Origin of the sequence: Kluyvera genomosp. 2 (genome assembly GCF_036759865.1) — a bacterium.
Lineage (GTDB): Bacteria > Pseudomonadota > Gammaproteobacteria > Enterobacterales > Enterobacteriaceae > Kluyvera > Kluyvera ascorbata_B.
Genome location: NZ_JAPKIA010000008.1, coordinates 114300 through 171970 on the forward strand (window position 1 = coordinate 114300; position 57671 = coordinate 171970).

Annotated in this window: 56 protein-coding genes, 1 other RNA gene, 1 pseudogene and 1 other annotated feature (1 of these 59 only partly in view); of the genes and pseudogenes, 19 read left to right on the forward strand and 39 right to left on the reverse strand. The window is 54.0% G+C overall.

Annotation, left to right across the window (positions count from 1 at the left end; genetic code table 11):
- Positions 1-260: 260 nt before the first annotated feature.
- Positions 261-779, forward strand: a complete 519-nt coding sequence (locus tag V6942_RS10555) for a hypothetical protein (protein ID WP_106929176.1) — start codon at positions 261-263, stop codon at positions 777-779.
- Positions 780-851: 72 nt separating this feature from the next.
- Here the strand turns inward: V6942_RS10555 and mhpT are convergent, their stop codons facing one another.
- The 7 genes from mhpT to V6942_RS10590 form a co-directional block, all read right to left on the reverse strand.
- Complete coding sequence (gene mhpT / locus V6942_RS10560; RefSeq protein WP_182928986.1) at positions 852-2078, reverse strand: 3-(3-hydroxy-phenyl)propionate transporter MhpT; 1227 nt, start codon at positions 2076-2078, stop codon at positions 852-854.
- A 107-nt stretch (positions 2079-2185) separates the two neighbouring features.
- Positions 2186-3205: a 4-hydroxy-2-oxovalerate aldolase gene (gene mhpE / locus V6942_RS10565; protein ID WP_106929180.1), complete on the reverse strand. Its 1020-nt coding sequence runs from the start codon at positions 3203-3205 to the stop codon at positions 2186-2188.
- Positions 3202-4152: an acetaldehyde dehydrogenase gene (mhpF, locus tag V6942_RS10570; RefSeq protein WP_333501233.1), complete on the reverse strand. Its 951-nt coding sequence runs from the start codon at positions 4150-4152 to the stop codon at positions 3202-3204. The genes mhpE and mhpF overlap by 4 nt, the downstream gene beginning before the upstream one ends.
- Positions 4149-4952, reverse strand: coding sequence for a 2-keto-4-pentenoate hydratase (gene mhpD, locus V6942_RS10575; protein ID WP_106929184.1), 804 nt, complete (start codon positions 4950-4952; stop codon positions 4149-4151). The genes mhpF and mhpD overlap by 4 nt, the downstream gene beginning before the upstream one ends.
- A gap of 9 nt (positions 4953-4961) precedes the next feature.
- The gene (gene mhpC / locus V6942_RS10580) at positions 4962-5828 is read right to left on the reverse strand and encodes a 2-hydroxy-6-oxonona-2,4-dienedioate hydrolase (protein ID WP_106929186.1); all 867 of its coding nucleotides are present in this window, start codon (positions 5826-5828) and stop codon (positions 4962-4964) included.
- A gap of 17 nt (positions 5829-5845) precedes the next feature.
- Complete coding sequence (gene mhpB / locus V6942_RS10585; protein ID WP_333501234.1) at positions 5846-6790, reverse strand: 2,3-dihydroxyphenylpropionate/2,3-dihydroxicinnamic acid 1,2-dioxygenase; 945 nt, start codon at positions 6788-6790, stop codon at positions 5846-5848.
- 1 nt (position 6791) lies between these two features.
- Positions 6792-8456, reverse strand: a complete 1665-nt coding sequence (locus V6942_RS10590; protein WP_333501235.1) for a bifunctional 3-(3-hydroxy-phenyl)propionate/3-hydroxycinnamic acid hydroxylase — start codon at positions 8454-8456, stop codon at positions 6792-6794.
- A gap of 188 nt (positions 8457-8644) precedes the next feature.
- On the opposite strand from V6942_RS10590, the gene V6942_RS10595 reads away from it, so the two are divergent.
- From V6942_RS10595 to V6942_RS10605, 3 genes are all read left to right on the forward strand, one after another.
- Positions 8645-9457, forward strand: coding sequence for a DNA-binding transcriptional regulator (locus V6942_RS10595; RefSeq protein ID WP_146145733.1), 813 nt, complete (start codon positions 8645-8647; stop codon positions 9455-9457).
- A gap of 112 nt (positions 9458-9569) precedes the next feature.
- Positions 9570-10577: a zinc-binding alcohol dehydrogenase family protein gene (locus tag V6942_RS10600; protein WP_106929194.1), complete on the forward strand. Its 1008-nt coding sequence runs from the start codon at positions 9570-9572 to the stop codon at positions 10575-10577.
- A gap of 1 nt (position 10578) precedes the next feature.
- The gene (locus V6942_RS10605) at positions 10579-10869 is read left to right on the forward strand and encodes a putative quinol monooxygenase (protein WP_333501236.1); all 291 of its coding nucleotides are present in this window, start codon (positions 10579-10581) and stop codon (positions 10867-10869) included.
- Positions 10870-11067: 198 nt separating this feature from the next.
- Here the strand turns inward: V6942_RS10605 and menI are convergent, their stop codons facing one another.
- Together menI and V6942_RS10615 are read right to left on the reverse strand one after the other, a co-directional pair.
- Complete coding sequence (menI, locus tag V6942_RS10610; protein ID WP_106929198.1) at positions 11068-11478, reverse strand: 1,4-dihydroxy-2-naphthoyl-CoA hydrolase; 411 nt, start codon at positions 11476-11478, stop codon at positions 11068-11070.
- Positions 11475-14531, reverse strand: coding sequence for an FAD-binding and (Fe-S)-binding domain-containing protein (locus tag V6942_RS10615; RefSeq protein WP_333501237.1), 3057 nt, complete (start codon positions 14529-14531; stop codon positions 11475-11477). Before V6942_RS10615 ends, menI begins: the two co-directional genes overlap by 4 nt.
- 258 nt (positions 14532-14789) lie before the next feature.
- Between V6942_RS10615 and ydiK the strand changes: the two genes are divergently transcribed.
- A complete protein-coding gene (ydiK, locus tag V6942_RS10620; RefSeq protein WP_106929202.1) occupies positions 14790-15911 on the forward strand; it encodes an AI-2E family transporter YdiK in 1122 nt (373 codons plus the stop codon).
- 176 nt (positions 15912-16087) lie between these two features.
- Positions 16088-16187, forward strand: an RNA gene (gene rprA, locus V6942_RS10625) — antisense sRNA RprA.
- A gap of 47 nt (positions 16188-16234) precedes the next feature.
- Here rprA and V6942_RS10630 read toward each other — a convergent pair.
- A complete protein-coding gene (locus V6942_RS10630) occupies positions 16235-18607 on the reverse strand; it encodes a glycoside hydrolase family 3 N-terminal domain-containing protein (RefSeq protein WP_333501238.1) in 2373 nt (790 codons plus the stop codon).
- 218 nt (positions 18608-18825) lie between these two features.
- Positions 18826-21204, reverse strand: coding sequence for a phosphoenolpyruvate synthase (gene ppsA / locus V6942_RS10635; RefSeq protein WP_333501239.1), 2379 nt, complete (start codon positions 21202-21204; stop codon positions 18826-18828).
- A 331-nt stretch (positions 21205-21535) separates the two neighbouring features.
- On the opposite strand from ppsA, the gene ppsR reads away from it, so the two are divergent.
- The 3 genes from ppsR (at position 21536) to hemP (ending at position 23887) form a co-directional block, all read left to right on the forward strand.
- Entirely contained in the window at positions 21536-22369 is an 834-nt protein-coding gene (gene ppsR, locus V6942_RS10640; protein ID WP_106929208.1) for a pyruvate, water dikinase regulatory protein, read from the forward strand.
- Positions 22370-22522: 153 nt separating this feature from the next.
- Positions 22523-23569, forward strand: coding sequence for a 3-deoxy-7-phosphoheptulonate synthase AroH (gene aroH, locus V6942_RS10645; protein WP_106929210.1), 1047 nt, complete (start codon positions 22523-22525; stop codon positions 23567-23569).
- A gap of 138 nt (positions 23570-23707) precedes the next feature.
- Entirely contained in the window at positions 23708-23887 is a 180-nt protein-coding gene (gene hemP / locus V6942_RS10650; protein WP_106929212.1) for a hemin uptake protein HemP, read from the forward strand.
- 34 nt (positions 23888-23921) lie between these two features.
- On the opposite strand, the gene selO is transcribed toward hemP, so the two are convergent.
- From selO to amyA, 15 genes are all read right to left on the reverse strand, one after another.
- Complete coding sequence (selO, locus tag V6942_RS10655; RefSeq protein WP_333501240.1) at positions 23922-25364, reverse strand: protein adenylyltransferase SelO; 1443 nt, start codon at positions 25362-25364, stop codon at positions 23922-23924.
- Positions 25365-25425: 61 nt separating this feature from the next.
- Positions 25426-26139 (reverse strand): EAL domain-containing protein, encoded by a 714-nt coding sequence (locus tag V6942_RS10660; RefSeq protein ID WP_106929216.1) that lies wholly within the window; start codon positions 26137-26139, stop codon positions 25426-25428.
- Between the two features lie 279 nt (positions 26140-26418).
- Positions 26419-26883, reverse strand: a complete 465-nt coding sequence (locus V6942_RS10665; protein WP_106929238.1) for a C40 family peptidase — start codon at positions 26881-26883, stop codon at positions 26419-26421.
- Positions 26884-26978: 95 nt separating this feature from the next.
- On the reverse strand, positions 26979-27740 hold the full coding sequence (gene btuD / locus V6942_RS10670) for a vitamin B12 ABC transporter ATP-binding protein BtuD (protein ID WP_106929218.1): 762 nt from the start codon (positions 27738-27740) through the stop codon (positions 26979-26981).
- A complete protein-coding gene (locus V6942_RS10675) occupies positions 27737-28291 on the reverse strand; it encodes a glutathione peroxidase (protein ID WP_333501241.1) in 555 nt (184 codons plus the stop codon). The genes btuD and V6942_RS10675 overlap by 4 nt, the downstream gene beginning before the upstream one ends.
- Positions 28292-28379: 88 nt before the next feature.
- Complete coding sequence (gene btuC, locus V6942_RS10680) at positions 28380-29366, reverse strand: vitamin B12 ABC transporter permease BtuC (RefSeq protein WP_333501242.1); 987 nt, start codon at positions 29364-29366, stop codon at positions 28380-28382.
- Positions 29367-29466: 100 nt separating this feature from the next.
- Positions 29467-29766 (reverse strand): integration host factor subunit alpha, encoded by a 300-nt coding sequence (gene ihfA / locus V6942_RS10685; RefSeq protein WP_003030571.1) that lies wholly within the window; start codon positions 29764-29766, stop codon positions 29467-29469.
- Positions 29767-29770: 4 nt separating this feature from the next.
- Positions 29771-32158, reverse strand: coding sequence for a phenylalanine--tRNA ligase subunit beta (gene pheT / locus V6942_RS10690; RefSeq protein ID WP_182928994.1), 2388 nt, complete (start codon positions 32156-32158; stop codon positions 29771-29773).
- 15 nt (positions 32159-32173) lie between these two features.
- Positions 32174-33157, reverse strand: coding sequence for a phenylalanine--tRNA ligase subunit alpha (gene pheS / locus V6942_RS10695; RefSeq protein WP_106929226.1), 984 nt, complete (start codon positions 33155-33157; stop codon positions 32174-32176).
- 60 nt (positions 33158-33217) lie between these two features.
- Positions 33218-33342: a sequence feature (Phe leader region), on the reverse strand.
- Positions 33293-33337: a pheST operon leader peptide PheM gene (gene pheM, locus V6942_RS10700; RefSeq protein WP_001386830.1), complete on the reverse strand. Its 45-nt coding sequence runs from the start codon at positions 33335-33337 to the stop codon at positions 33293-33295. Its footprint overlaps the feature before it by 45 nt.
- A gap of 118 nt (positions 33343-33460) precedes the next feature.
- Positions 33461-33817: a 50S ribosomal protein L20 gene (gene rplT / locus V6942_RS10705; protein ID WP_013366084.1), complete on the reverse strand. Its 357-nt coding sequence runs from the start codon at positions 33815-33817 to the stop codon at positions 33461-33463.
- 51 nt (positions 33818-33868) lie between these two features.
- Positions 33869-34066, reverse strand: a complete 198-nt coding sequence (gene rpmI, locus V6942_RS10710) for a 50S ribosomal protein L35 (RefSeq protein WP_003030583.1) — start codon at positions 34064-34066, stop codon at positions 33869-33871.
- A 96-nt stretch (positions 34067-34162) separates the two neighbouring features.
- Complete coding sequence (infC, locus tag V6942_RS10715; RefSeq protein ID WP_071845866.1) at positions 34163-34705, reverse strand: translation initiation factor IF-3; 543 nt, start codon at positions 34703-34705, stop codon at positions 34163-34165.
- 3 nt (positions 34706-34708) lie between these two features.
- On the reverse strand, positions 34709-36637 hold the full coding sequence (gene thrS / locus V6942_RS10720) for a threonine--tRNA ligase (RefSeq protein ID WP_106929228.1): 1929 nt from the start codon (positions 36635-36637) through the stop codon (positions 34709-34711).
- A gap of 291 nt (positions 36638-36928) precedes the next feature.
- The gene (amyA, locus tag V6942_RS10725; protein ID WP_333501243.1) at positions 36929-38416 is read right to left on the reverse strand and encodes an alpha-amylase; all 1488 of its coding nucleotides are present in this window, start codon (positions 38414-38416) and stop codon (positions 36929-36931) included.
- 102 nt (positions 38417-38518) lie between these two features.
- On the opposite strand from amyA, the gene yniD reads away from it, so the two are divergent.
- The gene (yniD, locus tag V6942_RS10730) at positions 38519-38626 is read left to right on the forward strand and encodes a small membrane protein YniD (protein ID WP_100249959.1); all 108 of its coding nucleotides are present in this window, start codon (positions 38519-38521) and stop codon (positions 38624-38626) included.
- 238 nt (positions 38627-38864) lie between these two features.
- Here yniD and V6942_RS10735 read toward each other — a convergent pair whose 3' ends face one another.
- Both V6942_RS10735 and V6942_RS10740 read right to left on the reverse strand, forming a co-directional pair.
- The gene (locus tag V6942_RS10735; protein WP_106929232.1) at positions 38865-39110 is read right to left on the reverse strand and encodes a hypothetical protein; all 246 of its coding nucleotides are present in this window, start codon (positions 39108-39110) and stop codon (positions 38865-38867) included.
- 266 nt (positions 39111-39376) lie between these two features.
- Positions 39377-40135 carry a DUF481 domain-containing protein gene (locus tag V6942_RS10740; protein ID WP_106930827.1) on the reverse strand — a complete coding sequence of 253 codons (759 nt, stop codon included), beginning with the start codon at positions 40133-40135 and terminating at the stop codon, positions 39377-39379.
- Between the two features lie 315 nt (positions 40136-40450).
- Here V6942_RS10740 and pfkB point away from each other — a divergent pair, with 315 nt between their 5' ends.
- On the forward strand, positions 40451-41383 hold the full coding sequence (gene pfkB, locus V6942_RS10745; RefSeq protein ID WP_333501244.1) for a 6-phosphofructokinase II: 933 nt from the start codon (positions 40451-40453) through the stop codon (positions 41381-41383).
- Between the two features lie 253 nt (positions 41384-41636).
- Positions 41637-42497 (forward strand): fructosamine kinase family protein, encoded by an 861-nt coding sequence (locus V6942_RS10750; protein ID WP_106930823.1) that lies wholly within the window; start codon positions 41637-41639, stop codon positions 42495-42497.
- A gap of 29 nt (positions 42498-42526) precedes the next feature.
- Here the strand turns inward: V6942_RS10750 and tonB are convergent, their stop codons facing one another.
- Complete coding sequence (gene tonB / locus V6942_RS10755; protein WP_181358060.1) at positions 42527-43240, reverse strand: TonB system transport protein TonB; 714 nt, start codon at positions 43238-43240, stop codon at positions 42527-42529.
- Positions 43241-43461: 221 nt separating this feature from the next.
- Here tonB and V6942_RS10760 point away from each other — a divergent pair, with 221 nt between their 5' ends.
- Positions 43462-43758 carry a YciI family protein gene (locus tag V6942_RS10760; protein WP_106930819.1) on the forward strand — a complete coding sequence of 99 codons (297 nt, stop codon included), beginning with the start codon at positions 43462-43464 and terminating at the stop codon, positions 43756-43758.
- 204 nt (positions 43759-43962) lie between these two features.
- On the forward strand, positions 43963-44238 hold the full coding sequence (locus V6942_RS10765; RefSeq protein ID WP_182934720.1) for a hypothetical protein: 276 nt from the start codon (positions 43963-43965) through the stop codon (positions 44236-44238).
- Positions 44239-44295: 57 nt separating this feature from the next.
- On the opposite strand, the pseudogene V6942_RS23440 reads toward V6942_RS10765, so the two are convergent.
- Positions 44296-44407 (reverse strand): annotated as a pseudogene (locus V6942_RS23440) (hypothetical protein); the annotation flags it as partial.
- Between the two features lie 390 nt (positions 44408-44797).
- Here V6942_RS23440 and V6942_RS10770 point away from each other — a divergent pair.
- Positions 44798-46303 (forward strand): diguanylate cyclase, encoded by a 1506-nt coding sequence (locus V6942_RS10770; protein ID WP_333501245.1) that lies wholly within the window; start codon positions 44798-44800, stop codon positions 46301-46303.
- Between the two features lie 150 nt (positions 46304-46453).
- On the opposite strand, the gene V6942_RS10775 is transcribed toward V6942_RS10770, so the two are convergent.
- The gene (locus V6942_RS10775) at positions 46454-46636 is read right to left on the reverse strand and encodes a hypothetical protein (RefSeq protein WP_106930829.1); all 183 of its coding nucleotides are present in this window, start codon (positions 46634-46636) and stop codon (positions 46454-46456) included.
- Positions 46637-46780: 144 nt separating this feature from the next.
- On the opposite strand from V6942_RS10775, the gene V6942_RS10780 reads away from it, so the two are divergent.
- Positions 46781-46945, forward strand: a complete 165-nt coding sequence (locus V6942_RS10780; protein ID WP_219906276.1) for a YnfU family zinc-binding protein — start codon at positions 46781-46783, stop codon at positions 46943-46945.
- A gap of 380 nt (positions 46946-47325) precedes the next feature.
- Entirely contained in the window at positions 47326-47538 is a 213-nt protein-coding gene (gene cspF, locus V6942_RS10785) for a cold shock-like protein CspF (RefSeq protein ID WP_106930813.1), read from the forward strand.
- A 190-nt stretch (positions 47539-47728) separates the two neighbouring features.
- Here cspF and V6942_RS10790 read toward each other — a convergent pair whose 3' ends face one another.
- Positions 47729-47902, reverse strand: coding sequence for a YciY family protein (locus tag V6942_RS10790; protein WP_015964169.1), 174 nt, complete (start codon positions 47900-47902; stop codon positions 47729-47731).
- A gap of 143 nt (positions 47903-48045) precedes the next feature.
- Here V6942_RS10790 and cls point away from each other — a divergent pair, with 143 nt between their 5' ends.
- Positions 48046-49506 (forward strand): cardiolipin synthase, encoded by a 1461-nt coding sequence (cls, locus tag V6942_RS10795; protein WP_106930811.1) that lies wholly within the window; start codon positions 48046-48048, stop codon positions 49504-49506.
- A 33-nt stretch (positions 49507-49539) separates the two neighbouring features.
- On the forward strand, positions 49540-49869 hold the full coding sequence (locus V6942_RS10800; protein WP_106930809.1) for an HI1450 family dsDNA-mimic protein: 330 nt from the start codon (positions 49540-49542) through the stop codon (positions 49867-49869).
- Positions 49870-49918: 49 nt separating this feature from the next.
- Here the strand turns inward: V6942_RS10800 and V6942_RS10805 are convergent, their stop codons facing one another.
- The 7 genes from V6942_RS10805 to V6942_RS10835 all read right to left on the reverse strand — a co-directional run.
- Entirely contained in the window at positions 49919-50764 is an 846-nt protein-coding gene (locus V6942_RS10805; protein ID WP_420107848.1) for an ion transporter, read from the reverse strand.
- A gap of 51 nt (positions 50765-50815) precedes the next feature.
- Positions 50816-51820, reverse strand: coding sequence for a murein tripeptide/oligopeptide ABC transporter ATP-binding protein OppF (oppF, locus tag V6942_RS10810; protein WP_106930805.1), 1005 nt, complete (start codon positions 51818-51820; stop codon positions 50816-50818).
- Positions 51817-52812, reverse strand: a complete 996-nt coding sequence (locus tag V6942_RS10815; RefSeq protein ID WP_182965332.1) for an ABC transporter ATP-binding protein — start codon at positions 52810-52812, stop codon at positions 51817-51819. Before V6942_RS10815 ends, oppF begins: the two co-directional genes overlap by 4 nt.
- Before the next feature lie 11 nt (positions 52813-52823).
- Positions 52824-53732, reverse strand: coding sequence for an oligopeptide ABC transporter permease OppC (gene oppC, locus V6942_RS10820; protein WP_106930801.1), 909 nt, complete (start codon positions 53730-53732; stop codon positions 52824-52826).
- 14 nt (positions 53733-53746) lie between these two features.
- Positions 53747-54667, reverse strand: a complete 921-nt coding sequence (oppB, locus tag V6942_RS10825; protein WP_106930799.1) for an oligopeptide ABC transporter permease OppB — start codon at positions 54665-54667, stop codon at positions 53747-53749.
- Between the two features lie 84 nt (positions 54668-54751).
- Entirely contained in the window at positions 54752-56383 is a 1632-nt protein-coding gene (gene oppA / locus V6942_RS10830; RefSeq protein ID WP_106930797.1) for an oligopeptide ABC transporter substrate-binding protein OppA, read from the reverse strand.
- Positions 56384-57142: 759 nt separating this feature from the next.
- Positions 57143-57671, reverse strand: the 3' portion of a protein-coding gene (locus V6942_RS10835) for a YchE family NAAT transporter (protein ID WP_106930795.1). 119 nt of this gene lie beyond the right edge of the window; only the last 529 of its 648 coding nucleotides appear in the window; the start codon falls outside the window, past its right edge; the stop codon is at positions 57143-57145.

Sequence of the window (57671 nt, forward strand, 5' to 3'; positions counted from 1 at the left end):
GATGGCTTTTAACGCTTTGCGCGGCAAATAGCGTTTATTCCATCACGTCAGTTCCCTGCTCAGCAAGCAGCCTATTTTAGTGTTGAAAAAAACATTCTGGCACGATAACGTTAACCAAACCAAGAAACCACTGTGAATCATAGCATTACGAATAAAGTAATGCCTGAAATCACGTGTAATATTGCGTTTATAAAAGGTCTTGAATAATTAAAAGCAACATCCTCCTTCGTCCTTAATAAAAATTATTATCACGGATAAAAATGTATAAAAATATTTTAGTCAGTGGCCTGGTCGCCGTACTTCTGAGTGGATGCACCGCCGGTTTCCGACCTGCGCTTGAAGATTACAAAGGTAATGATGCCGCGCGTATTCGCGCCAGCACCTCTGGCAATACCGCATTGCAGTTTTATGAAAAGCAGCCTGATGGCTGCTATAAGAAAGTACTGGAAAGGCGAATTACCTCCGGACTGGCGATCATTGGCATTCCGGTAACCGGAAACAAACGCCTCTCAGACATGCCGGCATCAAACGATGTTAAAGGCGCATTTATCAATGAATTTACCATCAAACCGGGGCAACTCATTGATATCGTGCATTACGCCAGCACCACATCCTATTCTGATTTCGTCCCGCAGCCGAACCACAATTACGATATTATCGTCACCGGATCGTTATATTCCGGTGATTCTGTATCGGTAAAAGATCTCGATGCCAACGCCAAAATGGTTCGCTGGAAAACGGACGGCGTTAAATTGTGCCCGAGCAGCGCTTTTGATTAATCATCACGCATAAAAAAGGGAGCCTATTAAGGCTCCCTGTGCCGGATGGCGTCGCCAGCGACGCCCCCATTATCATCCCGCGCTTTCCTCCGCCACGCTGCGCTGATGGCGATTCATCAGCCAGAACACCGCCACGCCCGCCAGCACAATCCCCGGCGCGGAGGCGGCCATCACCCCCACGGTGCCGGTGCCCAGCGCCAGCATTTTTCCGGCCAGCAGCGGGCCGCTCATCGCCCCCAGCCGCCCGACCGCTACCGCCGTGCCAACGCCAGTAGCGCGAATTTCGGTGCCGTAAAACAGCGGCGCCAGGGCATAAAGCACGCTCTGCCCACCGGTCGCAAACATCCCCGCGACAAAACCTGATACCAGCATCATGGCCAATGAGTTCGCCATACCCAGTGAAATCAGCGACGCCAGCATTCCGCAGTAAATCAACAGCGACATTTTGAGCGGGCTGAGTTTGTCCATCAACGCACCCAGCATCAGCGTACCCAGCGCCGCCCCCATTTGCAGTGCGAACATCACGCCGGCAGCCTGCGGACGGCTAAAGCCCTGATCGACCAGCAGCATCGGCAGCCAGTTTATCAGCATATACACCACCAGCAGGGTGAAGAAGTAACACAGCCACAGCAACAGCGTTGATGAGGCGGTACCGGATGCAAAAATGGCCCGCAGCGGCGCCGGGGCATCCTGCTGCTGACGGCTAAACGCCTGCGACTCCGGCAGGCGGAGCATCAGCAGCGGAACCAACAGCAGCGGCACAATACCGCCAACCCAGAAAATCGTCTGCCAGGCCTGCGTCAGGCCGCTGAACCCCATGGCGGCGGCCAGCGCCGCGCCAATCGGCACCCCGCAGTACATCAGGCTCACTGCGGTACCGCGAAAACGTGGCCCTGCCGCTTCAGAAGTGAGCGCAATCAGATTCGGCAGTGCCGCACCCAGCCCCGCGCCGGTCATAAAGCGGGCAAAGACCAGCGACGGGAAATCCCACGCCAGCGCGGTCACAATCGAAAACAGGCCAAACAGCACTACCGAGCCCAGCAGCACCTTCTTGCGGCCATGTCGGTCGGCCAGCATACCGCCAAACAGCGCCCCCGGCAGCAGACCCAGTATCCCGGCGCTGAAAATCCAGCCCATCTGCATTTTATCCAGCGAGAATGCCTGGGCAATGCCCACCGCAGCAATACCCGCGGCCTGTAAATCGAGCCCTTCCATCAGGGCGACCAAAAAGCAAAGCCCGACGGTCTGCATCAGGCGGGACGTTTTCGGCGGTGAGGAAACGTGAGTAATATTCGACATCGTGCTACCTTCTGTAGAGAACAGGTGAAAGGCGGCCGATACGTTGCCGGCCGCGTTATTTTTTCATTTTCGTTCGCCCGGTCAGTACATTGCCGACCGGATCGTTATCAAGCCTGCGCTTTGGCTTTCAGATCCAACGCCACGTCGACGATCATGTCTTCCTGGCCACCCACCATTCGGCGTTTGCCCAGTTCAACCAGGATATCAACCGCGCTGAGACCATAACGCGCCGCTGCCACTTCGCTGTGACGCAGGAAGCTGGAGTAGACGCCGGCATAGCCGAGCGCCAGCGTTTCACGATCGACGCGTACCGGACGATCCTGTAACGGACGCACCAGATCGTCCGCCGCCGCCATCAGCGCATACAGGTCAGTACCGTGCTGCCAGCCCTGCTTGTCAGCGGCGGCGATAAACACTTCCAGCGGCGCGTTACCGGCACCGGCACCCATTCCCGCAAGGCTGGCGTCAATACGGTCACAGCCCTCTTCTACCGCCACCAGCGAGTTGGCAACGCCAAGGCTCAGGTTATGGTGCGCGTGCATACCGGTTTGCGTTTCCGGTTTAAGCACCTCTTTCAGCGCGCGGAAGCGATCGCGAATATCGTTCATGTTCATTGCGCCGCCGGAGTCCACCACATAAATACAGGTTGCGCCGTAGCCTTCCATCAGTTTTGCCTGCTTCGCCAGATTTTCCGGCGTGGTCATATGGCTCATCATCAGAAAACCGACGGTGTCCATCCCGAGTTCGCGGGCGTAGGCAATATGCTGCGCGGAAACGTCTGCTTCGGTGCAATGCGTCGCCACACGCACCACGCGGGCCCCTGCCTGATAGGCATTTTTCAGGTCGTGCAGCGTGCCGATGCCCGGGATCAGTAGCGTGGCGATTTTGGCATGTTGCACCACTTCCGCCGCTGCAGCGATCCACTCGATATCGCTGTGCGCGCCAAAGCCGTAGTTAAAGCTGGATCCCTGCAGGCCGTCGCCGTGCGCAACTTCAATCGAGTCGACGCGCGCATCGTCCAGCGCCCTGGCTATCTGCCGAACATGGTCCAGCGAATACTGGTGGCGGATGGCATGCATCCCGTCGCGTAACGTCACATCTGAGATATAGAGTTTTTTACCGTTCATGCGACTTCTCCTGCCACTTTAACCAGCGTTTGGGCCATTTTTTCAGCGGTAGACATTGCCGCCGAGGTCATAATGTCGAGGTTTCCGGCGTAGGCCGGCAGATAGTGAGCGGCACCTTCGACTTCCAGATACACGGCCGTTTTCAGCCCGGAGAACTGACCCACGCCGGGAATGTTCACCGGTTTATCCTGCGGGATAACCTCGAACTGCACTTTTTGCTTCAGACGGTAGCCCGGCACGTAGGCCTGTACCGCTGCCGCCATCGCTTCGATAGAAGCCTCAATTTCAGCCTGCGAGGCCGCTTCGCTCAGCACGTATACCGTGTCGCGCATCATCACCGGCGGTTCGGCCGGGTTGAGGATAATAATCGCTTTCCCCTTCGCCGCACCGCCAACCACTTCAATCGCTTGCGACGTTGTTTCCGTAAACTCGTCGATATTCGCGCGGGTGCCCGGGCCCGCGGATTTGCTGGAGATAGAGGCAATAATTTCCGCGTAGTGAACTTTTGCCACGCGGGAAACCGCCGCCACCATTGGGATGGTAGCCTGGCCGCCGCAGGTCACCATGTTGACGTTGCCCTGCGACAGATTTTTGTCGAGGTTAACGACCGGCACGCAGTACGGGCCAATCGCCGCTGGCGTCAGGTCAATCAGGCGGATACCCGGCTTTGCCTTACGCAGCGCGGCGTCATTTTTCACGTGCGCGCCCGCGCTGGTGGCACCGAATACGATATCAATGTCGGCAAATTCCGCCATCGCCATTAATCCGCTCACCCCTTCGTGAGTGGTGGCGACGCCCATACGCGCCGCACGCGCCAGGCCGTCAGAGTTCGGATCAATGCCAACCATCACCGACATCTCCAGATGCTTACCGTGACGCAGAATTTTGATCATCAGGTCAGTGCCGATATTGCCTGAACCGATAATGGCGACTTTACATTTGCTCATGACTGACTTCCTTCTTGCTCTGAAAAGGTCGCGGCAACCGAGCCAATGCCCTCGATAACCGCCTCAAAACGATCGCCCGGTTTGACCGCGACCATCGGCCCCAGTGCGCCGGTGAGTACGATATCCCCCGCACGTAGCGGCTCGCCGAGACTGGCCATTTTGCGCGCCAGCCAGACGGCGGCGTTCAGCGGGTGACCCAGACATTCGCTGCCGCGACCGCTGGACACCTCTTCGTGATTGCGGGTCATGGTCATCGCGCAGTTTTTCAGGTCCAGCGCGGCTGGACGCTGCGCCGGGCCGCCGACCACGTACACGCCGCAGGAGGCGTTGTCGGCGACGGTGTCAACAAACTTAATAGACCAGTCGCGCACGCGGCTGCCCACCACTTCAAGCGCCGGGACAACCCACTCAATGGCGTTATACAGTTCATCAAAGGTGGTGTCGGCATGCGGCAGATCGCGGTTCAGCACCAGGGCGATCTCGGCTTCAATCTTCGGCTGCAGCACGCGGTCGAAGGGAATGGTCTCGTTATCGCCGTAGCACATATCCGCAAACAGGGTGCCAAAATCCGGCTGGTCGACGCCCAGCTGTTGCTGGACTTTCGGGTGGGTCAAACCCACTTTGCGCCCCACGATGCGGCGGCCCTGCGCCACACCAAATTCGACGTTCAGGCGCTGAATGGCATACGCGGCTTCGGCGTTATCGAGACCAATCATCTCGCGCAGCGGCGCGATCGCCACCCCGGTGCGTTCTGCTTCGCGCAGCGCGGCGGCCAGTGTGGCCAAAGAATCGGTAGACATTGCGGCTCCTTATTGACGCGCCAGGAAATTCAGCACCAGCTGGTTAAACGCCTCTGCGTGCTCCCACTGTGCCCAGTGGCCGCAATCGCGGTAAATATGCAGTTCGGAACCGGCAATCCCGGAGAGCAGTCGCAGGCCCGCATCCATCGGGACAAAACGGTCGTTACGCCCCCAGACCACCAGGGTCGGCGCGCTAATTTCACCCAGCCGCGGGCCGAAATCCGGGAACTGTTTCGGGTTGGCTTCCAGGCTCTTAATAAAGTTTTCCAGGTGGTCACGGCGCGACAGCATGTTGTTCAGACGGGCTTCAAACAGCGCGTCGGTCAAATCGCGAGTGTCATAAACGAAAATGCTCATCATCTTTTTGAGATTTTCGATGGTCGGTTCGCGATACAGCGCGTTCAGCAGCTTGATGCCTTCCGTCGGCATCGGTGTGAACAGACTCATGCCGCCGGTGCCACCGCCCATCAGTACCAGTTTGCCGACGCGTTCAGGCCAGGTCAGCGTAAAGGCCACCGCGCTGTGCCCACCCATAGAGTTACCGAGCAGGTGTACTTTCTCGATATCCAACCGATCGACCACGCTTTTCAGAATACGGGCGTTCAAATCGGAGCGAGAGCCCGTGTTCACGATCGAGTCACTTTTGCCCCAGCCCGGGCAGTCCAGCAGCAGTACGCGATAGCCCGCCTCCACCAGCGGATCGATATTGCGGCTGAAGTTCGCCCAGCCGGTTGCCCCCGGTCCGGAACCGTGCAGCAGCACGACGGTTTCATCGCCCTGGCCGCAGTCGTTGTAGTGGATGCGCAGCGTTTGTCCGGCCTCTTCCACGTTAAGAAAACGGCTGGTTGCAGATTCGGTTTGTGGTTGATAGCTCATCATAATCTCCTGCTTAATCAATTCGTTGTCATGGCGCTCAGTGAGCCAAAGCCGGCGATCCATTCCGGGATCGGCCGATAGTAGCGGCCTTCGGCGCGGTAGCGCCCCATGGCGGCAAGCGTGGCAAACGCCGCAGCCCAGGTTTTCACTTCGTGGGTCGATTTGCCGGCGATCGCCGAAAGTTCTTCATTGCTGATAGCATCGAGCTCCGTCAGGCGGCCCTGTTCCAGCAACGTCATAAACTGGTTGTCCCAGATGGGGTTCAGCGGGTGCAGCGTTTTCTGGTCTTCAACAAAGCGTTCAGCCGCTTCAATGACCCGACGCTGGCGCAGCTCACGCTCGTCGGGCGGCAGCTGTTTACCGCTGCCGAGCAGGCGATCGCGCATATGGGCGTCCACCTTCGCCAGCTCCGGTACCGGCGGCTGGTGCGACAGGCCACCGGATCCTAAGATCAGCACCCGTTTATTCAGCGTCGACAGGAAGCGCCCCATGGCCTCGCCCAGCATGCGCGTACGCTGGAAACCCGGCAGCGGCGTGGCGACGCCATTGATAAACACCGGCAGTACCGGCAGTTTGTCCAGCCCGCCAAGCAGCAGCTCCAGCGGCTGGGCAAAACCGTGATCGACCTGCATACAGTAGGAAACCGCCAGATCGATACCGCTTTTCATCACCGAGTGAGCGCAGGCTTCCGCCAGCACCGTCGGAACCGGCAATACCCCTGCCGCGCTGGAAAAGTCGCCGATGGAGGTGGCGCCGATGCCTAAGCAAAACGGCGGCATGACGTCATAGAAAAAGCCGTTGTAGTGGTCCGGTGCGAACAGCACCACCAGCTCCGGGTCAAATGCCGCAATGCGCGCGCGCGCTTCACTAATCACGCCGTTAACTTCGTCCAGCACCTCCTGTGCGGGGTCGACATAGCCCACCAGCGGCGTGTGGGAAAGACAGTGCAGGTATGCATTCATTTCAGGCCACCTTCTCTTCAGCCAGACCCGATGTCGCGGGGGTCAGCGCCATCGCCTGAGCAAGTTGGTCGAGGGTTGTATTCAGCGTCTGTGGTATAGCCAGCGCAGCAACAAAGCGGTCCGGGCGTACCACCACCAGGGAAGCGTTCTGCGCCGCAAACCATGTTTTCAGCCGATTCTGGCTATCACCGAGACGTATCACACCGGTGAAATTGTCCTGCGGCGTACGGATCTGCACATCCGGCACCACCTGAATAAAACAGGTTCCCAGCGCGCGCCATTGCGCGATTTGACTGTCGCTCATACCCCACAGCGGGTTGCAGCCCCAGGCAATCACGGCAAACTTCGGTCCAATAACCTCATCCAGCAGCACCACTTCACCGTTTTCGCGGGTCACTTTCGGTTGGATAAACATCTTGCCGACCGGTGAATTTTTAGCGTTAGCTTCCAGCAACAGCGCGCCTTCGCGGTACTGCGGCATGGGTTTAAAGCGCATTTCCAGGAAGTAGCGTTTTACCGGTGGAATGTAGTTCAGCAGCCAGGAGATGCCGTCACGCACCGTCCCGTGCCAGCGTTTTGCCGGTGCCAGTACGTTGCCAGCGGTCACCGAGAGATCGATCATGGCTTTGGCATGGTCGCGGCGTTCCTGCTGATACGTGTCCAGCAGCGTCTCGCCCGCTTTGCCGTTGACCACCATCGCCAGCTTCCATGCCAGGTTGAAAGCATCGCGCATACCGCTGTTGTAGCCTTGCCCCTGCCAGACCGGCATGATGTGGGCCGCATCACCGGCCAACAGCACGCGATCGATACGGAAGCGTTCTGCGATACGGGCGTTATGGGTATATACACGCTGGCGAATCAGCTCGACGTTATCCGGATCCGGTAGCACCTGGCTGAGCAGGCGACGCATATTCTCCGGCTCGCTCAACTGGGCTTCGGTTTCGCCCGGCATCACCATAAATTCAAAGCGGCGCACGCCGTGCGGCAGCGCTGCCGACACGTAAGGGCGCACCGGGTCACAGCACAAATAGATGTGCGGCGTAGCCAGCGGGTCATTAGCAATATCAATCACGATCCACTGGTTGGGCGCCGTTTTACCTTCAAACGGTACGTTCAGCGTACGGCGAATAAAGCTGGCGCCACCGTCGCAGGCCACCAGCCAGTTAGCCTGTACGGTTTCACGTTCGCCCTCCGGGCCTTTCAGATTAATGGTGACGGTGTCACCTTTTTGGGTGAACGCCTCCAGTTCACGGGAGAACAGGCAGCGCACGTTCGGGAAACGGCTCAGGCCTTGATACATCACCTCATCGACCTGCGGCTGGATAAACGCGTTGCGGCGCGACCAGCCAAATTCGTCGGTCATCGGCTGGATATCAGCAAAGCAGCGGCCTTTCGGGGTCAGGAAACGCATGGCATGCCACGGCGTCGTGTGTGGCAGCACGTTATCGACCAGCCCGACAGACTGCATGGTGCGCAGCGCTTCATCATCAATGCCGATGGCGCGCGGATAGTCGATTAATTTATCCAGCATCTCGACAACCAGCACCTCCACGCCCATCTGTCCCAGGTAGTTCGCCATCATCAGCCCTACCGGACCCGCGCCAGCGATAGCGACCTGAACATGGTGTTGTACTGCAGGTTGAATATCCGGATTTGATGTTGTCATCTTCAATACCTCACGAATCGGACCAGCCGGGTTGGTGCTGTTAACGCACATGCTCGACTGTTAATTTGTTGTAAACATATTTTTATAATGAGCGCAGTATATGTCCGGGAATTTAGGCTACAATCAAAACAGACCAGGATGTGCACCAGGTGCACAACGTTGTTTTAGATATAAAAATGTCAGGAAATATGAAGAATAACGAGGCGACCGATTACAAAACCGTGCGGGGATTAACGCGGGGTTTATTGTTACTTAATTTGTTAAATAAATTCGACGGAGGCGCGTCAACCGCGACGCTGGCGGAGTTTAGCGGCCTGCACCGCACCACCGTACGCAGGCTGCTGGAGACCCTTCAGGAGGAGGGGTACGTGCGGCGCAGTTTGTCAGACGATAGCTTCCGTTTGACGATGAAAGTGCGGCAGTTAAGTGAGGGATTTCGTGACGAACATTGGATTTCTGCACTTGCAACGCCGCTACTTGGAGAATTATTGCGCGAGGTCATTTGGCCCACCGATTTAACCACGCTCGACGTTGATGCCATGGTCGTACGGGAAACCACCCACCGTTTTAGTCGCCTCTCCTTCCACCGCGCCATGGTGGGCCGACGCCTGCCGCTGCTGTTGACCGCGTCTGGCCTGACGTGGCTGGCTTTTTCGCCTGAGCATGAGCGTCAGCCCATTATTGAAATGCTGGCCGCCCGCCCGGAAGAGGAATACCAACTGGCCCGCGAGCCGGAAAAACTGCACGCGATACTCGAACGTACGCGGAAAAACGGCTACGGCGAAAACTTTCAGGGCTGGCAGCTGGAGCAAAAAATCGCCTCCATCGCCGTACCGGTACGAAGCCAGGCGCGGGTTATCGGCTGCCTGAATCTGGTCTATATCGCGAAGGCGATGACCATTGAGCAAGCGGCGGAAAAGCATCTGGCGGCGCTACAGCGCGTGACCCGGCAGATTGAAGAACGCATGGAAGAGGAAGAAATTTTCTTCGAACATCGTTAGCCCACGGCGTGATTTTCGCGGTTTGCGTATAAGTCTTATCGCCGCGACGCCGTTTTTCTCTTCATCGCTTATTTTTATTATCCGGGTAAGACAAATCAGACCTGGAGCCATGATGAAAGCCTTTGCCATTACCAGAGCCGCCGCAGACGGCAGCAACATTCCGTTTATTCAAGAGATTTCCCTGCCCGTTCCACAAGCTGCGGGCCACGACCTGCTGGTGGAGATCAAAGCGATTTCCGTCAACCCCGTCGATGCTAAAGTGCGCGCCGGTTTTTCAGGCGAGACGCCGCGCGTGCTCGGCTGGGATGCCGTTGGCGTCGTCAAAGCCGTCGGCGAACGTGTGACCCTTTTCACCCCCGGCGATGAAGTCTGGTATGCCGGCGCACTCGGTCGTCCTGGCAGCAACAGCGAATTTCAGCGGGTGGATGAACGTATCGTCGCACTGAAGCCGCGTACCCTGGATAACGCCGCAGCCGCCGCGCTGCCGCTGACCGCCATTACCGCCTGGGAACTGTTGTTCGACCGTCTGGGCGTTGCCCGCGGCGGCAATGAGGGCGATACGCTGCTCATTGTCGGCGCGGCGGGCGGTGTCGGCTCTATTCTGACTCAGCTTGCCCGTAAACTGACGAACATGACGGTCATCGGTACCGCGTCTCGCCCAGCCAGTCAGCAGTGGGTGCGTGAGGCTGGCGCCCACTATGTTATCGATCACAGTCAACCGCTGAGCGACGAGCTGGCACGCATTGGCGTCCCCGCCGTCACGCACGTTGCCAGCCTGAATAATACGGCAGAACACTATTTAGAGCTTATTAACGTGCTGGCCCCACAGGGAAAACTGGCGCTCATTGATGACCCGGAGCACCTCGACGTGGTGCCGCTGAAGCTAAAAAGTCTTTCGCTGCACTGGGAGTTTATGTTCACCCGTTCAATGTTTGAGACCAAAGACATGGATGCACAGCACCGTTTACTGTCTGAAGTGGCGACGCTGATAGATACTCAGGTTATTCGCACCACGCTGGGCGAGCATTACGGCGTGATTAACGCTGAAAACCTGCAACGGGCGCACGCTCAGCTCGAAACCGGCCGCGCGGTTGGAAAAATCGTGCTGGAGGGGTTTTAGGATGATCGCGATACTTGCCGCGCTGAAGGCCCAACCGGGAAAAACGCAGGCGCTGCGCGAGGCGCTAAGCGCTCTGCTGCGACCCACGCGTGAGGAGCCAGGCAACCTCGAGTACGCGCTGTTTCAACGGCGCGATGAACCAGAGACATTTTACATGCACGAGCGCTGGCGCGACCAGGCTGCGCTGGACCATCATGTATCGCAGGCGCACTTTCAGGCGTTTGTTGGGCAAATGGATACTCTGCTGGCCGAGCCGCTACGGCTGGAATATTTAACGCCGATCGAGGCGTAAGTGCGTTAAGACTGATGACCACGTCCGAAAGCCCGATGGCGCTACGCTTATCAGGCCTACGTGGATGGCGTCACTGATTGAAATCGACATCCGTTATAGGCCAGATAAGTCGCTTGCGACGCCATCCGGCACAGCGCGGGCTGGTTTGTGAGCCATCTGAACGCGCTCCCCACAGGGAAGCGCGTTTTGCCTGAGGGCTTATACGACTGCCGTCGTCAGCCGCGAGGAGCAGCAAAGCCGCCCTTCATCGTCGAAGATTTCAATCTGCCAGACCTGATGGCGCCGCCCGGCATGCAGCGCTTTGCACACTCCACGAACCCGCCCGCTGCGCGCAGAGCGGATATGGTTGGCATTCACCTCCAGACCCACCACCCGCTGATCGCCCTCCGTACACAGATATCCAGCCACCGACCCGAGGGTTTCAGCCAGCACCACCGACGCGCCGCCATGCAGCAGGCCAAACGGCTGATGAGTACGGTGGTCTACCGGCATGGTGGCCTCCAGCGAATCGTCGCCAATACTGTCGAACTGAATATCCAGCAGCCCGACCATATTGCCCTCGCCCATCGCGTTCAATGCCTCCAGCGTGGTTTGCCGTCTCCAGATCATCCGATAATCTCCAGTAAAGCCTGCAGGGGATGGCGTACGCCGTTACCTTCAACGCGCTTCACCTGGCTGCGGCAGGAATAGCCGGTTGCCAGACAGCGGTTGCGCGGCAGGCGCTGCATCGCCTGCTGCCACGATAGCGCATAAATGCCCAACGAATTGGCGTGATTCTTCACTTCATGGCCGTAGGTGCCCGCCATACCGCAGCAGCCGACGCTAACGTTCTCAAGCGTGGCGCCAAAGCGCGCAAAGATAGACGCCCACTGTTTCGGTGCCGTCGGCAGCGCGGTCACTTCCGTGCAGTGGCCGAACAGATACCAGGCCTCACCCGACGGCGGCGGGCTTTCACGTTGTGCCAGCGCCTGCGGCAGCCATTCGTGCACCAGCATCACGTTGAAGTCGCCACGTTTGTCGCCCAGAACCTGGTTGTATTCGTCGCGATAGCACAGCACCAACGCCGGATCGACGCCTACCATCGGCATCCCCAGCGCCGCCACCCGGTTCAGGTAGTCGGCGGTTTTCTGCGCCGTTTTGGTGAAACGGGTAACAAAGCCTTTAATATGCTGTGCCTTGCCGTTCGGTGAAAACGGCAGCAGCACCGGCTGGTAGCCAAGCTTGTCGATGAGCCGGACAAAATCGGCCACTACCTGAGCATCGTAATAGCTGGTGAAGGGATCCTGTACAACCAGCACAGTCTGCGCTTTTTGCGCCGGAGTGAGCGTTTCCAGCTGCTCCAGCGTCATATTGGCAGAACGGTGCGTCACCATCTGCTTTTGCAGCGACGGCGCGGAAAGCAGCGGCAGATCGACCATGCCGATGTGTTTTTCCGACAGCTTACGCACCAGCGGCTGGCTCATAAAGAAGTTAAAGGTTTTCGGCGCGCGGGCCATCAGCGGCGCGTAGCTTTCCACCGTCGCGACCAGATGATCGCGCACCGGGCGCAGATAGCGCGTGTGGTAGAGCTGCAGGAAGCGGGAGCGAAACTCCGGCACGTCGATTTTAATCGGGCACTGGGTTGAACAGGCTTTGCAGGCCAGACAGCCGGACATGGCCTCTTTAACCTCATGCGAAAAATCATACTCGCCCTTGCGCGCATGCCAGCTATTACGGGTGCGCTCGACCAGCGCACGCAGGCTGGCGCGTTTCTCCGGAAGCTCTTTTTCCAGCAGCAGCGGATCGACGCCGCGGTCGGCCAACAGGCGCAGCCATTCGCGCACCAGGGTCGCACGGCCTTTTGGTGAGTGCATCCGGTTGTTGGTGATCTTCATCGACGGGCACATTGGGCTTTTAGCGTCAAAGTTGAAGCACAGACCGTTGCCGTTACACTCCATCGCGCCACGCCACGCCGAACGCACGGTGACCGGAATTTGCCTGTCGAAAGTGCCGCGCTTCACCGCATCGACTTTCATCATTGGCGCATCAATACCTTCCGGCGGGCAGATTTTGCCCGGGTTCAGGCGGTTGTCCGGGTCAAATGCTGCTTTCACCTTCCGCAGTTCGCCGTACAGCTGCTCGCCGAAGAAGGCGGGACTGTACTCGGCGCGGAACCCTTTACCGTGCTCGCCCCACAGCAGACCGCCGTATTTCGCGGTCAGCGCCACCACCTCATCGGAGATCGTCTTCATCAGAATCTCCTGCTGCGGGTCGCACATATCCAGCGCTGGACGCACATGCAGTACGCCCGCATCCACGTGGCCAAACATGCCGTAGCTCAGGCCGTGGCTATCGAGCAGCGCGCGGAACTCAACGATATAGTCCGCCAGATGCTCCGGCGGCACGCAGGTATCTTCGGCAAAGGGAATCGGCTTGGCCGCGCCTTTTGCATTACCAAGCAGGCCGACGGCCTTTTTACGCATAGCATAGATACGTTCGATACCGTCCAGTTCGTTACAGCGCTGCCAGCCAATCACGCCGCCTTCTTGCTGGCTGATGAGTTCATCCAGACGCTGGCACAGTGCGCTGACGTGGCCTTCGATCAGCGCATCGTCATCACCGGCGAACTCCACGATATTGAGCCCGAGCATGTCTTTGTCGGGAACGTCGGTAATCAGTTCATTCACGGAATGCCAGACGATGTCTTCCCGCGCGAGGTTCAACACCTTAGAGTCAACGGTTTCAACCGACAGCGCGCGCGCTTCTACCATAAACGGCGCGTTGCGCAGCGCCGAGTCGAAGGAGTCGTATTTAATGTTGACCAGCCGGCGCACCTTCGGCAACGGCGTAATGTCCAGACGCGCTTCGGTAATAAACGCCAGCGTCCCTTCCGAACCGGTAAGAATGCGGGTCAGGTCAAACTCGGTCATCTCATCGTTAAAGACGTGACGCAGGTCGTAGCCGGTCAGGAAGCGGTTGAGTTTGGGGAATTTGTCGAGGATCAGCTGGCGGTTACCGCGACAGCGTTCAAACACGGTGCGATAGATTCGCCCTACCGCCGACTGCTGTTTGGCCAGCGTTTCGGCCAGCGCGATCGGCACCGGTTGAGTATCCAGAATATCGCCGCCCAGCAGCACGGCGCGCACGCCCAGCACGTGATCGGAGGTTTTACCGTACACCAGCGAACCCTGCCCGGAGGCGTCGGTATTGATCATCCCGCCCAGCGTTGCACGGTTACTGGTCGACAGTTCAGGCGAGAAAAAGTAGCCATAGGGCTTAAGATATTGATTAAGCTGATCCTTAATCACACCCGCTTCGACGCGCACCCAGCCCTCTTCAGGGTTGATTTCAATGATGCGATTCATATAGCGGGACATATCAATAATGATGCCCTGGTTCAACGACTGCCCGTTAGTGCCGGTGCCGCCGCCGCGCGGGGTGAAAACCAGGGATTGAAAACGTTCTTCCGCCGCCAGACGAGCCAGCAGCGCGACATCGGCGGTGGAGCGCGGGAATACCACCGCATCCGGGAGCAGCTGGTAGATACTGTTATCGGTCGCCATCGTTAGCCTGTCGGCGTAGCGGGTGGCGGTATCGCCGGTAAAACCTTGTTGCTCCAGTGCCTGCAAATAATTCAGCACCAGCTGTACTACGCCGGGTGCCTGGGAAATCTGTGGGATCATTACGCTTGACCCTTTCTGAATGTTGTGTTGTACGCACCGTATGTTGCCGATTTGCGCATTCGCAGCAAACGGCAAAAAGACGGTGTATAAATAATTAATCGTTTGCGTCGTGCCGTTATCGTTTTATCACATTTTTTTCTTATACGCCCGGGAGTTTTTGTCGCAGAATCAGCGCCGGGAATTTATTGATATTGCTATCAATGAACGGATTTACGCTGCGTCAGTCCGCTGACGAGCAACAGAAGGTAAAACGCATTTATGAACACCATCCCTCGGCCTCGTGATATTCCACAAATACTGCTATCGGTGCTGTTTTTAGCGCTGATGATCATCGCCTGTTTATGGATTGTTCAGCCGTTTATTCTGGGCTTCGCCTGGGCGGCGACCATCGTCATTGCCACCTGGCCGGTGCTGCTTTGGTTCCAGCGCGTACTTTTTGGCCGACGCGGCCTTGCCGTGCTGGTCATGACGTTACTGCTTTTTTTACTGTTCGTTATTCCGATTGCGCTGCTGGTCAACAGCCTGGTTGATGGCAGCACGCCGCTGATTCACGCCATCACCAGCGGCACCTTAACCCTGCCGGACCTCGCCTGGCTGAACAGCATTCCGTTTATCGGCGATCGCCTGTACAGCGGCTGGCACAGCCTGCTCGATATGGGCGGCACCGCGCTGATGGCAAAGGTTCGCCCTTATATCGGCACCACAACCACGTGGTTTGTCGGTCAAGCGGCCCACGTGGGTCGGTTCCTGCTGCACAGCGGGCTGATGCTGTTGTTTAGCGCCCTGCTGTACTGGCAGGGGGAAAAGGTCGCTTTCGGGATGCGTTATTTTGCGACCCGCCTCGCTGCCAAGCGCGGTGATGCGGCGGTGCTGCTGGCCGGCCAGGCGATTCGCGCGGTCGCGCTGGGCGTAGTGGTCACGGCGCTGGTACAGGCCGTGCTGGGCGGGATTGGCCTGGGTATCTCTGGCGTACCCTACGCAACGCTGCTGACCGTCGTGATGATTTTCTCCTGCCTGGTGCAGCTTGGGCCGCTGATCGTGTTAGTGCCATGTATTATCTGGCTCTACTGGACCGGGGACACCACCTGGGGCACGGTGCTGCTGGTGTGGAGCTGCGTGGTAGGTACCATGGATAACGTCATTCGCCCGATGCTGATTCGTATGGGTGCCGACCTGCCGATGATCCTGATTCTCTCCGGCGTGATCGGCGGCCTGGTCGCCTTTGGTATGATTGGCCTGTTTATCGGGCCGGTACTGCTGGCCGTTTCGTGGCGTCTGTTTGATGCCTGGCTGCACGAAGTTCCCCCGCCATCGACTGACCCGGATGACGTTCTGGAAGAGCTCAGCGAGCTGGAAAAGAATAACTATCCGAAACCATAAGCACGTCAAAGGCGGGGAAACCCGCCTTGTTAGTTAAGCGACGCTGATTTAATGCGCCCCCTCGCCCCGCGCTATCCCCTCTGAACTGCGACATATCCCGGATATTATTCACATTTATTTAACTATTGAGACGAATCCGATCGACGGTAAAAAAGGCAATGCTTACTATTAACGTCAAGACATTAAATCAACCCCTTGATTTATATATCCCCTGAGTGAAACTAAGAATTGCTGTGTGTAGTCTTTGCCCATCTCCCACGATGGGCCTTTTTTTTTACCTGTGACACAGTAATGACCCGGATGCGTAACATCCGGGCAGCTGATTAATACCCCACTTCACAGCGGCTCATCATTTCCCAGTCTGACGACAGAACCCGGGTTTGACCGATGACCGACACCGTTACACGCCCCTGAATATCCGCTGATGAGCGCCCTACCTGCAGCTCAAATTCGCCCGGTTCGACGATACGCTGGCCTTCATAAGAGGTGAAGTTGAGCATATCGACCGGCAGCGTAAAGGTCAGCGTTGCCTGCTCACCCGGCGCTAAGGTGACGCGCTGGAAAGCCTTGAGCTCCTGCAGGGGACGCACCAAGCTGGCGACCTTGTCGCGCACATACAGCTGCACCACCTCGCTACCGCGGCGATCGGCGCGGTTGGTTACCGTCACCCGCAGGGCAATTTCGCCATCGATCGCCACCTGTGATTCCGCTAGCTCCGGCGTTCCAAAGTGGAAGTCACCCCAACCTTTTCCGTAGCCGAAGGGGTAACGCGCGCCAAAGTGAAACGCAAACGGCGTACCGCCGCTTTTGAGCTTGTGGTTATAGTAAAACGGCATCGCGCCCGCACTTTTAGGCACGCTCACCACCAGGCGCCCCTGCGGTTCGACGCGCCCGGTAAGCGCATCGGCAATGGCCCAGCCGCCTTCCTGTCCAGGCGCCCACGCCAGCATCAGCGCAGCGACCTTGCTTTCCAGCCCCTGGAGGCTGTATGGCCGTCCACCGGTCATCACCACCACGACCGGCTTGCCGGTATCGACCAACGCCTGTAGCAGCTGCTGCTGTACGCCAGGCAAATTCAGGCTGTCGGTATCTGACCCTTCCCCCACCGTGCCGCTCTGAAACAGACCGGCCAGATCGCCCACGCAGGCAACGACCACATCGCTTTCTTGCGCAGCGCGCACCGCGTCCGCAATCAGGCTCAGATCCTGCGAAACGGGAGAAGACTGCATCGGTTTGCCAGAACTGTCGCCCGGGAAGACCGGCGCGCCTGCCATCCGTTGCTCAATGATGTGGCAACCTTTCGCGTAACGTACGCGGTCTGCGCCAAGATAATCGCGCAGCGCCACCAGCGGCGTGGTCACCTGCGATGTTTTCTCAACCATATCGCTGATGATCAGATGCACCGGGAAGCTATAGCCGCTAAGCAGCGCCAGCGGATCGTCTGCCGTAGGACCAACGACCGCCACGGTCTGTTGGCCGGACAGCGGCAGCGCATCCCGGTTCTCAAGCAGCGTCATCGAGCGGGTCGCGACCTCACGCGCCACCTGACGCGTGGTCGCCGATTGCAGTGAGATGGCGTGTTCGTCGGTGTAAGGATGCTCAAACAGCCCCAGGCGGAATTTCTCCGTTAACGTCCTTGCGACAATCTCATCAATCTTTTCTGGCGTAATCAGCCCACGAGCCACCGCCTCGGCTAAATGACGCGCACAATCGTCCTTAGGCAGCTCAACGTCGAGACCGGCATTAAATGCCAGCGCCGCCGACTCAGCCGGATCGTGAGAGACACCATGGTGCTGGTGCAGCAGACTAACGCCGCCGTAATCGGCAACCACAATGCCGTCAAAGCCCCAGCGCTCGCGCAGAACCGTGGTCAGCAGGAAGCGGTCGCTGTGGCCCGGCTGATTGTCAATGTCGTGGTATGCGGGCATCACCGAACCGGCGTTGGCACGTTTCACCGCCATTTCAAACGGTAACAGGAAGGTATCGTTCAGCTCCCGGAAACCAAGATGAACCGGCGCATGGTTGCGCGCCCCTTCACTAAAGGAGTGACCGACATAATGTTTTAACGTTGCCAGCACGTCACGTTTTTCGCCCTGTAATCCCTCAACGTAGGCGCAGGCCATCACGCCCACCAGCCACGGGTCCTCGCCGAAGGTCTCTTCCGTCCGCCCCCATCGCACGTCGCGGGAGACATCCAGCACCGGCGCAAGCCCCTGCTTACAGCCGGTCGAGCGGGCTTCCTCGCCAATTTGCTGCGCGGCGCGTTTGACCAACTCAGGGGCCCAGGTGGAGCCGTAGTTTAATGATGACGGGAACAGCGTGGCGTCTTTACACAACAGGCCGACCAGACACTCTTCGTGGAACAGCGCAGGGATCCCCAGCCGCGTCTCTTCCATCAGCATTTTTTGCAGGCGGTTCGCCGCGCGCACGCCGGTTCTGGCATCGACAATGTGGGTGCCTAACGGACGGGTGATCTGCCCAACGCCCAGCTTGAGCCGCTCGCTCAGCGCGGTTTGTTCGCTGACGCCCGCAAACTCATCGCTCATGTCGGTACGTTCGCGATGATTGCCGTCGGGTGACAGCACCAGCCACCAGGCATGCATCTGAGCGTACTTCTCTTCCGGAGTCATTCGCGCCAGTAAATCGGCGACGCGTTCCTTGATGGGACGTTGAGGGTCTTTGTAAATCGGGGTCATAGCCACGCTCCTGATTCGCTGATAAATACCCGAAAACATTCAGGTAAGCACAAGGTATAAGTCTCAGTATTCAGAAGTGACCGGTGGGGAACAATTGTTGAAATTGCCTGCAGATTTACGATATTTGGTTTTTCTGGAGAAGTGTGATCGGCCGCAACTCCTGACCGATAAAAAAAATCCCGGGTGCATTGACCCGGGATTTGCGCGTTACCGCAGCGTTATTTTTTCAGTTCAGCCAGGCTCAGCCAGGTTTGCACGACGGTGTCCGGGTTTAACGACAGGCTGTCGATCCCTTCTTCCATCAGCCAGGCGGCGAAGTCTTCGTGGTCAGACGGCCCCTGGCCGCAGATACCTACGTATTTGCCCTGTTTCTTCGCCGCGCGGATCGCCATCGACAGCAGCGCTTTCACCGCGTCATTGCGTTCGTCGAACAGCGCAGACACAACGCCGGAGTCACGGTCCAGGCCCAGCGCCAGCTGCGTCATATCGTTTGAACCGATAGAGAAGCCATCGAAGTGCTCAAGGAACTGTTCGGCCAGCAGGGCGTTGGACGGAATCTCACACATCATAATGATCTTCAGCCCGTTTTCACCGCGCTTAAGCCCTTGACGCGACAGTTCATCAACCACCGCTTTCGCCTGCTCTACGGTACGTACGAACGGCACCATGATTTCAACGTTGGTCAGGCCCATTTCGTTACGCACGCGTTTCACCGCATCGCACTCCAGTGCGAAACAGTCGCGGAAGCTTTCCGACACGTAGCGACCGGCACCGCGGAAGCCCAGCATCGGGTTTTCCTCTTCCGGTTCGTAGCGCTCGCCACCGACCAGGTTAGCGTATTCGTTCGACTTAAAGTCAGACAGACGCACGATAACGCGCTTCGGATAGAATGCCGCGCCCAGCGTCGCGATCCCTTCCGTCAGACGGCCGACGTAGAACTCTTTCGGCGAGTCGAAGCCTTTCATCAGCTCGCGGATTTCGTTTTGCAGCTTCGGCTCCTGGTCATCAAACTCCAGCAGCGCACGCGGGTGCACGCCAATCATGCGGTTAATGATGAACTCCAGACGCGCCAGCCCCACGCCTTCGTTCGGCAGGCAGGCAAAGTCAAACGCGCGATCCGGGTTACCGACGTTCATCATCACCTTCAACGGCAGGTCCGGCATGGTGTCCACGCTGGAGCTTTTCACGCTGAAGTCCAACAGATCGGCGTAGACGTATCCGGTGTCGCCTTCGGCACAGGAAACGGTGACCTTTTCGTCATCCTTCATACGCTCGGTGGCATCGCCGCAGCCAACCACCGCCGGGATCCCCAGCTCACGGGCGATAATCGCCGCGTGGCAGGTACGCCCGCCGCGGTTGGTGACGATCGCCGCCGCTTTTTTCATGATCGGCTCCCAATCCGGGTCGGTCATGTCGGTCACCAGCACATCGCCCGGCTGAATGCGGTTCATTTCACTGATGTCCTGAATGACTTTTACCGGGCCCGCTCCGATGCGGTGGCCGATAGCACGCCCTTCAGAAACGATGCGCCCCTGCGAGTGCAGCGTGTAACGCTCCATCACCTGCCCGCGAGAGCGAACGGTCTCAGGACGCGCCTGAACGATAAACAGCTTGCCGGTGTGGCCGTCTTTCGCCCACTCGATGTCCATTGGACGGCCGTAGTGTTTTTCGATCTGTACAGCCTGCTTCGCCAGCTCCTGCACTTCATCGTTGGTCAGCGAGAAAATATCGCTTTGCTGCTGCGGCACGTCTTCAATACGCACCTGCTTGCCATGCTCCTGCGTAGGTGCGTAGACCATACGGATCTTTTTCGACCCCATGGTACGACGTACAATCGCCGGGCGACCCGCGGCCAGCGTCGGCTTGTGCACGTAGAACTCATCCGGGTTCACCGCGCCCTGCACCACCATTTCCCCCAGCCCCCACGCGGAGGTGATAAACACCACCTGGTCGAAGCCAGATTCGGTATCAATCGAGAACATCACGCCGGAAGACGCCAGATCGGAGCGGACCATCAGCTGCACGCCTGCAGAAAGCGCAACGCCCCGGTGGTCATAGCCCTGGTGAACGCGGTATGAGATCGCGCGGTCATTAAACAGTGACGCAAACACATGTTTCACCGCCACGAGTACAGCATCGTAGCCCTGCACGTTCAGGAAGGTTTCCTGCTGGCCAGCAAACGAGGCGTCCGGCATATCTTCCGCCGTGGCGGAGGAACGCACGGCGAAGGAGGCGTTGGCGTTATCGGCGGCCAGTTGGTTATAGGCTTCGTGAATAGCCTCTTCCAGTTCGCTCTGGAAAGGAGTGTCGATGATCCACTGGCGGATCTGCGCGCCGGCTTTCGCCAGAGCGGTAACGTCGTCAATATCGGTGTTATCCAGCAGTTGATAAATCTGCTGGTTCACGCCGCTCTGGTCGAGAAACTGATTAAACGCATCGGCAGTGGTGGCAAATCCGTTGGGCACGGATACGCCCATTCCGGACAAATTAGTAATCATTTCACCCAAGGAGGCATTTTTGCCTCCAACTCTGTCTACATCATTCATGCCGAGTTGGTTGTACCAAAGCACCAGCGGTGACGAGCCATTGTTGGACATCGAGACAATCCTTTTTTGATTTAAAGAAGCAGTGATAAGAAACGACTGACTACTCAAAATATCTTGGCATATTTAAACCGCTGAAAAAAACGGTGAATCGTGTAAGCAAATTATTTTTTTACTTTTTAGGATTGATTCCTGATTATTCATAACCTACTGATTAGCCTGAAAAGGCACAGTAACCAGCGGTCTATTGGCAGCTTTTGGAAATTGAAACGACCATTTCATTAAAAATAAAAATACCATTTCATTTTTATTTTTAAGACAAAGATGAGCGGCTTGTGTTTAAATTTAATTTACCCTTTCAGGCAATTAACGGGAGTCAAGCAATATGGATAACGCAGTCGACAGGCAGGTATTTTATATTTCCGACGGTACCGCGATCACCGCCGAAGTGCTCGGTCATGCGGTGATGTCACAGTTCCCGGTGGCGATCAACAGCATTACCCTGCCCTTTATCGAAAGCGAAAGCCGCGCACGGGCGGTGAAGGAACAGATAGACGCCATCTATCAGCAAACGGGCGTGCGCCCGTTAGTGTTCTATTCGATCGTTATTCCTGAAATTCGTGACATTATTCTGCAATGTGAAGGGTTTTGTCAGGATATCGTGCAGGCGCTGGTGGCCCCGCTTCAGGAGGAACTCCAGCTTGATCCTACGCCGATTGCCCATCGAACCCACGGCCTCACCCCCGGTAATCTGACCAAGTACGATGCGCGTATTGCCGCCATTGACTACACGCTGGCGCACGATGACGGCATCTCATTACGCAACCTCGATCAGGCGCAGGTCATTTTGCTTGGCGTCTCGCGCTGCGGCAAAACACCGACCAGCCTTTATCTGGCGATGCAGTTTGGTATTCGCGCCGCCAACTATCCGTTTATTGCCGATGACATGGACAACCTCGTCCTGCCCGCCTCGTTAAAGCCGCTACAGCATAAACTGTTTGGTCTGACCATTAACCCTGAACGGCTGGCGGCAATCCGTGAAGAGCGCCGTGAGAACAGTCGCTATGCGTCAATGCGCCAGTGCCGGATGGAGGTCGCTGAGGTTGAGGCACTGTATCGTCGTAATCAGATCCCCTGGATCAACAGCACCAATTACTCAGTCGAAGAAATTGCTACCAAAATCATGGACATCATGGGATTAAGCCGCAGAATGTACTAACACACTAGTACAATGCAGCAATTTTGTTTATCATGGCTTTGTGATTGAGCGCACATCACCTGCCACGCTTGAATTAAGCGCAGATTGGTTTATCGTGATGTGCATCACTTCTCGGCATTTTGGCCGACGAAGCAACAAATTTCTGAGACTTCCATGAATAAGACCGATGAATTGCGTACCGCTCGAATTGAGAGCCTGATTACGCCTGCTGAACTTGCTCAGCGACACCCCGTATCACCTGAAGTTGCGGCTCATGTCACCGCATCACGCCAGCGTATTGAAAAAATTCTCAACGGTGAAGATCGTCGTCTGTTGGCGATCGTCGGCCCCTGCTCAATTCACGATCTGGATGCGGCAATGGACTACGCCCGCCGTCTTCAGGTTCTGCGTGAAAAGCACCAGGGTGAGCTGGAAATTGTGATGCGCACGTATTTTGAAAAACCGCGCACCGTGGTGGGCTGGAAAGGGTTGATTTCCGACCCGGATCTCAACGGCAGTTACCGCGTAAACCACGGCATTGAGCTGGCACGTAAACTGCTGCTCCAGGTGAATACCCTCGGCGTGCCGACGGCAACCGAGTTTCTCGATATGGTTACCGGCCAGTTTATTGCTGACCTGATCAGCTGGGGCGCCATTGGCGCGCGCACCACCGAAAGCCAGATTCACCGGGAAATGGCCTCAGCGCTCTCCTGCCCGGTCGGTTTTAAAAACGGTACCGACGGTAACACCCGCATTGCCGTCGATGCCATCCGTGCCGCCCGCGCCAGCCATATGTTCCTGTCGCCGGATAAAAACGGCCAGATGACTATCTACCAGACCAGCGGGAATCCGTATGGTCATATCATTATGCGTGGGGGTAAAAAACCAAACTACCATGCCGATGATATTGCCGTCGCCTGCGACACGCTGCATCAGTTCGATCTACCGGAGCATCTGGTGGTCGACTTTAGCCACGGTAACTGCCAGAAGCAGCATCGTCGCCAGCTGGAAGTGTGTGACGATATTTGTCAGCAGATCCGCAACGGTTCGTCGGCTATTGCCGGCATCATGGCGGAAAGCTTCCTGCGTGAAGGGACGCAAAAAATTGTTGCCGACCAGCCCCTCACCTACGGCCAGTCGATTACCGATCCGTGCCTGAGCTGGGAAGATACGGAACTGCTGCTGGAAAAACTGGCCGCCGCGGTCGCGACTCGCCTGTAATGCCCCCGCCCGCCGGACATCGGCGGGTGTTTTCCCTCCTGCCGTTCATTTGCGTAATAAATAAGACTTGCGGTTAACTTATTGAATATTGATAATAGTTATCATTGTTACATTAATTTTCATTATTAAATAACGCAAATGGATACGTGCGCAACGCAGGAACCGCAAAAGGATCATACTCCTCATCCCCTACCCAACGACCGCCGGGTCGACAGCAAAACGCTGCTGGGCCAGGAAGGCCGGTTAATCATTGAACACGGTGAGCAGCGCTATCTGCTGCGTCAAACCCAGGCAGGAAAACTGATACTGACGAAATAGCTGCGCCGCCGTTTGCTGGCGCAGCCAATAGCCCTTAGCTTGAACAGCTGACTTCCAGTCGTTTGCCCCAGTCCGGCGGACGACGGCTGTATTCGTCGTCACGATCGCACCACGGATCGCGAAGCGCATCGTGCAGGCGATGCAGTTCCTGATAGTCCCCCTTCTCCGCCTGCTCAATCGCCCGCTGGGCCAGCCAGTTTCGCAGCACAATGGCAGGATTGGCCTGCTTCATCGCCTGCTGACGCTGCGCATCATCAACCTGCTCTTGCTGTAAGCGCGCGCGATACTGCGTAAACCAGGCGTCAAACGCCGCACGATCGATAAACTCATCGCGCAGCGGCGAGGCGCCGTTATGCTGCTCAGTTTCGCTAAGCAGACGGAAGGTTCGGCTGTAGTCGCTGCCCTCGCGCTCCATCAGCGCATACAATCCATTCAGCAGATCGTTGTCGCCATTTTCTTCGCTAAACAGCCCCAGTTTACGGCGCATTCGCTGACCGTACTCGCGGAAGAGCACCGTCTGATAGTCGTCGAGCGCCGCATTAAGCGTATCGACCGCAATCAGCGGAGACAGCGCCTGCGCCAGGCACTGAAGGTTCCACAGCCCTACGGCGGGCTGGTTATCGAAGCGGTAGCGGCCCTGATGATCGGAATGGTTACAGATAAAGGCGGGCTGATAGTCATCGAGGAAACCGAACGGACCATAGTCCAGCGTCAGCCCCAGAATCGACATGTTGTCCGTATTCATCACCCCATGGGCAAAACCGACCGTTTGCCAACGGGCAATCATCCGCGCGGTGCGGGCGACAATATCCTGGAACCACAGTGCGTAGCCGTCGGCCTCATGCTGCAAGTGCGGCCAGTAATGGCGGATGGCGAAGTCTGCCAGCGTGCGCACACTGTCGATATCGTGGCGATAGTAGAAATGCTCGAAATGCCCGAAACGAATATGGCTTTCGGCAATGCGCATCAGCATCGCACCGGACTCGACCGTTTCACGGTACACCGGCGTATCGCTGGTGACTATCGTCAGCGCGCGAGTACCGGGAATACCCAGATAATGCAGCGCCTCAGAAGCCAGACTTTCGCGGATAGTTGAGCGTAACACCGCGCGGCCGTCGCCCATACGTGAATACGGCGTCAGCCCTGCGCCCTTGAGGTGCCAGTCAACCGTACGGCCATTCGACAGCTGCTGTTCACCAAGCAAAATACCCCGCCCGTCACCCAGTTGACCGGCCCATGCGCCAAACTGATGACCGCTGTAGACCTGGGCCAACGGCGACATGCCCGGCAGCAGCGCTTCACCGCCCCAGACGCCAGCGCCCTGTGCAGGGGTAAAGAATGATTCCGGTATCTCAAGCTCTTGCGCCAACGGTGCGTTGTGCCAGATAACGCGAGCGTTATGCAGCGGCGTGGGCCGTAGCGCTGTGTAAAAACCTGGCAGCTCGTCGCGCCAGCGGGTGTTAAATGACAGGTTCATGGTTCCTCCTGCCCGTAGTGTATTGGGTTACTGTACGTTAAACACCCGGGTAAGAGCAGGGTTATTGTTGAACGAGGGTGATGAGGGAGGATTCGGCAACGACAGGCCACAGGCTGCCGAGCATACCGCTAAAGCCATAGGACGCGACGCGCTGACGCGTATTGTCGTCATCGACGCCGGAAATCATGATTCCCTGACAGTAAGGCTGGATCTGCGTCACGATAGCGCGCATAAACGGCTCAAATGACGCAGATCTCGCCTGCCGCTGTACAAAGTTGCGGTCGAGTACGACACGGCTGAACAGCCCGCTAAACACCGCCCGGGTAGAGGCATCACCGGACCCAAAGTCGCTTAAGACCAATGGAAAGTACAGGCTCAGCTGCGCCAGCGGATGCTGATCGTCTATTTGATTCAGCCCTGGGAAACTTTCACTGACGGCTAATTCGAGAAACGGAAAACGCTGAGCGCTGGCGGCCAGTTCAGCATCGGCCAGCAGCACGTCTACGAGGCCAGGGGGGATCGTTATCCAGGCTTTGAGATTGTGCTGAAGAAAGAACAGCTGGCAGTTGTTCAGCAGCGCCAGCTTTTCCTCGAAGAGAGTGATTTCTTGCTGCGGCGTCAGGCGCGGCAGCACCAGGCCGGTGGGAATGCGGATGTCGTTATCAATACCGCTAAACTGGCTGACAATTTTCAGACCGACAAGCTGCCCGTCGCTATTTCTCGCGGGTAGGAAAAACAATTGAGAACAATACGTATTATCCAGCGATACCATCATTGCGACTGCCCTTCACTAAAAGTCATGTCCGGGTTCCTGACGTCACAAAGCAAAAAACCTACGGTAGTGAATGTGGTGGTTATTCCTTTCATCGGTCCCTTTTTATTTTTATAGTCCGTCACTGGATCATAATGATTGTAATCGAAAGTAATGGATTAACACAATCAACCTGAAGTTCTATGATCTCGCCTAACAAAATCAGAATAATACGGGCGGATTAATTAAATTTATGCCGTCTATAAAAAGAAAAGGAGGCATTTCGCCTCCTTTTCTTTTCGATTAAATTCGCCTGGCCTGCCAGAAGTTTTTCTGCCAGTAGACGTTGTTAAGCGACGATCGCGTCACGCCCTGGCTGGTAGAGGCATGGATAAATTTGTTATCGGTGTCATAGATACCGACATGAAGCCCGCTCTCACCTGCTCCAGTCTTGAAGAACACCAGATCGCCGGGCAGCAGATCGTCTTTGTCTATTTCGGTGCCAATTTTCGCCTGCTGTCGCGTTTCGCGCGGTAACTGCATTTCGAATTTATCACGGAACGTCACCAGCACAAACGCAGAACAATCAACGCCGCGACGATTCATTCCGCCATAGCGATATGGCGTACCGTGCCAGTTTTGCAGCTGATCGTTTAAGCTGGCAATCACGGTGATCGAATCCGCAAGCCGGGGATTCGGCGGCGGTGCACGATGGCTACTGCACCCTGCTAAAATGAATGCGACGAGAAAAAGAGCCCAGAAACGCATATCCAGCGAATCCTCTATTTTTTTATTCAGCAAATAAATTATATCCATTGCGTATTGGCTGGCAAGCAATCCGCGCCCCGATAAGCGGAGTTGGATTAATTTTCGCCGACTTCATCGTAAATGAGCATTTGATGACCGGCAATGTCCAGCCGCTGAAAATGCATATTATACGCTGCAGCTAAATTCTTCGGCTGCATTACATTTTCAGTTTCACCACGGGCAATGCATCGCCCCTGGCATAATAGCCACACGCGATCGGCATGGCGTAGCGTGTAGTTCAGATCGTGGCTGCTCATTACGATAGCCACGCCTGCGGCACGGAGTTCATCCAACATTTTGTTCAGCGCCGCCTGCTGGGATACGTCGAGGCTGTTCATCGGCTCATCGAGCAACAGCAGCTGCCCGTCCGGATTCGCTGCGGGGTGAATTTGCAGCATCACCGCCGCCAGCCTGACGCGCTGCCATTCACCGCCGGAAAGCTGATTAACGTTGCGTGCAAGCTTGTTTTTCAGCCCCAGCGCATCGGTAATATGGACGGCAAGCGGCGAGTGCTGCCCCCCCTGCTGATGCAGCATCAGAAATTGCCAGACGGGCATGGCAAAAGGCGGCGTCTGGTGCTGGGAGAGATAGGCTCGGTGGCGCGCAAGCTCGGGAGCAGGCCATGCCTCCAGCGGCTGCGCGTTCAACGTAATCTCGCCCTTACCGCGGTGCAGACCGGCCATTCTGGCCAGCAACGTGCTTTTCCCGGCGCCATTCGGCCCGACCAGATGCACGATTTCCCCGCGCGCCACGTCGGCGCTGAAGTCCTGAAGACGGACGCCTTCGCCGACGTGTTGAAGCTGCATCAACGTGGTCATAGCTCGGCGATAGCCTGCTTAATCGCCGCCGTCAGAATCGGATCGTCCGGCGTCATATCCGGGGAGAAACGATCGATAACGCGTCCGTCACGGCCAATCAGGAACTTCTCAAAGTTCCACAGGATGTCACCAGGATGCGCGGGCGCACGTCCTTTGCTCGCCATTCGCTCATAAAAGCCGCTCCCCTGCGGCGCAATGGCAACCGGCGCCAGGCGCGTCAACAAACTGTACAGCGGATGACGCGTTGCACCGTTCACTTCAATTTTACTGAACAGCGGGAAAGTTACGCCGTAAGTCGCGCTGCAGAAGATTTTAATGTCTTCTTCGCTGCCCGGTTCCTGGCCCAGGAACTGATTACAGGGAAAGCCCAGCACGGTGAAGCCTTCATCCTGCAATGACGTTTGCAGCGCCTCCAGCTGTTCGTACTGCGGCGTCAGGCCGCACTTCGACGCCACGTTAACAATCAGCAGGACCTTGCCCTGATAGCGTTCCAGGGTCGTGTTCTCGCCGTCAATGGTGGTCACGGGGGTGTTCAGAATCGTGGTTTGCATAGCATCCTCATTTCAGCGTGTTAGGGGGTCTTATCGCCCGGTCTTTAATAATAGACAGATAGGCTAGCCCGACGGCAAGCCTTTTCATTCACGCGTAGCGTCCTGACCTGAGCAGCAGCCAGATAAACACCGGCGCGCCGAGCGTCGCCGTCACCACGCCAATTGGCAGTTCCGCCGCCGACAGCGCCAGTCGCGCGACAATGTCGGCAAACAGCAGCGTACAGGCTCCCGCCAGCGCGCTGGCAGGCAGCAGCTCCCGGTGATCGGTCAGACCGCACAGGCGCAGCATGTGCGGCACCACCAGACCGATAAACCCAATCGCCCCAGCCAGCGCGACGCTCACGCCGACCAGCCAGCCGGTCGCCATCACCAGCAGCTTGCGCCAGAATGCGATAGGCACGCCCAGCTGGCGGGCAGACGTTTCCCCCAGCGCCAGCAGATTCAGAGGCTGTGATTGCAGGCAGACCCAGATAATCACCGGCAATAGTGCAATCATCAGCCACACCTGCTGCCAGTCCACGCCGCCAAAACCGCCCATCATCCAATACATTAATTGACGCAGATCGAACGAGGTCGAGAAATAGACGGCCCACGTCATGATGGCGCTGCAGATAATCCCTAGCGCCACCCCCGCCAGCAACAGCCGGCTGGTCGACAGGTAACGACGCGCGAAGCGCATCAGAATCGCGGTAATCACCAGCGCACCGGCAATGGCCGCAAGCCCGGGAGCCCATCCCGGCAGGCTGCCCTGGCCGAGCATAATCGCCGCGATAAGTCCGACGCCCGCGCCGTTAGAGACGCCCAGCAGCCCCGGCTCGGCGAGCGGGTTTTCAAACAACGCCTGCATCACCGCGCCGGAAAGGGCCAGCGCGGCCCCCACCAACAGTACGGCGGCGGTTCGCGGCAGGCGAATCTGCCAGATAAACAGCTGGCCTTTTGCGGTCAGCCATTCGCCGGGCGGGATCCAGCGCTCACCCGCGCAAAGGCTGATCGCCAGCATACACAGTAGCGCCAGAGACAGCCCGACAAGCCAGCGGCGGTTGCGCCGCTGCTGTTGATGTACGTAAACCTGCATAGTTATCCGTCAGCCCGTAGAGAAGCGGTTGATTTTACGGTGACAATGCCGCACAGAAAAGAAAAAGGCCGCATCAGCGGCCTTTTTAGTTAGTGCAGAATTACTCTTCTTTGGGTGTTGCGTTTTCGACCCGGCTTTTTAACTTCTGTCCTGGTCTGAAGGTCACCACACGCCGGGCTGTAATGGGAATATCTTCACCCGTTTTTGGGTTACGTCCCGGGCGTTGATTTTTGTCACGCAGATCAAAGTTGCCAAAGCCGGACAGCTTAACCTGTTCACCGTTTTCCAGAGCACGACGGATCTCTTCAAAAAACAGCTCCACCAGTTCTTTGGCATCCCGCTTGCTAAGCCCAAGCTTATCAAACAGATATTCTGACATTTCAGCTTTTGTAAGCGCCATAGGTTCAATCCCTCAATGATGCCTGGAATCGCTCTTTCAATGCCTCTACGCATTTGGCAACGGTAGTGGCAATCTCCTCTTCTTCGAGTGTACGGCTGGTATCTTGTAGAATCAGGCTGATAGCAAGGCTCTTATAGCCTTCCGCAACACCCTTACCGCGGTACACGTCAAATAAGTTTACGCCAACTACCTGATTTACGCCAACTTTCTTACATTCGTTTAAAATATCTGCCGCAGGCACATTTTCAGCCACAACGACGGCGATATCACGACGGTTTGCCGGGAAGCGAGAAACGTCACGCGCCTGAGGAACCACGCGGTCTGCGAGCTTGTCCCACTCCAGTTCAAACGCCAGCGTACGGCCGTTCAGGTCCAGTTTACGTTCCAGTTCCGGGTGGATAACACCAATGAAACCAATACGTTCACCGTGCAAATAAATGGCGGCGGACTGGCCTGGATGCAGGGCCGGGTTGGCTTCCGCTTTGAACTCAATTTCAGACAATTTACCGGTCAGGTCGAGAACGGATTCCAAATCGCCCTTCAGATCGTAGAAATCAACGGTCTCTTTCGCCAGATTCCAATGTTCGTCATAGCGGTTACCGCAAATCACGCCGCCCAGCAGCACGTCCTGGCGAATACCCAGCGGAGCCTGCGTATCCGGAACAAAGCGCAGGCCAGTCTCGAAAATACGCACGCGGTTCTGCTGACGGTTCTGGTTATAAACCACCGTCGACAACAGGCCGGTGAGCAGAGACAGACGCATCGCGGACATTTCGCTGGAAATCGGGCTTGGCAGAATCAGCGCTTCTTCACCAGGGTGCACCAGCTGCTGGACCTTCGGATCCACGAAGCTGTAGGTGATCACTTCCTGGTAGCCTTTGTCGTTAAGCATGGTTTTGACGCGTTTGAGCGACAGATTGGCTTCTTTATGGCTACCCATCACCAGACCGGCCTGTACCGGCTCGTTCGGGATGCTGTTGTAGCCGTAAACACGCGCCACTTCTTCAACCAGATCTTCTTCAATCTCCATATCGAAACGCCAGGTTGGCGCAACCGCCTGCCACTGGTCGTTACCGACGGTCACTTCACAGCCCAGACGGGTCAGGATATCCGTCACCTGGTCATCGGCAATGTGATGGCCAATCAGGCGATCCAGCTTGCTGCGACGCAGCGTGATAGTTGCACGCTTCGGCAGTGAGGCTTCGTGGGTAACGTCAACAATCGGACCCGCTTCGCCGCCGCACAGTTCAATCAGCAGCGCGGTAGCGCGTTCCATGGCTTTGTACTGCAGCGCCGGGTCAACGCCACGTTCGTAGCGGTGAGACGCATCGGTATGCAGGCCATAACGACGTGCGCGTCCGGTGATGGACAGCGGGCTGAAGAACGCCGATTCCAGCAGCACGTTCTGGGTTTCATCATTCACCCCAGAATGCTCGCCACCAAAGATACCGGCCATCGCCAGCGCTTTGTTATGATCGGCAATCACCAGCGTGTCGGCGCTAAGTTTGGCTTCAGAGCCGTCCAACAGCACCAGCGTTTCGCCCTCTTTCGCCATGCGCACTTTGATGCCGCCTTCAATGCGATCTTTATCGAACGCATGCATCGGCTGACCCAGTTCCAGCAGGACGTAGTTGGTGACATCAACCACGGCATCGATGGATCGAATACCGCAACGACGCAGTTTTTCTTTCATCCACAGCGGGGTTGGCGCTTTCACGTTGATACCTTTGACCACCCGGCCCAGATAGCGCGGGCAGGCATCGGCTGCTTCTACGTCAATCGGCATCACATCTGCGATGGTTGCCGCTACTGGCGCAATTTCCGGCGCGTTGAGCGGCAGCTTGTTCAGCACCGCAACGTCGCGGGCAACGCCAATGATGCCCAGGCAGTCGGCACGGTTCGGAGTCACGCTGATTTCGATAGTGTTATCGTTAAGCTTCAGGTATTCACGGATATCGGTACCCAGCGGCGCGTCGGCCGGCAGCTCGATAATACCGCTATGATCGTCGGAAATGCCCAGCTCGGAGAAGGAGCACAGCATCCCTTCTGACGGTTCACCGCGCAGTTTAGCGGCCTTAATTTTGAAGTCGCCCGGCAGTACGGCGCCAATAGTCGCGACCGCAACTTTCAAACCCTGGCGGCAGTTCGGCGCGCCACAGACGATATCCAGCAGACGTTCGCCGCCCACGTTAACTTTTGTAACGCGCAGTTTGTCCGCATTCGGGTGCTGGGCGCATTCAACGACCTCACCCACTACCACGCCATTGAAGGAGCCGGCCACGGCTTCAACGCCGTCGACTTCCAGACCCGCCATGGTGATTTGATCGGACAGCGCTTCGCTGTCGATAGCCGGGTTAACCCAATCGCGTAACCACAGTTCACTGAATTTCATTATGTTGCCCTGCCCTTATTTAAACTGTTTGAGGAAACGCAGATCGTTTTCGAAGAATGCACGTAAATCGGTGACGCCGTAACGCAGCATAGTCAGACGTTCCATGCCCATACCGAAGGCGAAGCCGGAGTAAACTTCCGGATCGATACCCACGTTGCGCAGGACGTTCGGGTGCACCATGCCGCAGCCCAGCACTTCAAGCCATTTACCGTTTTTGCCCATCACGTCAACTTCCGCTGACGGTTCGGTAAACGGGAAGTAGGACGGACGGAAACGAATCTGCAGGTCTTCCTCAAAGAAGTTGCGCAGGAAATCGTGCAGCGTCCCTTTCAGGTTGGTAAAGCTGATGTTTTTATCAACAATCAGGCCTTCCATCTGATGGAACATCGGGGTGTGGGTCTGATCGTAGTCGTTACGATAGACGCGGCCCGGCGCAATGATACGAATTGGCGGCTGCTGATCTTTCATGGTACGGATCTGTACGCCGGAAGTCTGGGTACGCAGCAGACGGGTGGCGTCAAACCAGAAAGTGTCGTGGTCAGCACGTGCCGGGTGGTGCGTTGGGATGTTCAGCGCATCGAAGTTATGGTAGTCATCTTCGATTTCCGGGCCCGTTGCAACGGTAAAGCCGAGCTCACCGAAGAAACTTTCAATACGGTCGATAGTACGCGTTACCGGGTGTAAACCACCGTTCTCAATACGACGACCCGGCAGGGAGATGTCAATGGTCTCTGCGGCCAGACGGGCGTTCAACGCGGCGTTTTCCAAATCGGCTTTACGCGCGTTCAGTGCCTGCTGCACCTGCTCTTTCGCTTCGTTAATGACCGCGCCTGCGGCCGGGCGCTCTTCTGGCGGCAGGTCACGCAGTGTGGTCATCTGAAGGGTCAGATGCCCTTTTTTGCCCAGATATTCGACGCGGACATTGTCTAACGCGGCAACATCTGAAGCCTGGTTAATGGCTGCCTTGGCACTGGCAACCAGCTCTGCGAGATGTGACATGGTTTTCCTCATTATGTCGGTGCAGACACCGGTTTGGTGGACTTAATCTCGAATTCAGATACAAAAAAAGCCTCCATCCGGAGGCTTATTGGCGCTGATTTTTCGTTTCTTCTTTCACGCGCAAGCCTCCTGGATTCAGGTGCTAAAGTAAAAGAAGAAGCGGAAAATAGCAGCATTCATGCTTGCGTTACCTTGTGTGGTAAGGGTCGTAACACCTTTATTGAAAGGGCTACTGGAATAAATGTCAACGTTTTGATGCGATTAAAATGAAAAGAGGGAGACTAGCTCCCTCTTCCAACTGGCTTATGCCAGTGCTGCTTTCGCTTTTTCGACCAGAGCGGTGAACGCTACTTTGTCGAATACTGCGATGTCAGCCAGGATCTTACGGTCGATTTCAACAGAGGCTTTTTTCAGGCCGTTGATGAATTTGCTGTAAGAAATGCCGTTCTGACGTGCTGCTGCGTTGATACGCGCAATCCACAGTTGACGGAACTGACGCTTTTTCTGACGACGGTCACGATAAGCGTACTGACCAGCTTTGATAACAGCCTGGAAGGCAACGCGGTATACGCGAGAACGCGCACCGTAGTAGCCTTTAGCTTGTTTCAAAATTTTCTTGTGACGTGCACGTGCAATTACACCACGTTTTACGCGAGCCATATGTGCTCTCCTGTATCTATATTCTTAGTAAAAAAATTAAACGTTAACGGCTTATGCGTACGGCAGGCACGCGATAACCAGACCCAGATCGCCTTTAGAAACAAGGCCTTTTGGACGCAGGTGACGTTTACGTTTAGTAGATTTTTTGGTCAGAATATGACGCAGGTTTGCGTGCTTACGCTTAAATCCACCACCACCGGTTTTTTTGAAGCGCTTAGCAGCACCGCGTACGGTCTTAATCTTTGGCATCTTAATAACTTCCACTTCGCATTGTTAATAAACGAAACATAGGCGAACAACGCCAGTGAAGCCCGAAAGCTCCACGGACATTGCTACTTGAAGGCCTTACTGTTTCTTCTTAGGAGCGAGCACCATGATCATCTGGCGGCCTTCGATCTTCGTAGGGAAGGATTCGACTACTGCCAGTTCACTCAGATCGTCACGGACGCGGTTAAGCACTTCCATACCGATCTGCTGGTGGGCCATCTCACGACCGCGGAAACGCAGCGTGATCTTAGCCTTATCGCCATCTTCGAGAAAGCGTACCAGGCTGCGGAGTTTTACCTGGTAATCGCCATCATCGGTCCCAGGACGGAATTTAATTTCCTTAACCTGGATAACTTTTTGCTTTTTCTTCTGTTCCTTAGAAGACTTACTCTTTTCATAAAGGAACTTGCCGTAGTCCATGATACGACAAACTGGCGGTTCGGCGTTAGGGCTGATTTCAACTAAATCTACTCCAGCCTCTTCAGCCTTTTCGATTGCTTCTCTCAGACTCACAATACCCAGCTGCTCACCTTCCAGACCAGTTAAGCGAACTTCCTGGGCGCGAATCTCGCCATTGATACGATTCGGACGTGCCGTTTGAACTCGTTTTCCGCCTTTAATACCTTATTCCTCCAGTTGTTGAAGACTGCGGCTGCGAATCTCTTGTTGCAGCTTCTCAATCACTTCGTTTACGTCCAGGCTGCCCAAGTCTTTGCCACGACGGGTGCGCACGGCAACTTTGCCGGCTTCAACCTCTTTGTCGCCACAGACCAACATGTAAGGGACACGACGTAAAGTGTGCTCGCGGATTTTAAAGCCAATCTTCTCATTTCTCAAGTCTGCTTTTACGCGAATGCCTGCATTTTGTAGTTTACGGGTCAATTCGTTAACGTATTCAGACTGAGAATCGGTAATATTCATCACCACAACCTGCACCGGCGCAAGCCATGTCGGGAAGAAACCGGCAAATTCTTCGGTCAGGATGCCAATGAAGCGCTCCAGTGAACCGAGAATGGCGCGGTGAATCATTACCGGGACCTGACGTTCGTTGTTTTCGCCCACATAAGAGGCGCTCAGACGAGCCGGCAGGGAGAAGTCCAGCTGTACAGTACCGCACTGCCAAGCACGATCGAGGCAGTCATACAGGGTAAACTCAATTTTCGGACCATAGAACGCGCCTTCACCCAGTTGATATTCAAACGGGATGTTGTTCTCTTCCAGCGCGACGGCCAGATCCGCTTCTGCACGGTCCCACATTTCATCGCTGCCGATACGTTTTTCCGGACGCGTTGAAAGTTTGACCACGATTTTTTCAAAACCGAAAGTGCTGTACATATCATAGACTAAACGAATGCACGCGTTCACTTCATCACGCACCTGCTCTTCTGTACAGAAGATATGGGCGTCATCCTGAGTAAAGCCGCGTACGCGCATCAGACCATGCAGCGCACCAGACGGTTCGTTACGGTGGCAGCTACCGAACTCCGCCATACGCAGCGGCAGGTCGCGGTAGGATTTCAGACCCTGGTTAAAGATCTGAACGTGCCCCGGGCAGTTCATCGGTTTGATGCAGTATTCGCGGTTCTCCGAAGAGGTGGTGAACATCGCATCTTTGTAGTTGTCCCAGTGGCCGGTTTTTTCCCACAGCACACGGTCCATCATGAACGGGCCCTTCACTTCCTGATACTGGTACTCTTTCAGCTTGGAGCGTACGAAAGTTTCCAGCTCACGGAAGATGGTCCAGCCGTCGTTATGCCAGAAGACCATGCCCGGCGCTTCTTCCTGCATATGATACAGGTCAAGCTGCTTACCGATTTTACGGTGGTCGCGTTTTGCCGCTTCTTCCAGACGCTGCAGATAGGCATTCAGGGCTTTTTTGTCCGTCCACGCCGTACCGTAGATACGTTGCAGCATTTTATTGTTGCTGTCGCCACGCCAGTAGGCGCCTGCGGTTTTCATCAGCTTGAAGTAGTGGCAGAAACGCATATTCGGCACGTGCGGACCGCGGCACATGTCGATGTATTCTTCGTGATGATACAAACCAGGTTTGTCATCATGCGCGATATTTTCATCAAGAATGGAAACTTTATAGGTTTCGCCACGTTTTACGAAAGTATCGCGAGCTTCATGCCAGCTGACCTTTTTCTTGATGACGTCGTAGTTTTTCTCGGCAAGCTCGTGCATACGTTTTTCGAGCGCGTCGATGTCTTCCTGGGTCAGCGTATGGTCAAGATCGACGTCGTAATAGAAACCGTTGTCGATAACCGGGCCGATCGCCATTTTGGTGTTAGGCCACAGCTGTTTGATAGCGTGTCCAAGCAGGTGAGCACACGAGTGACGAATGATTTCCAGACCGTCTTCATCTTTTGCAGTAATGAGAGACAGCGTGGCATCATTTTCAATAATGTCGGATGCATCAACCAGTTCACCGTTCACGCGCCCAGCGATGGTGGCTTTTGCCAGACCAGGGCCGATGTCCAGAGCGACATCCATCGGGCTAACGGCGTGGTCGTAATGGCGTTGGCTGCCATCAGGAAGAGTAATTACAGGCATTTCATGTCCTTATTTGCAGTGGTGCCCCACACGAAAGAGCACATACAAAACAAAAGTATTTAGAAATATCAGTTTGTTAAATGCGTTTCTGAGCTTCACTCTGCTAAGTGTGTACATCCACAAGTACTCTGAATGTACCCGCATTAACGCCCTGATACCGAAGCACCAGTGTACACGCCGCTGACCTGGCAGAAAAGTGTGAATTGGCGACGACAGCCGATGACTGCCGCTATCGACGATAAAAGCAGCGCATCGTCACCGCCAATGGCGATGATGGTGACTGACTGGCGCTTACAGCACCTCCTCCATCACCCACACGCTGACGCTACCGCCATTACAGGTAAAGGTCGCGCCCCCCGCGTCGTCGGTTTCAACACACTCCTCGCGGTTATTAAGAAAATCTTTCCAGCGCTTATTGGCATAATTTTCGCCGAGCGTCAGCGTCTTTTCACCGGCGTCGCCATTAGACAGCACCACCACGCAGCCCGGCATATCTTCTGTTCCACTGCGACTAAAGGCAATGCAGTTCGGATGATCGAACCACAGGGTCTGTACACCGTGGGCGAAGCGCTGGCGGGCATGAATCAGCTCGTGTAGCTGCTCAATCACCGGCATGTCGATAACGTAGTTTTCACCGTCCCCGCCGCTATCTTCATAGTGGGCGCCAAACAGATCGGGATAAAAGACCGACGGCACGCCGTTTTCACGCAGCAGGATTAGCGCATAAGCCAGCGGTTTAAACCAGGCTTCCACCGGCGCTTCCAACGCCTGAAGCGGCTGGGTATCATGGTTCGCCACCAGCGTAACCGCATGGAACGGGTCGGCCTCAACCAACGTACCGGTAAAGATCTGGCTCATGTCATAATCGCGTCCCATGCGCGACGCATCGTGGAAATGCATTTGCAATGGGGCATCAAACAGCAGAGTTTTCCCCTCAACCTGAGCAATGTACTGCTGTAATTTCTCGACATCATGGGACCAATATTCCGCAACAACAAACAGCGGCTTGGCGGCCACTTCCTGCACGTGCTCAATCCACGCCTTATAGAACCACGCGGGGATATGTTTAACGGCATCCAGGCGAAAACCATCGCAGCCGGTCTGCTCAAGCATCCACCGTGCCCAGTATTTCAATTCTTCCGCCACCGCCTGATTGCGAAAATCAACATTTTCGCCCATCAGATAGTCATAGTTCCCCATTTCGTCGTCGACCTGATCGCTCCAGCCTTCGCCGGTATAGTCGTTCACGATTTTGAAGATGCCATCTTCGTCAGGGTTCTCGATATGGTCAATGCCGCTAAAACATCTGAAATCCCAGATAAACTGCGAGTATTTTCCTGCGCGCGCGGGAAACGTGTAGCGGGTCCACGCTTCACACTCAATGACTTCGTCATCGATTTGCGTACGATCGTCTGCATTCACGCGCTGTACGCGGATACGCTCCTTCTCATCTGCTCCCATCTTATGGTTGACGACCACGTCCATCAGCACCGCAATATCATGTTGTTTCAGGGCATCGATGGCCGCCAGCAGCTGAGATTTATCGCCATATTTGGTTGCCACCGTTCCTTTCTGATCGAACTCCCCCAAATCAAAAAGATCGTAGCTGTCATAGCCAACGGAATACCCCCCAGACGCCCCTTTGCAGGCCGGCGGCAGCCAAATCATGTTGATACCAATTTCGTTCAAGCTGGGCGCCAACGCCGCCGCTTCCAGCCACAATTCACCACCGGCGGGATAATACCAATGAAAGCATTGTAATAAGGTGGGGTTGCGCATACCTGTTCTCCGCATAAGACGACACAAGAACTATAAGAGGGAAATACGCCAGGTGCGAGATTCTGGTACACTAAGTGCATTCAATGCCAAAAGGAATGGACCATGCCAACACATCGATTTGCAAAAAAACACTGGAAAATGGTGCTAGTGCTGATCGCTATCTGTGGTGCCATGCTGTTGCTGCGATGGGCAGCAATGATTTGGGGATAATAAAACGGAAAGAATGAGGGTTGGAAAAAGTATGGTTAAAGATCATTTATATACAAAAAATGCGCTTAACCCGATTCAATTAACAATACGTGCCGTTAAAATATCCGAACTATCGTTTTAAATATCAACATACTTAATTAGCTAAATATCAACAGCAGCAAGAAAAACCGGTACATCTCTACCCGGTTTTCTCTGCCGGTATAAAATAATTAAATCAAATTATTACAGCACAGAATGATTAATACCACTCACCCGCAACAAGGGTATGGACATTGAATGCGTCGTCCATAGAGCGGCCGGTAGACTGTGAGCCGGGGGCGATGTTAGAACCCGCTTCAACGTCATAAGCGCTGGAGATCCCCACGTGTTGAACGGTGGTGGCGTTAGTGGTACGGGCTGGCTGCGTTGCAGGTTCGGCGGCAAATACGCCGAAAGAGAGTGCTGACAGCAGAATAGCTGCAGATGCGATTTTGATATTTTTCATAATGTTTATTCTCTAACTGGATTAAGACTCTAGACTGCCAGGCATCATTTCGCCCTTGAACATAGTCTAGATCCAGATCACACTTTTGACTAGTCAAAATATTTAGCTATTCGTGTCAAATTTACTGAATATATGTCTAAAACGGCAAATATGGAGATATTATGGAGGGAGTGTATTTTTAATTAAATAAAACAGCGGTTGAATTTAAGAATAACACAATACGCTAAACTGAAAATACAGGCCGGAAGAAAACCGGCCCATAAATATTACATGGTATAACCCAGCGTCAGAGAAGTGCGGCGATCGGTGTGATTCGGCGCAGTTTCCGGCGGCTCAGAGTTCCAGGTGACGTTGTAAGCCACCTTCAGACCGAAGTGTGCGTTGATTGCCACGTTCAGCGCGGTCTCTGAGTTCACGGTGGTATCATCAGCCCCCAGGACGGATACGCCCTGAGTAAATTTGGCGGTGTCGGTCATCTGCCACGCGTAGGCAGCAGAAGCGTAGCCGAGCGCCTGGGTTTCCGTGTTGCCATCGGTATATTCGTCATAGCGAACCCCTGGACCAAATTCAAAGCGGAAGCTGTGAATAGGGCCATTCAGGAACTGACGACCATAACCAGCCGTGAAGACATCTCGTTCATGATAGCCGTTATAGCGGTCAGTCAACCAGCTGGCCTGACCGAACAGATAGTCTTGATTCGTCATGTTATAACGACTACGGCCGCCAACGGCGTACTTTTCAGAAGATCGTTCATCGTTAGCCGAAGTATTGCTGGCATTGCCCCACAGGGACCATGCTGTCGTATCGCCGTACCAGGTCAGCGTCGTATCAGCGGTGGCTGACGAGCTTTTAGTATTACCTGATTGCGCGAGGTAGCCCGCATTCACGTTACCTTCAAAAGGTTTCTTAGCGGCTGTTGGGTCATCCATGACAGTAAAAACGGTATCACTGGCGGTTGCATACGCAGACGCAAACACGCCCCCCAGCAGCACAACCGCTGCCGGTACTGTCTTCAAAAGCTTCATTTATTATGAGTCCGTACAACAAAAAAGGAGACGCTTACGTCCCGGAAACTTTCGCGAGGATCAACGACGGGGTGGTCCATAGAAAGGCAACAAATTATAAAAAGCCACGTATAACATAGCAATCCTAATCTGCTGTCATTTTTTGAATAAGAGCGTTCTTAAACCGCATTTTATTTCATAATAAAAGTAAGCATTTATTTACTCTTTTCTATAAAAATCATGCCGTTGTTGCTTTATTTATTGTTACCCAGGTGCCAGACTTACCTCTACATGTGTTTCGAGCCGCTCATTAGCTCATAAATGGAGTTTATAGCTATGGTTAAAATTTACACACTCACGTTCGCCCCTTCTCTCGACAGCGCGACCCAAACGCCGCAAATCTATCCTGAGGGGAAACTCCGCTGTAGCGCACCCATTTTTGAACCGGGCGGCGGTGGGATTAACGTTGCACGGGCGATAACCTTCCTTGGCGGCAACGCCACCGCCCTCTTCCCGGCGGGCGGCGCAACGGGCGAACATCTGGTTACGCTGCTGCAGACTGAACATGTTCCCGTCGTGACCATTGCCTCGCGTGAATGGACGCGTCAGAACCTGCACGTACACATTGATGCCAGCGGCGAGCAGTACCGTTTTGTGATGCCGGGCGCTGCGTTACATGATGACGAAATTCAGGCGCTTCAGACGCAGGTGTTACAGATTCCCCCGGGCTCGTTATTAGTCATCAGCGGCAGTTTACCGCCCGGCGTTTCACTGCTGCAATTTGTCGCCCTGATCCGTGCCGCTCAACAGCACGGATTACGCTGCATTATCGACAGTTCCGGCGAGGCGCTCACGGCCGCGCTGGAGATTGGCAATATCGAGATGGTAAAACCGAATCAAAAAGAGCTAAGTGCGCTGGTACAGCGCGATTTAAGCCAGCCGGACGACGTCCGCAACGCCGCGCAGGAACTGGTCCGCAGTGGAAAAGCCCACCGTGTCGTGGTGTCGCTAGGTGCCCAAGGGGCGCTGGCCGTTGACGCGCATAGCTGCGTGCAAGTTGTCCCGCCCCCCATTAAAAGCCAAAGCACCGTTGGCGCGGGCGACAGCATGGTCGGCGCGATGACGTTGAAACTGGCGGAAAACGCCAGCCTGCAGGACATGGTTCGCTACGGTGTGGCAGCAGGCAGCGCCGCGACGCTTAATCAAGGCACCCGCCTGTGCTCGCGCGAGAATACGCAAAAGATCTACGACTACCTGCAATCGCACTAAATGTGCAGGAAAACGCCCCTGCGGGCTAACCCGCAGGTCGCTAAATTGTTGTAATCAACTATGCTAAGCAAACTCCATTGTTAACAATCGAGTGTCTCCGCTGGTTGAGTCACCATACGTCTGTAGCAGAAACGTTATTACGTCGCTTCTGCTTTCTACATTCTTTTTACCCGTTGTGCGGTATAGCTCGAATTTTTACCCGGCAGTAATGCGCTAACCTTATGATACGGCAGAAAACATGGGGAGAGACATCATGTGGCAAGCGATCAGTAGCCTGTTAGGCGAGCAACTCGGAAGTGGCGAAATCGATCTGCGTAATGAACTGCCCGGCGGAGAAATTCACGCCGCGTGGCATATGCGTTATGCCGGTCGTGATTTTTTCGTGAAGTGCGATGAACGTGAATTGTTGCCCATTTTTACCGCAGAGGCCGACCAGCTGGAGCTGCTCTCTCGCAGTAAAACGGTGTCTGTCCCAGAGGTCTTCGTCGTCGGCGCAGACCGCGACTACAGTTTCCTGGTGATGGAATATCTCCCGCCTCGTCCGCTGGACGCGCACAATGCCTTCCTGCTGGGTCAACAGCTGGCGCACTTACATCAGTGGAGCGATCAGCCGCAGTTCGGTCTCGATTTTGATAACGATCTCTCCACTACCCCGCAGCCCAACGCCTGGCAGCGTCGCTGGTCGACATTCTTTTCCGAGCAGCGCATCGGCTGGCAGCTCGAGCTGGCGGCGGAAAAAGGCATGGAGTTTGGCGATATCGACGCGATCGTCGATCACGTGCAGCAGCGCCTGAGCGCACATCAGCCTCAGCCTTCTCTGCTGCACGGCGATTTGTGGTCAAATAACTGCGCGCTTGGGCCGAACGGGCCCTACATTTTTGATCCTGCCTGCTACTGGGGAGACCGTGAGTGCGATCTGGCCATGCTGCCGCTGCATCCGGATCGCCCACCGCAGATCTACGATGGCTATCAGTCGGTGTCCCCGCTTCCGACCGATTTTCTCGACCGTCAGCCCATTTACCAGCTCTATACGCTGATTAACCGCGCTATTCTTTTTGGCGGCCAGCACTTCGTCGCCGCGCAGAAGGCGCTGGATAAAGTCCTCGCCGTATAACGACAAAGCCCCCTTTCGGGGGCTTTCGCTTAATTCATCTGCACGCCTTTCAGGCGGAATTCAATATTCATAATCAATCCCGTCCCCGGTTTCCCGGCTTCGTAACGCCATTTACGCATCGCCGTTTTCACGTCGCGTTCAAACATATTGGATGGCTGCGCCGAGAGTATTTCCACATTCTCCACACGACCATCGGCGGTCACGTCGAATTTGACCCGCACTTTACCTTCAATACGCAGCGCCTGAGCGCGCGTCGGGTACCCCGGCTGAGGACGATTCAGCGCTCGCGGACCGGTTGGTGCATTCACCGACGGCGCGCTGGCCCCGGGAAGATTGTTCGCTACTGAACTTGCCGGTGGCGCATCGCGGTTGACCGTTGACAGCGGACGAGATTCAACCGGCCGCACTTCTTGCTTCGGTTGCTCAATTTTTTTCACCGGTTTTGGCTTCGGTTTCGGTTTTGGCTTCGGTTTATGGATCACCACCGGCGCCTGCGGCACTTCAGGAATAGGCTCTGGTTCCGGCTCAGGTTCCGGTTCAACGACAGGCTGGGGCTGAACCACGGCCTGAGGCGGTTCTAAATCGGCAGGGGCCACCATCGTGACCGTAATCGGCTGCGCGGGCGCGGGCAGTTCAATAACCTGATGTACCGAGGTATACAGCAGACCGGCCACGACGGCGCCATGGATGCCAACTGAGAGCAACGTCGGCCAGGGAAACCGGCGAGGTAAATCATAGGTCATTGCAGTCATAGTCGTTACAGTTGAAAAATGAGAGCTCAATTTTAAATGCAAATAGCAATCATATTCAATAAGACATCTTATCTTCGGTCAATTTTCTCCCGCAGTTGCCCAAAAAGCGCGCACCGATTTCCCTCTTTTTACGGCAGTGCAACTTTGCATTGCAGTCACCGACGCTTTCCCTTACCGTAATCCGCAAACTATTTTAAACAGGAGTTCTGCCCGTGCTTTACGTCATTTATGCCCAGGATGTCGCCGACTCTCTTGAAAAACGTCTTGCCGTTCGCCCTGCTCATCTGGCCCGTTTGCAACTGCTGCACGATGAAGGCCGTCTGCTGACCGCTGGCCCAATGCCTGCAGTCGACAGCAACGATCCGGGCGCCGCAGGTTTCAGCGGTTCCACGGTTATTGCAGAATTTGAATCTCTTGAAGCCGCCCAGTCCTGGGCCCAGGACGACCCGTACGTGGCGGCCGGAGTCTATCAGCAGGTTTGGGTAAAACCGTATAAAAAGGTATTTTGATAATAAATAATCAATAAATACAATACATTAAAAAAGACACTGCCTTGACTTTAATTCTTAAGGGCGCAAACAAGTACACAATGTTTGTGCCCTTAACTTTACCCTCGATTTGCCTTCCACCGGGTTCAACGTGTTGTTTGCTAATGACATACTTGAAGTATAAGTGCCTGGTCTGCCATTTTGAAAGATAAGGTTATTGTCTGAATGAGTACTTTAGATGCGCTAGCTGCTTTGGCTTTTTGTCTGTGCGGCCTCTTCTATATCTGTCATACAGGAAGAGCTATCCAAACTGGCGTTTTCATTGGCTGGTACAAGGGCTCGTATGAAAAATACTATATCTACCGCGCAAAAGAACCCTGGAATTTCTATTTTAACGTTATCGGGATGGCGGTAATAGGCGCGCTGCTTTTCGCAATAGGAGTTGTTATATTCGATGAAAATCTTCAGGTTTTTCTATATATGAGGTCGCTATCGGTGTAAGAATAAGATTGTTCACCTACGGATCCAGTGCGCCGTCTCGATGACCTCCCAGTCTGGTTTTACCATACTTTCCGTATTCTCCAAATCCCGTATCAACTCAGGGATTCTACCCGGTGATGCTCCTTGTAATATCATCAGATATGCGTATTACCAGGCCACAGCATTCTGATTTTTTGAATGACTTTCAAAACATCCTGGCTGAGGCCCAGCGTGGGTTGTTCCGGTGAATGTTATTAACGCTGCATTGCCATTCCACCAGGCCAAACCAACCAAATAACAGGAAGTTAATCTTCCGCTGATTTCCACCAAAAGAACCACCCCTCTTCCCTTCAGGCTGTAAAGCACGCTGAGCCTAATGCGATATACGTATTTGAATGACCGCTTGCTCACAAAAATTAACTATAGGCAAAAACGATCGATACATAAATATTGATCGTTAATGACAATCAATGATATAGTTACAATAAAAATAAAACGTGGTTTCGAAAAAATAAATACGTTTTTATTAAGTACATTTATTTTGCATGGATGTAGATATTAACAAGCTCTGGAGTAATTTATGATTGGTAGTTTAAGTTTTAAGAGACCATTAAATTTTATATTTACGATACTTGCCGTATGCGTATTTCTCTCTAGTCTTGTGCTAGTTCTATTGCAGAAAAATCATATATTCAAACATTATCACTCTCTGCATAATACGCATACGCAAAATATTGCGTCATTTATTCAGAAAGACATAAATGCTAACGAAGAGTCTCTGTTATATCTAAAATCAGAGCTTATTGAAAAATACAAAGAAAAAAACAGCAAAATGAGTGACGGTGAATTATCGGCGTTTTTGACAAGTCATCTAAGGTTACTACCCGACATCCTGGCAATCATTACGTCTACTCCTGAAGACAGAGAGGTTCATGTTCCTTATGCATCAAGCACTGATTCAGTCGATCATAAAACGCGGCCATGGTATATCGCAGGTCAAATCAGCGCCGGTGATGTAGTATTTACTGAACCTTATACTGACCTGAATACATCAAGAAAAATATATTCAATGTCACTACCGGTCAGTGGCAGTGACGGTAAACATTTTGGTGTTGTTTCGTTCGACATTGATGTTATCAAAGGAGAGCGCTCATTAAAGAAACTGGCCTCACCGTTGCCGAACACTAAGTATCTCATAACCAGAGAGGGTTCTGTCGTACTCAGTTCAGATAGCAAAGATGAACTGACGCATATTCCTGATGTGATGTCCAATATCGGTGAGTACAATGGTACATTTTACCTTCCCGATACTAAGGCATATTATTACTATTATCATATTAGCCATCCGGATTGGTATCTGTTGATTAAAGTAGACCGTTCAGAATACAGCAATATCGCTTATAATAAAAACTTCCCAATTTTCATTATAACAACGATCTTACTACTTGTTCTCGCCACCTGCTGGTGGTCAATGAGGACAATACTTAACAATATATATATCCGTATTACGGGTTCCATACAGAATGGAATTATTGAGAAGAAAGCTGCTGACGAACTGCTCGTCGAGCAAATAAAAAACACCACCCTCCAGATGGATCACGTCAAATCAGAGTCGTTAACTGACAGCCTTACTGGTTTAAAAAATCGCCGTGCGTTTGACGCTGACATTCAGAAAAAAAGCAGTAATAACAATGCCATTCTTGCCTTGATAGATATTGATAATTTCAAACTGATTAATGATAGCTTTGGTCATACAACCGGAGATATCGTGCTCAAAACGGTTGCAAGCTTTGGAATGCGCTTGTGCGGGCTATCTGACATCACTTTGTATCGCTACGGTGGTGAGGAAATTGCTGTAATCTTTACCGATGTGAATTTAGATGATGCTATCAAGTGGCTGGAAAACTGGAAAAATGAAGTTAAGCATCGTCAATTCAGAGAGCCAAACCTGAAAGTGACGTTCAGTGGCGGGGTTTGCGTGCTGAGCGATAAAAAAGCTGAAGATGCCATCGCTATCGCTGACGGCTACCTGTACCAGGCGAAATCTATGGGTAAAGATAGAATATATGATGGAACAAAAATTTAATCAGCGTTTAGCCGTATAAACTTATACATTGTCAGTATAAAGCAATAATCCTCTTATGCTTAGGGGATTACTGCTCAAACTAATCTCTGTATTGAGTAATATCTTGCTTGATAATATCCGAAAAGATAACCAGCACAGTCCTCCGTTGTGCTAAACGCCATGCCGCACGCCAGGAATTTTATCACTGGCATTCATAGACCCATTAAAGACCATATTGGTTTTACAAAAAATACACTTCGCACCAAATGGGTTTTTCTCTGAGACATCAAACGCTGACATTCGATATTGAGAGCCATGGCAACATGGGCATCTAAAATGAATATTTAAATTAATACTATATACCTCTTTTTGAAGGTTTAACTTACTTTTTGTTATGAATGTGACTTTTACGTGGCAATACCGATGTAAAGCTAAAACAAACAAGCATCCACATGCATAACCGTGTATGGTGACAGTCCATTCAATCAGGAGATGTCTATGTCCGGACGTAAGAATACACAATCAAACCGCAATTATCTGGTTAAGTGCCTATGCCCAAACTGCTCGAAGAACTCAGAGCATAGTTTTACTCGAGTTCAGAAGGGCTCACAGTTAGTCTGCCCGTATTGCAATAGTTTATTCAAATCCTCGCCGAACATCTAAAAATACGCGGTGGCCAAATGTTCTCATGGCGTTAACTAAAATCCTCATTTGGCAATCAAATTTGTCTGCAATCATTCTTGAAATATACCGACTTCTTTTACGTATGTTAATTTCGATGATTGCTATAAACACATAGTACTGTACGTTGAACTCAAAGGAAGGAGATATCAGCGATAGCGCCAGACGATGAAGGTTATACAGAAGAATATTTTACGTTTTGCTTGCGTTTCAAGCTTACGCAGCCATTAATGCATTTCCTATGCGGATTAGCAAATTTTATTTTAGCCATCCAGGAGTCCTGATTAAAATTCTGGCATAACATTAGCTTTTAATTTTTTTTAAGCGTATAGTTTGCCCGTAATTTTTAACAAGGAATCTATTTGTCTCGTAAAATGACAGGCATTGTCAAAAGTTTTGATGCTATCAGTGGTAAAGGTTTTATCACCCCTTCCGACGGTCGAAAAGACGTTCTGCTACACATTTCAGCAGTCTATTGTAGTCAATCCGAAAGCCTGATACCGGGAATCCGCGTTGAGTTTTGTCGTATCAATGGTCTCAACGGACCAGTGGCCGCAAACATCTACTTATCTTGATCTTATTTTCACCCGCAACGCAGCATGCCGTACTCACAGATACGCGTCGCGTCAGAGAGGACGGGGATTCATGGAATGGAACGTCTTTAATCGGAATACGCGAACGACAATATAAAAAGTGTTCTGATTGACGTTAACGCTGAGCCACCAGCAAAAACAGAGGGCACCCTGACGGTGCCCTTTTTTATCATCAGAGATCGTAGATGGCGAACAACAGGCAGTTACGCTGCCGACCGACCAGGCACTTTCTGATGGAGTGGATGCGCATGTTACGACGCGATTGAGCTTCCAGCCAACGCGCTTTACGGCGGCTTGCTTGTCTCAGCATCCGCCAGCGCCCCACTTCAGGTCTACTACGCTTCATTGCTCACGCTCTTGCTAAAAAAGACGCTCCATTATAGCCCCTTGCTAATCGCTGACCAGCGCTTTCTGGGTGCGTTTTTATTTGCCAGATGTCTCCTGATGCGTAAACTCTTAACATCTGGCATTCAAAAGGATTTTCGAACTATGACAACCGTGTACACCGTAGTAAGTTGGATGGCTATTCTGGGGTATTGGTTGTTAATCGCCGGGGTAACGCTGCGTATTCTGATGAAACGCCGCGCCGTGCCGTCGGCAATGGCCTGGCTGCTGATCATCTATATCCTGCCGCTGGTCGGTATTATTGCCTATCTCTCGCTGGGCGAACTGCATCTCGGCAAGCGACGCGCGGAACGTGCGCGCGCCATGTGGCCTTCCACCGCCAAATGGTTAAACGACCTGAAGGCCTGCAAACACATTTTCGCCGACGATAACAGCCAGGTCGCCTCTTCGCTGTTTAAGCTATGCGAACGCCGTCAAGGCATCGCCGGCCTGAAGGGCAATCAGCTACAGCTGCTTACCGACTCCGACGATGTCATGCAGGCGGTCATCCGCGACATCCAATTGGCGCGGCACAATATCGAAATGGTCTTTTACATCTGGCAGCCCGGCGGCATGGCCGATCAGGTAGCCGAATCGCTGATGGCCGCCGCACGTCGCGGCGTACACTGCCGCCTGATGCTCGATTCGGCTGGCAGCGTCGCCTTCTTCCGCAGCCCGTGGGCAGCGATGATGCGTAATGCAGGCATCGAGGTGGTCGAGGCGCTCAAGGTTAATCTGATGCGTGTATTTTTACGGCGCATGGATTTACGTCAGCATCGCAAAATGATCATGATCGACAACTATATTGCTTACACCGGCAGTATGAACATGGTCGACCCGCGTTTCTTTAAGCAGGACTCCGGCGTTGGCCAATGGATTGATCTGATGGCGCGAATGGAAGGGCCGATCGCCACGGGAATGGGTATTGTCTATTCCTGTGACTGGGAAATTGAAACCGGTAAGCGCATATTACCCCCTGCGCCGGACCTTAACATTATGCCCTTTGAAGAGGCCAGCGGGCATACTATTCAGACTATCGCCTCCGGCCCAGGCTTCCCTGAAGATTTGATTCATCAGGCGCTGTTGACCGCAGCCTATTCTGCTCGCGAATACCTGATTATGACGACGCCGTACTTCGTCCCCAGCGACGATCTGCTGCACGCAATCTGCACCGCCGCACAGCGTGGGGTTGATGTCAGCATTATCCTGCCGCGTAAAAACGACTCGGTGCTGGTTGGCTGGGCTAGCCGCGCCTTCTTTACCGAACTCCTGGCGGCCGGCGTCAAAATCTATCAGTTTGAAGGCGGTCTGCTGCACACCAAAAGCGTGCTGGTCGATGGCGAGCTGAGCCTTGTCGGCACGGTTAATCTCGATATGCGCAGCCTGTGGCTTAACTTTGAGATTACCCTGGTCATCGATGACAGCGGATTCGGCAGCGATCTCGCGGCCGTGCAGGATGATTATATTTCCCGCTCGCGGTTACTGGACGCGCGTTTATGGGTAAAACGTCCATTCTGGCACCGTATTGCTGAGCGACTGTTTTACTTCTTTAGCCCATTACTGTAAAACGTGCCCATCAGCACTCAACAGGTAGCCATCATGGATATGGATTTAAATAATCGTCTGACCGAAGATGAAACGCTCGAGCAGGCTTATGACATTTTTCTCGAGCTGGCGGCAGACAATCTTGACCCGGCCGACATTATTCTGTTCAACCTGCAATTTGAAGAACGCGGCGGCGCTGAGCTGTTCGATCCTTCCGAAGATTGGCAGGAGCATGTCGACTACGATCTGAACCCGGATTTCTTTGCCGAAGTGGTGATTGGCCTTGCGGATACTGACGGCGGCGAACTGAACGATATTTTTGCCCGTGTGCTGCTGTGTCGCGAAAAAGATCACAAGCTTTGCCATATTCTCTGGCGAGAATAACAACATCAAGGGCAGCCTGGCTGCCCTTTTTTATGCCTGTAATACCGCCTTATTGCGACTGATGTTGAGGAAGCGCGGTACCGCAGCTATTGCAGTAGTGCGCGCTGGGTTCATGATGCCGCTGTTTGCAGTGCGGGCAAACGCGCTCCTGGCGACGCTTTTGAAACTCGCTGGTCATCTGCGCGGTAATAATGCCGGTCGGAATGGCAATGACGGAATAGCCGATCAATATCAGTACAGAAGCCACAATTCTGCCCGCGGCGGTGTGCGGCGTAATATCGCCATAGCCCACGGTGGTCACGGTCACAATAGCCCAGTAGACCGAAGTGCTGAGCGTGGTAAAACCGTGTACCGGCCCTTCAATGCCGTACATCAGCGCACCGGACACCACCATCACAATGCCGATAAAGGCATAGAATAGAATCAGCTGATGGCGGGAATTGACGATCGCCGTCCAGAAGCTATTCAATGCGGGCATCAAGCGCAGCAGCTTCAGAATACGTAACACCCGAATAACGCGCATCGCACGCCAGGCAAACAGATATTCCACGCCTATTTCCGGCCACAGCATAATCACGTAAAACGGTAAAATTGTCGCCAGGTCGATAAAACCCCAGAAGCTAAAAACATAGCGAGCGGGATTTGGCCAGCAGAATAGCCGCAGAAAATATTCCAGCGTGAACACCAGCGTAAAGGCTATTTCCAGCCAGACAAAAGCATGCCATTCGTCGTAGCTCAGGTGGTAGGTTGTACCAATGCCCGACTCAATAAAAATAGCGCAGACGCTTAATAAGGCGAAAAAACCGCACAACGCTTCAAACCGGCGTCCGGTTCGTGTGCGTTGATCAAAGAGCAAATGATAGAGACGATGGCGCAGAGCGCTAATACCGACCACGATGAACCCTCGTATAAAAAATAAGGGCTGGCAACCTGCCAGCCCAGATGATTATAACGGGTCAACCTTGAGACAGGAAACCGCGTGGCGGAAACTGCCTTCTAAGAGGGGGCGCGTTTGCGCACATTCTGGCCCGGCCAGCGGGCAGCGCGTACGGAATACGCAGCCTGAAGGCGGGTTAATCGGCGAAGGCAGCTCCCCTTCCAGCAATTGAATGGTTTTATTCTGCTCCAGATCCGGATCCGGAACCGGCACAGCGGACATCAGCGCCTTGGTGTACGGGTGCAGCGGATTGTTGTACACCTCGTCATAGGTGCCCAGCTCCACCGCATGCCCCAGATACATCACCAGTACGCGATCGGAAATGTGCTTCACGACGGCCAGATCGTGGGCAATAAAGATGAGCGACAGGCCCATTTCACGCTGTAGCTGCTGCAGCAGGTTCACCACCTGTGCCTGAATCGACACATCCAACGCGGATACTGGCTCATCACAAATGATCAGCTTCGGCTCAAGAATCAACGCCCGCGCAATGCCGATACGCTGGCACTGACCGCCGGAAAACTCATGCGGGTAACGATTGACGAGGTTTGGCAGCAGCCCCACCTTCATCATCATGGCTTTCACTTTGTCACGGACTTCCTGACGTGGCATTTTCGGGTAGTAGGTGCGTAGCGGCTCGGCGATAATCTCGCCGATGGTCATACGCGGGTTCAGCGACGCCAGCGGATCCTGGAAAATCATCTGGATATCGCTGCGCACGTTGCGCCATTCATCCGGTTTCATCCCCAGCAGATCTTTCCCCAGCCAGGCGACTTTACCATCGGTCGCTTTCACCAGGCCGATAATGGCACGCGCAAAGGTGGATTTACCGCAGCCGGACTCTCCCACCACGCCCAGCGTTTCGCCTTCGTATAAACGCAGCGTCACGCCATCAACCGCTTTCAGGGTTTTTGGCGGCTGCCAGAACCACTGTTTGCCATCTTTAATCTCGAAGTGGACCTTTAAATCGGCGATTTCGAGCAGTACTTTTCTTTCGTCAGTCACGGCGCTCATACCAGTTCCCCCACGTTCTTAAAGCAGGCGCGTAAGCGGCCTGGCGCAAACTCTTCCAGCGGCGGTGCGCTGCTACACACGTCCATCGCATGCGGACAACGCGGCTGGAACGGGCAGCCTGATGGTAAACGCAGCAGGTTTGGTGGGTTACCCGGAATGGTCAACAGCGATTCGCCTTCGCCGTCGAGACGTGGAACCGCATTCAACAGACCAATAGAATAAGGATGCGCAGGCTGGTAGAAGACATCGCGCGCTTTGCCGTATTCCATGGTCCGCCCGGCGTACATCACCAGCACCTTATCGCAGATCCCGGCGACCACGCCGAGATCGTGGGTGATCATGATTATCGCCGTATTGAACTCGCGCTTAAGCTCGTTCAGCAGGGTCATGATTTGCGCCTGAACGGTCACGTCCAGTGCGGTCGTTGGCTCATCGGCAATCAGAAGTTTAGGGCGACACAACAGTGCCATAGCGATCATCACACGCTGACGCATCCCGCCGGAAAACTCGTGCGGGTACATCCTCATGCGCTTACGCGCTTCCGGCATTTTCACCGCATCCAGCATTTTCACCGATTCTTCAAACGCTTCAGCTTTTCCCATGCCTTTGTGCAGCATCAGCACTTCCATCAGCTGCTCGCCTACCCGCATATACGGGTTCAGTGAGGTCATCGGGTCCTGGAAAATCATGGAAATCTGCTCGGCGCGCAGCTTGTTAAGCGTATGCTCCGGCAGGTTCAGGATTTCTTTACCGTTAAACAGCGCCGATCCCCCAATACGCCCGTTGCTTGCCAGTAACCCCATCAACGCAAACGCGGTTTGCGACTTTCCGGAGCCGGACTCGCCGACAATCCCCAGCGTTTCGCCTGCACGCAGGCTGAAGTTGAGGTCGTTAACGGCGGTGACATCGCCGTCGGGAGTTTTGAAGGTGACGCGCAGATCTTTCACATCCAGCAGACGCTGTGACGCTGTTGCCGTTTCAATTATGCTCATGGCAACGCTCCTTAACGGTCTTTCGGGTCGAGGGCATCACGCAGGCCATCGCCGATAAAGTTAAAACAGAACAGGGTCACCACCAGGAACGCCGCCGGGAACAGCAGCAGCCATGGCGAAACTTCCATCGAGTTAGCACCGTCGCTCAGCAGAGCGCCCCAACTGCTCAGCGGCTCTTGTGTCCCCAGTCCGAGGAAGCTGAGGAATGATTCAAACAGAATCATGCTGGGCACCAGCAGAGAGGCATACACCACTACCACCCCCAGCACGTTCGGTACGATATGGCGCACCACAATGCTGACGGTCGATACGCCGCCTACCTGGGCTGCTTCAATAAACTCTTTACGCTTCAGGCTAAGCGTCTGCCCGCGAACGATACGCGCCATATCCAGCCAGGACACCATCCCGATAGCAACAAAGATCAGCAGGATGTTTTGCCCAAAGAAGGTCACCAGCAGGATCACGAAGAACATAAACGGGAAGGAGTTGAGGATTTCCAGCAAACGCATCATTACCGAATCGATTTTCCCGCCCAGATAGCCGGAGAGCGAGCCGTACAGCGTGCCGACAACCACTGCAACCAGCGCCGCAGCGATCCCAACCATCAGAGAGATTCGCCCGCCGATTGCCACACGGACCAGCAGGTCGCGGCCGGAAGAGTCGGTACCAAAATAGTGCCCGGATTCCATATCCGGCGCATTGGACATCATGCCCCAATCGGTGTCGAAATAGGAAAACTGCGACAACATCGGCGCCAGGGTGACGAACAGCGCAATCAATACCAGCACAACCAGGCTGGCTACCGCCGCGCGGTTATGCATAAAGCGACGACGCGCGTCCTGCCACAGGCTGCGGCCTTCAACCTCAAGCTTCTCACTGAAGTTTTCCAGCGCCTCGCTGCTTTTTTTACTTAACATCATGGCGAACTCCAGCCTTAATAGCGAATTTTCGGGTCAATCACGGCGTAAAGTACGTCGACAACCGCGTTAAACAGGATCGTTAGCGCGCCAACCAGAATGGTCAGGCTCAGTACCAGGGAGTAGTCGCGGTTAAGCGCCCCGTTAACGAACAGCTGTCCAATCCCCGGCAAGCCGTAGATTGTCTCAATGACCATCGAACCGGTAATGATACCGACGAAGGCAGGCCCCATATAAGAAAGCACCGGCAGCAGCGCGGGTTTTAAAGCGTGACGGAAAATAATCCGCCGCATAGGCAACCCTTTCGCCCTTGCGGTACGAATAAAGTTGGAGTGTAAAACCTCAATCATTGAGCCACGGGTAATACGCGCAATGCTGGCAATATAGGCCAGAGAAAGCGCCACCATCGGCAGAATCATGAACTTCAGCGCCCCGCCGTTCCAGCCGCCGCCGGGCAGCCAGTGCAGTGTAATCGCGAAAATCATGACCAGCAGCGGCGCCACCACGAAGCTGGGGATAACCACCCCGGTCATCGCGACCCCCATCACCGCGTAGTCCCACTTGGTATTCTGATTAAGCGCGGCAATCACCCCCGCTGAGACACCAAGAATAACCGCCAGCAGGAATGCCGCCGCGCCTAATTTGGCCGACACGGGCAGACTGCTCGCCACCAGATCGTTGACCGTATAATCTTTATATTTGAACGATGGCCCAAAATCGCCGTGCGCGAGCTGTTTCAGATAGCTGAAATATTGGGTGGTAATGGGATCGTTAAGGTGATATTTCGCTTCAATATTGGCCATAACCTCTGGCGGCAGCGTGCGCTCCCCCGTAAATGGGCTACCAGGCGCAAGACGCATCATAAAGAACGAAATGGTAATAAGAATAAATAACGTCGGAATCGCTTCAAGACAGCGACGGAGAATAAATTTCAACATTGCCCATACCTTTTGGCTGTGCCTGTAATAATACAATAATGCGAGACACCGTGGGGCAAGCCGAGCCTGCCCCACGTATTGCCATTAGTGCTTAATAATATACATATTTCTTGTATAAGTATTATCCAGCGGGTCTTTGCCGGTATAGCCACCGACCCATGGTTTCACCAGTCGGGCGTTTACATAGTAATAAACCGGTACAATCGCGCTGTCTTTGTCGAGCTGCTGCTCTGCTTTGCTATACAGTGCGGTACGCTGCGCTTCATCGGTCGCTTTCAGCGTTTCAGCCATGATGCTATCAAATGCCGGGCTCTTATAATGCGCGGTATTCATTGAGCTGTTAGACAACATGGTGTTCAGGAAAGAGGTGGGTTCGTTATAGTCGGCACACCAGCCTGCGCGCGCAATATCAAACGTCCCCTGGTGACGGGAATCCAGGAAGGTTTTCCACTCCTGGTTAACCAGCTTCACATCCACGCCAATGTTCTTTTTCCACAGCGATGCTGCGGCAATCGCCAGCTTCTTGTGCAGATCGGATGTGTTATACAGCAGGTTAATGGTCAGCGGTTTATCCGCGGTATAACCCGCTTCGGCCAGCAATTTCTTCGCTTCTTCGTTACGTTTGGCCTGAGTCCAACCGAACCACTCTGGTGGCGTCAGTTTTGCACCATCGGTGTAAGGTGGCGTATAGCCATAAGCCGGCATATCACCCTGTGCTTTTACCTTATTAACAATAATATCGCGATCGATACCCAGCTTCAGCGCAGTACGCACGCGCGCATCGGTAAACGGCGCTTTCTGGTTGTTAATTTCGTAGTAGTAGGTGCAGAGGTATGGGTCAACGTGAACTTCGCTCGGGATCTCTTTTTTCAGCTTCTGGAACAGTTCAATCGGCATGTTGTTATAGGTCATGTCGATTTCGCCGCTACGGTAACGGTTTACGTCCGTCACTTCAGAAGAAATTGGCAGGAAGGTAACCTGATCGATAACGGTTTTCGCGTTATTCCAGTAAGTTGGGCTGCGCTCAAGAACGATACGCTCGTTCACTACCCAATCTTTTAATTTATAAGCACCGTTGGTGACGATATTCGCCGGCTGGGTCCATTTTTCGCCATATTTTTCGATTGCTGCTTTTGGTACTGGCGAAGTGGAAGGATGCACCAGCAGCTTGTAGAAATAAGGAACCGGTTCGCTTAAGGTCACTTCTAACGTATGGTCGTCAACCGCTTTTACGCCGAGATCGGTAATCGGTTTTTTACCTTCGAGGATTTCATCGATACCCGCGACATGGCCATACTGCAGGTAGCTTGCATACGGTGAAGCGGTTTTCGGGTCAACTGAACGCTGCCAGCTGTAAACAAAATCTTGTGCGGTCACCGGCGAACCGTCGGACCATTTAGCGTCTTTACGCAGATGGAAGGTCCAGACTTTAAAGTCTTTATTATCCCAGGATTCTGCTACGCCCGGTGCTGGATGGCCGTCCAGATCACTGACCAGTAACCCTTCGAACAGATCGCGGCTAATATTGGACTCTGGAACACCTTCGATCTTATGCGGGTCAAGAGACTGCACTTCGGAACCGTTATTACGAACCAGGGTTTGCTTTTCTGCCAGCTGCACACCCGCGGGTACTTCTGCAGCCATAGCCGCGTTCCCTGCGATCAGCGCGGTGAGAATACCTGCCGCAACCAAACTTCTTTTTGTGATGATGGACATTGTGTTGATACTCCGTTCATTATTATTACTGACTGAAGTCAGCCTGTTTTAGTCCCCTTGCGGGTTCCTGTACAGCGCAGGAGATTTTTGCGTCTGCCAGGTCATTTACTGCCTGCTATCACCGACTTTTTTATTACGGTCGCTCTTTGTGGCAACCTGACGTCGATTCATTAAAGCTTCCCCCTGTCGGGACGCTTTTCTTATTCTGTTCATCACTGTTTACAAATAGAAACAGTTATCGTTTACATTACGTTATCCGCAAATAACTTAGGCCGGAAAGTACCAAATGACGATTATCACCGCCAATATAATTTGCAAATTTGTTAACCAATTCTCTTTTGCGCAGCATCCCACCCGCAGCAGGACAGCCTATAGAGAAAGCACCTAATCATGAAATCCATAAATTTCAGATAGATATGCAAAAATCTTTCGTATGACTCAACGCGTCAGCGTCGGAGGCGATTTTTTGCACAAAAACTTAACAGTTGCTCAATTTTTAGCACATAACTCTGCTGTGAAACTGAAATTACTAATATCATTTCAATTATCTAACGGCAAGCCCCAGAGTATCGTGTGAGAGAAATAACATTTCTATGCGGGAAGCAAGAAGATGAGGAAATGCATATCGCATTGATATTAATGGTTATTTTAGAATCATTCGAATTAATTATTTCTGTATCGGCATGATAAATGAACGATATGATTTTGTGATATTAACGGCAACAATAGATGTTAACATCCATTGCCGCCGTAGAATATTTAACCGACCAACCCCGGAAAGATGGATTTGATACCGGTCACAATAAATTCGATGCCAAGCGCCATCAATAATAGGCCCATGATACGGGTGACGACGTTAATTCCGGTTTGCCCCAGCATACGTACCAGCCAGGGAGAAATACGGAAAATGCCCCAACAGCACCAGGCAAACAGCGCAATAGATAAAGAAAAGCCGAGCAGATAAGTGAGCGAATGGTAGCGGGTACCCCAAACGATTGTCGAACTTATGGCCCCCGGCCCCGCCATCAGCGGCAGCGCCAACGGCACAACCCCCAGGCTTTCACGTACGGCGGTTTCTGATTTTTCCTGCTTGTTCTGCTTATCTTCCCCCAGCTTGCCGCTGATCATCGACATGGCAATCGATACGACCAGGATCCCGCCGGCAATGCGGAACGAATCGATGGAAATGCCGAACAGTTGCAGGATGAAATCCCCAAGGAAAAGCGAGGTCAGCAGAATAATGGCCACCGACAGGCTTGCCGTCAGGTTGGTTTTATTACGCACCGCC

Bases quoted from the DNA above. Each gene is read 5' to 3' on its own strand.
- V6942_RS10555 (WP_106929176.1), top strand. From the start codon at position 261: ATGTATAAAAATATTTTAGTCAGTGGCCTGGTCGCCGTACTTCTGAGT.
- mhpT (WP_182928986.1), bottom strand. From the start codon at position 2,078: ATGTCGAATATTACTCACGTTTCCTCACCGCCGAAAACGTCCCGCCTG.
- mhpE (WP_106929180.1), bottom strand. From the start codon at position 3,205: ATGAACGGTAAAAAACTCTATATCTCAGATGTGACGTTACGCGACGGG.
- mhpF (WP_333501233.1), bottom strand. From the start codon at position 4,152: ATGAGCAAATGTAAAGTCGCCATTATCGGTTCAGGCAATATCGGCACT.
- mhpD (WP_106929184.1), bottom strand. From the start codon at position 4,952: ATGTCTACCGATTCTTTGGCCACACTGGCCGCCGCGCTGCGCGAAGCA.
- mhpC (WP_106929186.1), bottom strand. From the start codon at position 5,828: ATGAGCTATCAACCACAAACCGAATCTGCAACCAGCCGTTTTCTTAAC.
- mhpB (WP_333501234.1), bottom strand. From the start codon at position 6,790: ATGAATGCATACCTGCACTGTCTTTCCCACACGCCGCTGGTGGGCTAT.
- V6942_RS10590 (WP_333501235.1), bottom strand. From the start codon at position 8,456: ATGACAACATCAAATCCGGATATTCAACCTGCAGTACAACACCATGTT.
- V6942_RS10595 (WP_146145733.1), top strand. From the start codon at position 8,645: ATGAAGAATAACGAGGCGACCGATTACAAAACCGTGCGGGGATTAACG.
- V6942_RS10600 (WP_106929194.1), top strand. From the start codon at position 9,570: ATGAAAGCCTTTGCCATTACCAGAGCCGCCGCAGACGGCAGCAACATT.
- V6942_RS10605 (WP_333501236.1), top strand. From the start codon at position 10,579: ATGATCGCGATACTTGCCGCGCTGAAGGCCCAACCGGGAAAAACGCAG.
- menI (WP_106929198.1), bottom strand. From the start codon at position 11,478: ATGATCTGGAGACGGCAAACCACGCTGGAGGCATTGAACGCGATGGGC.
- V6942_RS10615 (WP_333501237.1), bottom strand. From the start codon at position 14,531: ATGATCCCACAGATTTCCCAGGCACCCGGCGTAGTACAGCTGGTGCTG.
- ydiK (WP_106929202.1), top strand. From the start codon at position 14,790: ATGAACACCATCCCTCGGCCTCGTGATATTCCACAAATACTGCTATCG.
- V6942_RS10630 (WP_333501238.1), bottom strand. From the start codon at position 18,607: ATGACCCCGATTTACAAAGACCCTCAACGTCCCATCAAGGAACGCGTC.
- ppsA (WP_333501239.1), bottom strand. From the start codon at position 21,204: ATGTCCAACAATGGCTCGTCACCGCTGGTGCTTTGGTACAACCAACTC.
- ppsR (WP_106929208.1), top strand. From the start codon at position 21,536: ATGGATAACGCAGTCGACAGGCAGGTATTTTATATTTCCGACGGTACC.
- aroH (WP_106929210.1), top strand. From the start codon at position 22,523: ATGAATAAGACCGATGAATTGCGTACCGCTCGAATTGAGAGCCTGATT.
- hemP (WP_106929212.1), top strand. From the start codon at position 23,708: ATGGATACGTGCGCAACGCAGGAACCGCAAAAGGATCATACTCCTCAT.
- selO (WP_333501240.1), bottom strand. From the start codon at position 25,364: ATGAACCTGTCATTTAACACCCGCTGGCGCGACGAGCTGCCAGGTTTT.
- V6942_RS10660 (WP_106929216.1), bottom strand. From the start codon at position 26,139: ATGATGGTATCGCTGGATAATACGTATTGTTCTCAATTGTTTTTCCTA.
- V6942_RS10665 (WP_106929238.1), bottom strand. From the start codon at position 26,883: ATGCGTTTCTGGGCTCTTTTTCTCGTCGCATTCATTTTAGCAGGGTGC.
- btuD (WP_106929218.1), bottom strand. From the start codon at position 27,740: ATGACCACGTTGATGCAGCTTCAACACGTCGGCGAAGGCGTCCGTCTT.
- V6942_RS10675 (WP_333501241.1), bottom strand. From the start codon at position 28,291: ATGCAAACCACGATTCTGAACACCCCCGTGACCACCATTGACGGCGAG.
- btuC (WP_333501242.1), bottom strand. From the start codon at position 29,366: ATGCAGGTTTACGTACATCAACAGCAGCGGCGCAACCGCCGCTGGCTT.
- ihfA (WP_003030571.1), bottom strand. From the start codon at position 29,766: ATGGCGCTTACAAAAGCTGAAATGTCAGAATATCTGTTTGATAAGCTT.
- pheT (WP_182928994.1), bottom strand. From the start codon at position 32,158: ATGAAATTCAGTGAACTGTGGTTACGCGATTGGGTTAACCCGGCTATC.
- pheS (WP_106929226.1), bottom strand. From the start codon at position 33,157: ATGTCACATCTCGCAGAGCTGGTTGCCAGTGCCAAGGCAGCCATTAAC.
- rplT (WP_013366084.1), bottom strand. From the start codon at position 33,817: ATGGCTCGCGTAAAACGTGGTGTAATTGCACGTGCACGTCACAAGAAA.
- rpmI (WP_003030583.1), bottom strand. From the start codon at position 34,066: ATGCCAAAGATTAAGACCGTACGCGGTGCTGCTAAGCGCTTCAAAAAA.
- thrS (WP_106929228.1), bottom strand. From the start codon at position 36,637: ATGCCTGTAATTACTCTTCCTGATGGCAGCCAACGCCATTACGACCAC.
- amyA (WP_333501243.1), bottom strand. From the start codon at position 38,416: ATGCGCAACCCCACCTTATTACAATGCTTTCATTGGTATTATCCCGCC.
- yniD (WP_100249959.1), top strand. From the start codon at position 38,519: ATGCCAACACATCGATTTGCAAAAAAACACTGGAAAATGGTGCTAGTG.
- V6942_RS10735 (WP_106929232.1), bottom strand. From the start codon at position 39,110: ATGAAAAATATCAAAATCGCATCTGCAGCTATTCTGCTGTCAGCACTC.
- V6942_RS10740 (WP_106930827.1), bottom strand. From the start codon at position 40,135: ATGAAGCTTTTGAAGACAGTACCGGCAGCGGTTGTGCTGCTGGGGGGC.
- pfkB (WP_333501244.1), top strand. From the start codon at position 40,451: ATGGTTAAAATTTACACACTCACGTTCGCCCCTTCTCTCGACAGCGCG.
- V6942_RS10750 (WP_106930823.1), top strand. From the start codon at position 41,637: ATGTGGCAAGCGATCAGTAGCCTGTTAGGCGAGCAACTCGGAAGTGGC.
- tonB (WP_181358060.1), bottom strand. From the start codon at position 43,240: ATGACCTATGATTTACCTCGCCGGTTTCCCTGGCCGACGTTGCTCTCA.
- V6942_RS10765 (WP_182934720.1), top strand. From the start codon at position 43,963: ATGAGTACTTTAGATGCGCTAGCTGCTTTGGCTTTTTGTCTGTGCGGC.
- V6942_RS10770 (WP_333501245.1), top strand. From the start codon at position 44,798: ATGATTGGTAGTTTAAGTTTTAAGAGACCATTAAATTTTATATTTACG.
- V6942_RS10780 (WP_219906276.1), top strand. From the start codon at position 46,781: ATGTCCGGACGTAAGAATACACAATCAAACCGCAATTATCTGGTTAAG.
- V6942_RS10790 (WP_015964169.1), bottom strand. From the start codon at position 47,902: ATGAAGCGTAGTAGACCTGAAGTGGGGCGCTGGCGGATGCTGAGACAA.
- cls (WP_106930811.1), top strand. From the start codon at position 48,046: ATGACAACCGTGTACACCGTAGTAAGTTGGATGGCTATTCTGGGGTAT.
- V6942_RS10800 (WP_106930809.1), top strand. From the start codon at position 49,540: ATGGATATGGATTTAAATAATCGTCTGACCGAAGATGAAACGCTCGAG.
- oppF (WP_106930805.1), bottom strand. From the start codon at position 51,820: ATGAGCGCCGTGACTGACGAAAGAAAAGTACTGCTCGAAATCGCCGAT.
- V6942_RS10815 (WP_182965332.1), bottom strand. From the start codon at position 52,812: ATGAGCATAATTGAAACGGCAACAGCGTCACAGCGTCTGCTGGATGTG.
- oppC (WP_106930801.1), bottom strand. From the start codon at position 53,732: ATGATGTTAAGTAAAAAAAGCAGCGAGGCGCTGGAAAACTTCAGTGAG.
- oppB (WP_106930799.1), bottom strand. From the start codon at position 54,667: ATGTTGAAATTTATTCTCCGTCGCTGTCTTGAAGCGATTCCGACGTTA.
- oppA (WP_106930797.1), bottom strand. From the start codon at position 56,383: ATGTCCATCATCACAAAAAGAAGTTTGGTTGCGGCAGGTATTCTCACC.